General features: G+C 54.5%; 48 protein-coding genes and 1 pseudogene (2 of these 49 only partly in view). 20 read left to right on the forward strand and 29 right to left on the reverse strand.

Going from position 1 to position 57,671, the window contains the following annotated elements:
* Nucleotides 1-195, forward strand: partial view of a 3-deoxy-D-arabino-heptulosonate 7-phosphate synthase gene (locus LEPIL_RS02790; RefSeq protein ID WP_002769724.1) — the end only. The gene continues 873 nt to the left of window position 1, outside the view; 195 of the gene's 1,068 nt are visible here — the last part of the coding sequence; the start codon falls outside the window, past its left edge; its stop codon occupies nt 193-195.
* A gap of 141 nt (nt 196-336) precedes the next feature.
* On the opposite strand, the gene LEPIL_RS02795 is transcribed toward LEPIL_RS02790, so the two are convergent.
* Nucleotides 337-2,934 (reverse strand): putative PEP-binding protein, encoded by a 2,598-nt coding sequence (locus LEPIL_RS02795; RefSeq protein WP_002769726.1) that lies wholly within the window; start codon nt 2,932-2,934, stop codon nt 337-339.
* A 93-nt stretch (nt 2,935-3,027) separates the two neighbouring features.
* Nucleotides 3,028-4,086, reverse strand: a complete 1,059-nt coding sequence (locus LEPIL_RS02800) for a sensor domain-containing diguanylate cyclase (protein WP_002769728.1) — start codon at nt 4,084-4,086, stop codon at nt 3,028-3,030.
* Nucleotides 4,087-4,182: 96 nt separating this feature from the next.
* On the opposite strand from LEPIL_RS02800, the gene LEPIL_RS02805 reads away from it, so the two are divergent.
* Nucleotides 4,183-4,488, forward strand: a complete 306-nt coding sequence (locus LEPIL_RS02805) for a hypothetical protein (RefSeq protein ID WP_002769730.1) — start codon at nt 4,183-4,185, stop codon at nt 4,486-4,488.
* A 1-nt stretch (nt 4,489) separates the two neighbouring features.
* On the opposite strand, the gene LEPIL_RS02810 is transcribed toward LEPIL_RS02805, so the two are convergent.
* The 9 genes from LEPIL_RS02810 to LEPIL_RS02850 form a co-directional block, all read right to left on the reverse strand.
* Complete coding sequence (locus LEPIL_RS02810) at nt 4,490-4,888, reverse strand: hypothetical protein (RefSeq protein WP_002769732.1); 399 nt, start codon at nt 4,886-4,888, stop codon at nt 4,490-4,492.
* 83 nt (nt 4,889-4,971) lie between these two features.
* A complete protein-coding gene (locus LEPIL_RS02815; RefSeq protein ID WP_002769734.1) occupies nt 4,972-7,224 on the reverse strand; it encodes a hypothetical protein in 2,253 nt (750 codons plus the stop codon).
* Nucleotides 7,208-8,338: a vWA domain-containing protein gene (locus LEPIL_RS02820; protein ID WP_040918219.1), complete on the reverse strand. Its 1,131-nt coding sequence runs from the start codon at nt 8,336-8,338 to the stop codon at nt 7,208-7,210. The genes LEPIL_RS02815 and LEPIL_RS02820 overlap by 17 nt, the downstream gene beginning before the upstream one ends.
* A gap of 88 nt (nt 8,339-8,426) precedes the next feature.
* Nucleotides 8,427-9,146, reverse strand: coding sequence for a hypothetical protein (locus LEPIL_RS02825; RefSeq protein ID WP_002769738.1), 720 nt, complete (start codon nt 9,144-9,146; stop codon nt 8,427-8,429).
* Nucleotides 9,147-9,154: 8 nt separating this feature from the next.
* Nucleotides 9,155-10,108 carry a hypothetical protein gene (locus LEPIL_RS02830; RefSeq protein ID WP_002769740.1) on the reverse strand — a complete coding sequence of 318 codons (954 nt, stop codon included), beginning with the start codon at nt 10,106-10,108 and terminating at the stop codon, nt 9,155-9,157.
* A gap of 98 nt (nt 10,109-10,206) precedes the next feature.
* The gene (gene cfpA, locus LEPIL_RS02835; RefSeq protein ID WP_002769742.1) at nt 10,207-12,246 is read right to left on the reverse strand and encodes a cytoplasmic filament protein CfpA; all 2,040 of its coding nucleotides are present in this window, start codon (nt 12,244-12,246) and stop codon (nt 10,207-10,209) included.
* 324 nt (nt 12,247-12,570) lie between these two features.
* On the reverse strand, nt 12,571-12,777 hold the full coding sequence (locus tag LEPIL_RS02840; RefSeq protein WP_002769743.1) for a hypothetical protein: 207 nt from the start codon (nt 12,775-12,777) through the stop codon (nt 12,571-12,573).
* Nucleotides 12,774-13,958 carry a M20 aminoacylase family protein gene (locus LEPIL_RS02845; protein WP_002769746.1) on the reverse strand — a complete coding sequence of 395 codons (1,185 nt, stop codon included), beginning with the start codon at nt 13,956-13,958 and terminating at the stop codon, nt 12,774-12,776. The genes LEPIL_RS02840 and LEPIL_RS02845 overlap by 4 nt, the downstream gene beginning before the upstream one ends.
* A gap of 132 nt (nt 13,959-14,090) precedes the next feature.
* Entirely contained in the window at nt 14,091-14,993 is a 903-nt protein-coding gene (locus LEPIL_RS02850; RefSeq protein ID WP_040918221.1) for an alpha/beta hydrolase, read from the reverse strand.
* A gap of 32 nt (nt 14,994-15,025) precedes the next feature.
* On the opposite strand from LEPIL_RS02850, the gene LEPIL_RS02855 reads away from it, so the two are divergent.
* The 3 genes from LEPIL_RS02855 to LEPIL_RS02865 are packed head-to-tail and all read left to right on the forward strand — an operon-like array spanning nt 15,026 to nt 17,900.
* A complete protein-coding gene (locus tag LEPIL_RS02855) occupies nt 15,026-16,147 on the forward strand; it encodes a glycosyltransferase (RefSeq protein WP_002769754.1) in 1,122 nt (373 codons plus the stop codon).
* Nucleotides 16,144-17,190, forward strand: a complete 1,047-nt coding sequence (locus LEPIL_RS02860; RefSeq protein ID WP_002769757.1) for a metallophosphoesterase family protein — start codon at nt 16,144-16,146, stop codon at nt 17,188-17,190. Before LEPIL_RS02855 ends, LEPIL_RS02860 begins: the two co-directional genes overlap by 4 nt.
* Nucleotides 17,187-17,900, forward strand: a complete 714-nt coding sequence (locus LEPIL_RS02865) for a hypothetical protein (protein WP_002769758.1) — start codon at nt 17,187-17,189, stop codon at nt 17,898-17,900. The genes LEPIL_RS02860 and LEPIL_RS02865 overlap by 4 nt, the downstream gene beginning before the upstream one ends.
* Here the strand turns inward: LEPIL_RS02865 and LEPIL_RS02870 are convergent.
* The 3 genes from LEPIL_RS02870 to hslU are packed head-to-tail and all read right to left on the reverse strand — an operon-like array spanning nt 17,897 to nt 21,574.
* Complete coding sequence (locus LEPIL_RS02870; protein WP_002769759.1) at nt 17,897-18,931, reverse strand: hypothetical protein; 1,035 nt, start codon at nt 18,929-18,931, stop codon at nt 17,897-17,899. The two genes, LEPIL_RS02865 and LEPIL_RS02870, sit on opposite strands and share 4 nt — an antisense overlap.
* On the reverse strand, nt 18,928-20,052 hold the full coding sequence (locus tag LEPIL_RS02875; RefSeq protein ID WP_002769760.1) for a DUF445 domain-containing protein: 1,125 nt from the start codon (nt 20,050-20,052) through the stop codon (nt 18,928-18,930). The genes LEPIL_RS02870 and LEPIL_RS02875 overlap by 4 nt, the downstream gene beginning before the upstream one ends.
* A gap of 22 nt (nt 20,053-20,074) precedes the next feature.
* On the reverse strand, nt 20,075-21,574 hold the full coding sequence (gene hslU, locus LEPIL_RS02880; RefSeq protein ID WP_002769761.1) for an ATP-dependent protease ATPase subunit HslU: 1,500 nt from the start codon (nt 21,572-21,574) through the stop codon (nt 20,075-20,077).
* Between the two features lie 264 nt (nt 21,575-21,838).
* Here hslU and LEPIL_RS02885 point away from each other — a divergent pair, with 264 nt between their 5' ends.
* From LEPIL_RS02885 to LEPIL_RS02905, 5 genes are all read left to right on the forward strand, one after another.
* Entirely contained in the window at nt 21,839-22,519 is a 681-nt protein-coding gene (locus LEPIL_RS02885; protein WP_157135014.1) for an adenylate/guanylate cyclase domain-containing protein, read from the forward strand.
* 57 nt (nt 22,520-22,576) lie between these two features.
* Nucleotides 22,577-24,580 (forward strand): methyl-accepting chemotaxis protein, encoded by a 2,004-nt coding sequence (locus tag LEPIL_RS02890; protein ID WP_002769764.1) that lies wholly within the window; start codon nt 22,577-22,579, stop codon nt 24,578-24,580.
* A 42-nt stretch (nt 24,581-24,622) separates the two neighbouring features.
* On the forward strand, nt 24,623-25,462 hold the full coding sequence (locus LEPIL_RS02895) for a dioxygenase family protein (RefSeq protein ID WP_002769766.1): 840 nt from the start codon (nt 24,623-24,625) through the stop codon (nt 25,460-25,462).
* Complete coding sequence (locus LEPIL_RS02900) at nt 25,459-26,076, forward strand: RNA polymerase sigma factor (protein ID WP_002769768.1); 618 nt, start codon at nt 25,459-25,461, stop codon at nt 26,074-26,076. The genes LEPIL_RS02895 and LEPIL_RS02900 overlap by 4 nt, the downstream gene beginning before the upstream one ends.
* A 174-nt stretch (nt 26,077-26,250) precedes the next feature.
* Entirely contained in the window at nt 26,251-27,201 is a 951-nt protein-coding gene (locus LEPIL_RS02905) for an adenylate/guanylate cyclase domain-containing protein (protein WP_002769770.1), read from the forward strand.
* 173 nt (nt 27,202-27,374) lie between these two features.
* On the opposite strand, the gene LEPIL_RS02910 is transcribed toward LEPIL_RS02905, so the two are convergent.
* Complete coding sequence (locus tag LEPIL_RS02910; protein ID WP_002769771.1) at nt 27,375-28,376, reverse strand: NAD(P)H-dependent glycerol-3-phosphate dehydrogenase; 1,002 nt, start codon at nt 28,374-28,376, stop codon at nt 27,375-27,377.
* A 136-nt stretch (nt 28,377-28,512) separates the two neighbouring features.
* The gene (gene fcpA, locus LEPIL_RS02915) at nt 28,513-29,421 is read right to left on the reverse strand and encodes a flagellar coiling protein FcpA (RefSeq protein WP_002769773.1); all 909 of its coding nucleotides are present in this window, start codon (nt 29,419-29,421) and stop codon (nt 28,513-28,515) included.
* A gap of 448 nt (nt 29,422-29,869) precedes the next feature.
* On the opposite strand from fcpA, the gene LEPIL_RS02920 reads away from it, so the two are divergent.
* Complete coding sequence (locus LEPIL_RS02920; RefSeq protein ID WP_002769775.1) at nt 29,870-30,742, forward strand: ATP-binding protein; 873 nt, start codon at nt 29,870-29,872, stop codon at nt 30,740-30,742.
* 50 nt (nt 30,743-30,792) lie between these two features.
* A complete protein-coding gene (gene folK, locus LEPIL_RS21500) occupies nt 30,793-32,433 on the forward strand; it encodes a 2-amino-4-hydroxy-6-hydroxymethyldihydropteridine diphosphokinase (RefSeq protein WP_052608130.1) in 1,641 nt (546 codons plus the stop codon).
* Between the two features lie 28 nt (nt 32,434-32,461).
* On the opposite strand, the gene LEPIL_RS02930 is transcribed toward folK, so the two are convergent.
* The 3 genes from LEPIL_RS02930 to LEPIL_RS02940 all read right to left on the reverse strand — a co-directional run bounded on the left by LEPIL_RS02930 (nt 32,462) and on the right by LEPIL_RS02940 (nt 35,547).
* The gene (locus LEPIL_RS02930; protein ID WP_002769777.1) at nt 32,462-33,505 is read right to left on the reverse strand and encodes a S1C family serine protease; all 1,044 of its coding nucleotides are present in this window, start codon (nt 33,503-33,505) and stop codon (nt 32,462-32,464) included.
* 95 nt (nt 33,506-33,600) lie between these two features.
* Nucleotides 33,601-33,984, reverse strand: coding sequence for an Hsp20/alpha crystallin family protein (locus tag LEPIL_RS02935; RefSeq protein WP_002769778.1), 384 nt, complete (start codon nt 33,982-33,984; stop codon nt 33,601-33,603).
* A gap of 171 nt (nt 33,985-34,155) precedes the next feature.
* A complete protein-coding gene (locus LEPIL_RS02940; protein WP_002769779.1) occupies nt 34,156-35,547 on the reverse strand; it encodes a class I SAM-dependent RNA methyltransferase in 1,392 nt (463 codons plus the stop codon).
* A gap of 96 nt (nt 35,548-35,643) precedes the next feature.
* On the opposite strand from LEPIL_RS02940, the gene LEPIL_RS21505 reads away from it, so the two are divergent.
* Together LEPIL_RS21505 and LEPIL_RS02950 are read left to right on the forward strand one after the other, a co-directional pair.
* Nucleotides 35,644-37,992 (forward strand): hypothetical protein, encoded by a 2,349-nt coding sequence (locus LEPIL_RS21505; RefSeq protein ID WP_002769780.1) that lies wholly within the window; start codon nt 35,644-35,646, stop codon nt 37,990-37,992.
* Nucleotides 37,989-39,314: a sodium/glutamate symporter family protein gene (locus LEPIL_RS02950; protein ID WP_002769781.1), complete on the forward strand. Its 1,326-nt coding sequence runs from the start codon at nt 37,989-37,991 to the stop codon at nt 39,312-39,314. Before LEPIL_RS21505 ends, LEPIL_RS02950 begins: the two co-directional genes overlap by 4 nt.
* Here LEPIL_RS02950 and bufB read toward each other — a convergent pair.
* From bufB to LEPIL_RS02970, 4 genes are all read right to left on the reverse strand, one after another.
* Nucleotides 39,302-41,020, reverse strand: a complete 1,719-nt coding sequence (gene bufB / locus LEPIL_RS22800; RefSeq protein WP_002769783.1) for an MNIO family bufferin maturase — start codon at nt 41,018-41,020, stop codon at nt 39,302-39,304. The two genes, LEPIL_RS02950 and bufB, sit on opposite strands and share 13 nt — an antisense overlap.
* 180 nt (nt 41,021-41,200) lie before the next feature.
* Nucleotides 41,201-41,470: a BufA2 family periplasmic bufferin-type metallophore gene (gene bufA2, locus LEPIL_RS02960; protein WP_002769785.1), complete on the reverse strand. Its 270-nt coding sequence runs from the start codon at nt 41,468-41,470 to the stop codon at nt 41,201-41,203.
* Nucleotides 41,471-41,585: 115 nt separating this feature from the next.
* A complete protein-coding gene (locus LEPIL_RS02965) occupies nt 41,586-42,980 on the reverse strand; it encodes a PP2C family protein-serine/threonine phosphatase (RefSeq protein ID WP_002769787.1) in 1,395 nt (464 codons plus the stop codon).
* Nucleotides 42,981-42,995: 15 nt separating this feature from the next.
* Complete coding sequence (locus LEPIL_RS02970; RefSeq protein ID WP_143464597.1) at nt 42,996-43,886, reverse strand: hypothetical protein; 891 nt, start codon at nt 43,884-43,886, stop codon at nt 42,996-42,998.
* Between the two features lie 48 nt (nt 43,887-43,934).
* On the opposite strand from LEPIL_RS02970, the gene LEPIL_RS02975 reads away from it, so the two are divergent.
* The gene (locus tag LEPIL_RS02975; protein ID WP_002769791.1) at nt 43,935-44,645 is read left to right on the forward strand and encodes a lysophospholipid acyltransferase family protein; all 711 of its coding nucleotides are present in this window, start codon (nt 43,935-43,937) and stop codon (nt 44,643-44,645) included.
* 8 nt (nt 44,646-44,653) lie between these two features.
* On the opposite strand, the gene LEPIL_RS02980 is transcribed toward LEPIL_RS02975, so the two are convergent.
* Nucleotides 44,654-45,595 carry a hypothetical protein gene (locus LEPIL_RS02980; protein WP_143464596.1) on the reverse strand — a complete coding sequence of 314 codons (942 nt, stop codon included), beginning with the start codon at nt 45,593-45,595 and terminating at the stop codon, nt 44,654-44,656.
* Nucleotides 45,596-45,711: 116 nt separating this feature from the next.
* Nucleotides 45,712-46,098, reverse strand: a complete 387-nt coding sequence (locus LEPIL_RS02985; protein WP_040918227.1) for a ParB N-terminal domain-containing protein — start codon at nt 46,096-46,098, stop codon at nt 45,712-45,714.
* A gap of 182 nt (nt 46,099-46,280) precedes the next feature.
* Here LEPIL_RS02985 and LEPIL_RS02990 point away from each other — a divergent pair, with 182 nt between their 5' ends.
* Nucleotides 46,281-47,021, forward strand: a complete 741-nt coding sequence (locus LEPIL_RS02990; protein WP_002769796.1) for a TrmH family RNA methyltransferase — start codon at nt 46,281-46,283, stop codon at nt 47,019-47,021.
* A gap of 85 nt (nt 47,022-47,106) precedes the next feature.
* Here LEPIL_RS02990 and LEPIL_RS02995 read toward each other — a convergent pair whose 3' ends face one another.
* Together LEPIL_RS02995 and LEPIL_RS03000 are read right to left on the reverse strand one after the other, a co-directional pair.
* Complete coding sequence (locus LEPIL_RS02995) at nt 47,107-48,396, reverse strand: citrate synthase (protein ID WP_002769797.1); 1,290 nt, start codon at nt 48,394-48,396, stop codon at nt 47,107-47,109.
* 190 nt (nt 48,397-48,586) lie between these two features.
* Nucleotides 48,587-51,812, reverse strand: a pseudogene (locus LEPIL_RS03000) (efflux RND transporter permease subunit).
* Between the two features lie 116 nt (nt 51,813-51,928).
* On the opposite strand from LEPIL_RS03000, the gene LEPIL_RS03005 reads away from it, so the two are divergent.
* The 4 genes from LEPIL_RS03005 (at nt 51,929) to LEPIL_RS21510 (ending at nt 56,456) form a co-directional block, all read left to right on the forward strand.
* Nucleotides 51,929-53,560: a long-chain fatty acid--CoA ligase gene (locus LEPIL_RS03005; RefSeq protein ID WP_040919407.1), complete on the forward strand. Its 1,632-nt coding sequence runs from the start codon at nt 51,929-51,931 to the stop codon at nt 53,558-53,560.
* A gap of 38 nt (nt 53,561-53,598) precedes the next feature.
* Nucleotides 53,599-54,471 (forward strand): thiazole synthase, encoded by an 873-nt coding sequence (locus LEPIL_RS03010; RefSeq protein ID WP_002769813.1) that lies wholly within the window; start codon nt 53,599-53,601, stop codon nt 54,469-54,471.
* Nucleotides 54,472-54,513: 42 nt separating this feature from the next.
* Nucleotides 54,514-55,689 carry a 2-iminoacetate synthase ThiH gene (gene thiH / locus LEPIL_RS03015; RefSeq protein WP_002769815.1) on the forward strand — a complete coding sequence of 392 codons (1,176 nt, stop codon included), beginning with the start codon at nt 54,514-54,516 and terminating at the stop codon, nt 55,687-55,689.
* 158 nt (nt 55,690-55,847) lie between these two features.
* Nucleotides 55,848-56,456 carry an ACT domain-containing protein gene (locus tag LEPIL_RS21510; RefSeq protein WP_002769817.1) on the forward strand — a complete coding sequence of 203 codons (609 nt, stop codon included), beginning with the start codon at nt 55,848-55,850 and terminating at the stop codon, nt 56,454-56,456.
* Nucleotides 56,457-56,476: 20 nt separating this feature from the next.
* Here LEPIL_RS21510 and LEPIL_RS03025 read toward each other — a convergent pair whose 3' ends face one another.
* On the reverse strand, nt 56,477-56,872 hold the full coding sequence (locus LEPIL_RS03025) for a DMT family transporter (protein WP_078123222.1): 396 nt from the start codon (nt 56,870-56,872) through the stop codon (nt 56,477-56,479).
* A 28-nt stretch (nt 56,873-56,900) separates the two neighbouring features.
* A protein-coding gene (lpxK, locus tag LEPIL_RS03030) for a tetraacyldisaccharide 4'-kinase (RefSeq protein WP_002769820.1) crosses the window boundary here: on the reverse strand, nt 56,901-57,671 show its 3' portion. The gene runs 255 nt beyond the window's last position; only the last 771 of its 1,026 coding nucleotides appear in the window; the start codon falls outside the window, past its right edge; its stop codon occupies nt 56,901-56,903.

Here is a 57,671-nt window from a genome sequence, read left to right on the forward strand (position 1 = left end):
CTTTCCGCCGTATCGTATGGAGCCGACGGACTGGTCATCGAATCGCATGTCGATGCAAAGAAAGGGATCGGTGACGATCCGAAACAGGCTATTCACCCCGATGTACTGGCAAATCTTATAGCCGATGCTCGTGAGATCTACAGCCGGGCTCGACGCTACAGTCAGGCATATCTGGCGCAGCCAGCAACGGTATAGAAGCCACCTGAATATTCAGTGTAAGCGTTCGTAAATGCTACTGTTGAGATAAATCTCGGGGCGCCCGATTAACAACCGTTCCCGATCTAAAAAAAAGCCCGCCATACTCTGGCGGGCTTTTTCGGTTCCGATGCTCCGGGTTTACTGTGCCTTCGCCTTCTTCAGATTCAGTTGCGCCACGGCAAGCAGCGCAATCGGAATGTTATACGGCGACGTCGAAACATAGTCGAGCTCGGATTGCTCCATGCAGAACTCGATGTTCGACGGATCGGCGCCGTGCTCGCCGCAAAGCCCCAGCTTGAGGTCAGGCCGTGTGATGCGGCCGCGCTCTGCAGAGATGTAGATCAGCTCTTTTACGGAATCGCCGAGAACCTGGAACGGGTTGTTCGGAAGCAGGTCATACATCGTATAAGCCGGGAAGAAGGAGTTAATATCGTCACGGCTCAGACCGAACGTCGTCTGCGTCAGGTCGTTCGTTCCGTAACTGAAAAACTCCGCGTGCTGGGCAAGATCACCCGAGGCAAGCGCCGCTGCCGGCAGCTCCACCATCGTTCCGACCTTGTAGTTCAGCTGCACGCCTTCCTGATGGAAGATCTCGCGAGCGATATCGCGAATTCCCTTGATGTACTGTCCTTCGATCTGCTTGCCATTCTTCAAGAAGCGCAGCTCGCTCGGGTTCATCACGATAGGGATCATGATCTCAGGAACGATATCAACGCCTTCTTTCTTGAGGCGTGTGGCGGCCTCGAAAATCCCGCGCACCTGCATCTCATAGATCTCAGGATAGGTGATGGCGACGCGACATCCGCGGTGGCCGAGCATGGGATTGAACTCATGCAGACGCTCGATGCGCTCCTGAATCTCTGCCTTCTCGGGTTTGATGCCTTTGTTCTGCAGATACTCAAGATACTCGGTGAGCGCCTCATCGTTACGCGGTAAGAACTCATGCAGCGGCGCATCCAGCAGTCGGATGGTCACCGGATACGGAGCCATGATCTTGAAAAGATCATAGAAATCCCCTCGCTGCAGAGGTCGCAGGTCGTCGAGAACACGCACACGTTCGTCATACGAGCTTGACAGAATCATCTCGCGGAACCGCTGGATGCGATCCTCGGCGAAGAACATGTGCTCCGTGCGGCAAAGACCGATTCCGAACGCTCCCATTGTGCGGGCGACTTTCGCGTCACGACCGAGGTCGGCATTCGCTCTTACGACAAAATCGTCCTTAATAAAACGGCGCACGACTTCGATAAAATCGGTCAGACCGTTTGTATGGATGTCGGGGCTGATGAGCTTCGCCTTTCCTGTGTAGATCGTCGGATCACGATACACCGGCGCATCCATGGTCACATAGTCGCCTTCGTTAACACGAACACCATTATATTCGAAGAAGCGGTCGCCGATGCGAATGTCGGGATGTACGATGCTCACCTTGCCGAGCGATCGCGATACGACCGGAGCATGCGAGGAATATCCGCCCTCCGCCGAAATAACGCCCTGCCCGACTTCGATGGCCTTCACGTCCTCGGCATACGACGCAGTCACGACGAGAACCATACGCGTATCTTCGCCTTTCTGGATGGCGTCTCTATGCGCTTCCATGAGGCGGTCGGCATTAAAGAAAACACGACCTACGGCCGCTCCTGGAGCGCCGGTAATACCGCCGCGAATGGCAGGAATGCCGGCAAGCGACTCTTCATCAACGACGGAATGCAGGAGCGTGGCAAGCTGGCCGGGCGGGATCTGCTCGACGACCCAGTCATCCTTCACCGTGCCCTCTTTCATGAGATCAAGCAGCGTGCGAATATGAGCCTGTGTGGACTTCTTATCGACCTCGGTCTGATTGATGATCCACAGCTTCTTCTTCTCGACGATGAACTTAACTTCGCGCAGCTCGCGGAACTTGCGTTCAATCGAGCGACCGATCTGCTGCAACCGGTTCAGGTACTCTCCATCAAGGGCCAGGATATCCTGTCCCTGTCGATCCAGCGTATAACTGTTGAGAAGAAAGCTTCCCTGAAGCCTGTCTTCACCCGAGATAATATTCCGCGTATAGTACATCCCGACCGAGGAATCCTCGCCGAGATTCCCGAAGACCATTCCCTGCACAAGAAGTGCCGGCGGATCTTCGGCGTCCATTTCAGCATTGTAATAGCGTTTCGCCAGGTTTTTCAGAATCACGACGAACTGCTGGAACGGATCATCGGGAACGTTATCGCGCCCGACGAGCTGCACCATTTCCTGTGCGCACTTCTTCATTCCTTCGACGTCGTCGCTGTATCGGGCTATGATCTCGTCAAAACGCTCGTGCGCTATATCGAAGATCTTTGTTCCGATGGTGCGCAGCAGATAGCAGTATTCAAACCAGGCCGCCTTTTCGCCGATCAGCGTTGAGAAGCCTGGCATCGTCGTCGGTGAGAGGCCGACGTTAAACACTGTGGGGTAAAAAGGAAGACTCAGATTGGAGCTGACGACGATCTTGATGAGTAGCGGATTCGCCGCATCACCGAACTTACGACCGACGCCTTCTTCAATGCCGACAAGTCCTCGGCGCAGGGATTCAGAAAAATCTTTTGATGGCAGCTCGGGCGTAAGTCTGGAATCAATGACGAAGCCCGGCACAACCGGGATCTTCATTTCTGCCAGCTCAATGGCTCGTCGTCCGCGGCGACCGAGGCGCTCCATGTCTTCTTCGGCATAGGTCTCGCCTTTTTCGCTGAATGGATAAATTTCGGGCATACCAACTCCTTAATGATCGGGTCCGGTGGTTTTGTTCACAGGATACTTATCGCGATGTAAGATCAAGAAAACTTTCAAAAAACTGGATAAAAATTAATCCTTCTTTTCGTAGAGCGCCGAACAGTTCCGACCTCGGTCCTTGCACAGATAGAGAGCGTCATCGGCGTATTTTATCATCTCTTCGGAATTATTTATGACATCGTTATGATACGGAACGGACGTCACGCCAATCGATATGGTAATCGCCGCCTCTCTTCCGTCGATGGAGAAACGGTGTGCCTCGATGCTGGTGCGTATCTTTTCGGCGACAACCATGGCCCGTTCTTCTGTCGTATTGGGCATAAGCACGCAGAATTCTTCGCCCCCGTATCGACCGGCCATATCTTCTTCGCCTTCGTCACGCACGACGCGCAGAATCATTCCTGCAAGTTCAAGCAATGCACGATCGCCTCCCTGATGGCCGTATTCCGTGTTCACACGCTTGAAATGGTCGATATCAGACATAAGCAGCGCGAAAGGAGTTCCGAGGTTCCGATAACGTCGGAATTCCTCTTCAAGACGTGCGAGAAAATAATCCTTACGATAGAGCCCCGTCGCCTGATCGACGGTGGCCAGCTCATGCAGACGGGCGTTTTCGATCGCTATAGAGGCCTGATCAGCCATCACCTGTAAAATATGAAGGTCGTCCCGATCAAAGTTGCGGTTATCCGTTTTGTTGAGTACCTGAATCGTTCCCAGAATACGCTTCCTGAAAATCAACGGAACGCACATCATCGATCGTGTATGGAATCCCGACGACTGGTCGGCTTTGCGATAGAAGCGCGGATCGTTGGCGGCGTCTTCGACGAGCACAGGCTCCCCTTTTTCGGCGACCCAGCCGGCAATCCCCTCGCCGATTTTTAGGCGTATTTTTTTGACGGCGTCGCTTTTTTCACCCTGAACGGTGAAGAAATACAGCTCCTGAACGTCCTCGTCGACGAGCATCAACGACGACGCCTCGGCATCGGTCACATCGCGCGCCTTGGACATCAAACGTTCGAGAACGAGTTGCAGATCCAGGCTCGACGAAAGCGTCCGGTTCGCCTCAAGAACGAGGTAGAGCTTATCGATCTCCTGTTCAAGCCGATGAATTTTTTCTTCTGTATTTTCCAAACGATGCACTCCGCTCAAAATAGGGAACCGTAACCCGGCCCTCTGTCAAACAAGAAAAAGACTTCCCCTTCTTCGCGAACGTGAAGAATGGCACGTATGGAACCCTTTGGACCGGAACAGCTTCGTGAAATGATCGGAGGCCCTTCGCGCAACAGAGCCGAAGAATTCATGCATAAGGCCCGGGCCGGCCGGTCCCCTGATCCTCGCAGTCCGGCAGGGCCGCCCGCCGGCGCTCCGATAAACGAAGTGGGCGCCCACCATGACGGCGCCATCCGCAACCATCTTGCCGGGCTCGTGCGGGCATTCTTACAGAGCGGCGATAAAGCGAAACTGCGAGAGCTTCTTGTGGAGCATCGTAATTTCATCGACGGCATCTTGAATCTCCTCGATTCGCAGAAATAATTCAGGGGATAGCAAATCCCAATTCTCTTAACGAGGCCTGAACCGCCGCATATCTCTGCCTGGATTTTGGCGTAACAGCCAGCCGCTTGATGTCGTCAGCTCGCTGCAGGATTGCCTGTTTGATTTCGGGTTTCTTTTCGCCTGCATAAACGCCCTTCAACACGTCGACCTGCCGCTCCAGGATGCCAATGCGCGCCATATCGCGCCTGTACTCTTTCGCCGCAATGTCATAGATGTACTGCCCCGGCCCCACCTGTAAAAGACGGCCATCGGGCAGCACCAGCCGGTCCCCCGGAAGAACGAGATTCGGATCTTTTTCGGGCTGTTGCTCGGCAATCGGTGAAAAGCCGTTTTTTACGGCGAGCACGTTCGCATAGGCAAAGAGTTCGGCAGCCGTCACCTCGACTCCATCTTCGCCGGGAACCGGATGATCATTCTGCAGATCACCCGGTCTGGCCGGCGAGATAAGATCGGGATGGTCGCTTAAACCGCTATCTTCCCATTTTTTTTTACGTCGTTTGCGCTTCCTTCTACCAGCGACGGATCGAGCTGGCTCATTTCAGTGGATTTATCCGAACCGAAAAACCCGCTCACAGCTGAGAAGTCCACGCGACTCAATCCGAACCCGGCGGCCAGAAGAAGCCCGAGGCCCAAAAGGATCAAAGCGGCCTTACCCTGCATCGGTGTGCCCGGAACGGACGGACGCTTTCCCGCGAAGAAACGATCCTTGAGCCCTGCAAACCAATCCACCATTTCAGGAATGCGAAGGGTTTGAACGACGACCCGCAGCCAGTAAGGAAGCTTCATGTAAAAAGGAAGGCCCTCTCGAGCATTTACATCGACGGCTCCCAGCTGCAACGCTTCAAAAAGGTGCTGCAAGCGCTGTCTTTCTCGACCATGAAACAGTGCCTCTTCAAAGAGCTTCTCAATCATTTCAATGGCGGCACGGTCTTCGGCCGTTCCGACCTTATCGACGATCTTCTGCTGCGATTTCAGATACTTGCGGTATTCCTTTTCCATCTCGAGCACGCTATCAGGAGAAGGGGGGTACTCAATCTGAATGTGGAACTTTGGAGCCGCCTGATGAGCCAGCAATACGGTGTAAAGCCCGTTCATAACGATGATATCGAATCGCAGCGTTCCGGTGTAAGCGTCAAGATCGCCGATACGCAGTTTCGAGGCGTTGAATCTCGAAGCGACTTTTGCGGCCAGATCGATGACCGTACGATCTTCAACCGTGAGACGCGAAAGCGTTCGGTAAAGCGCATTCAGGATACCGGAAAGGTTAAGCAGCAGCACCGGATCGCGGGGGACACGCTGCGTCCGGATGATATAGAGGCTGTCGCGAATCGCCGTCAGATCGGTCGCCATAGCGATATTGCCGATGATATCGAGAATAGGGGCCTCAAACTCCGTGCCGGCAAGAACGGCTCGAGCGGCGTCGCTCCATTCATCGGTAGACAGAACCTGACGGAACTGATACTCACAGCCTGGAACGGCCGGATATTGCCCCTGCCCCAGGCTCAGTTTTTTCCACGCCTTTTCGGCGATCATACCGCGGCTGAGTAGCGTCGCCTGAGCGGCTCCCTCTTCTTTCAGCTGAGAGGCGTCGTCAACAACGGTCATCTCAAGGTCATAGGGGCCCTTTACAAAGTCAAAGGATCGAGAGGGCTTCGTTTTCAGGAATGGGAAGAGCACCTGCACCGGATGCTCGGCATCCTCTCGCGTACGGAACACAAATGCGCCATGAGACCTGGTGCGGCTTTCAAAGAATGATACCGTCCTGGCCAGCGGCAGCGCTCCGCCTTCAGAGAAGAACTTCGGCTGTGCAAAGTTAAAGATCCGCTTCACCAGGCCGAGTTTTTCAGAGTCAGGAGCCGAAATTCCGACAACGCGTCCCGTAACATCGGCACGACGCATGAGCTCGATGAGACCTGGTTGATATACCGAGCCCGAAATTCCCATCGAAACACGATCAGGATCAATGCCGATTTCAAAAAGACGATAGTGATATTCTGGAACGGGCTCGTTGAAAAGCAGTGATCCGTTAAAGTTCCAGAGAGCGGAGCAATGCTCTTCAGAGGCAAACGGTATAAAACCGAAGCCCTTTGAGGCCGGCTGCACGCTTTTCGCAAGCACCTTTGACATGAGAGCGTACTCGCGATCCATGCCCAGACGAGCGCGGAAGTAAGAGCCCGAATCAAGTACCTTGCTGCTGCCCACAGAAACCTGATAGTCTCCGGTGGCAAGATACGTGATCAGGCATTTGTTCTTCACATCTTCGCCGCGCTGCGGGGCCTGATAGACCTCGTATTTTACAGGCAGCTCAGTCGGCGCCTCGCCTTTTTTGCGATCCTGACCTTTCTCTCTGGCCTTCTCTCGATCCTCTTTCTCTTTCTGTTTGATGTAACCTTCGATATCGAAGTACCGGTTCAGCTGCGTCACACGCTCTTTGCTGCCAACGTAGGTCAGCTTTCCTGCGCCGAGATCGATGCCGGCGCGAAGCCAGGCATCTTCCACGCCGGTATTCCAGAGATGATTCTCGGGCAGTATGACATGTTCGATATAGGGAAGCAGATGAGCAGGAAGCTGAAAGCCCGCCCCGATCCTCGAGAACGGACGGACATCCTGTAAATGCAATCCCGTATAGATCAGAATCGTATCACGGTCGATCTGAAAGACTCGCTCCGTTCCCCGCAGTTCAAGGGGGTTGATTGTTTTATTTCTTTGTGCCATGGCTGTACTCGAATGTGTAGTTAGCTATCCGGAATCGATCACCTGATGAAATGAAGCCTCTTTTTTTCTGTACGAGGAATTCCATACGCTGTAAATCCTTTTTAGCGAATCCAAAAAGAAAGTCTTTACCCGATCTCTTCGCCTTCAGGCGGATCTGTGCCGGGAAGGCGCTGTCCTTGATGCGGATGACGGCACCCGCCTGCGAACCGATCGTCAGATCGTCCCTGCGAAATTTATGCAGATTGACCTCACGGGCCATCGACGGATGCTCTGTGGCCTCGTAAAAGGATAGGATGCCTTCCAGCGGTTTGATCGTTCGAAATGCGCGACGCAGAAGCAGCAGGAGCAGAAGTAGCGCCGCTGCGACACAACCCCAGACCCAGAGTGGCAGCGCCGTTGCCTTTGCCCATAGAGCCTGCCACCAGGGCGTTTCGGCGGGTGGGCGGGTCGCCTCTATGTCTTTCTTGACTTCGTCAAGACCTGCATCGGCGGCATCGGTGGGTTTCACGACTTTGACTTCAGTGGAAAGGTCCTTTAAATCTTCTTTCAGGCCCTCTTCGGCGGCAACGCTGGTTTTATCGCCGAGATGGACGTAAAAGATGTAAGGCTCCTGCACGGGAAGCTTCTCGGTCGCTTCATACTCTTTCAGCTCGACACGGTCCTTGCGCGATTTTCGGCCCGGACGCGGATCGTCGATTCCATCTGAAAGCACCACTATGTACTGCTTCGCCGACGAATTCGTCGAACGGGTGTTCTCTTTAAGATAAGCGATCAGCTGCTTGATGTCGGTATAAGCGCCCGAAGGCTTCAGATCAAGGATCGCTTTCTCCACCGTACGGCGATCCTCAGCGGATCGAATCGTATATTCGCCGATCGTCTGCGGTTTTTCATCGAATTGCAGAAGATGAATGCGGTCTCCTTGGCGTGCAGACTCAAGCAGAGCGGGCAACTTCTCTTTTACTCGCTTCATCGTTCCGCTCGCCATCGAACCGGACGTATCGATCACAAGATAAAAATCAGCCGGTGGAACGACTTCTTTCTCCTTCTCTTTAGCACAGGAGAGTGTCATTAAGCCGGCGAGCAGCACGCTCAGTATTGCGTAAGACTGTTTCACTGTATCCCTCCGGTGCTCCAGGTTGCGGGAGCTTTCTTTCTTCATATTTCAAGGACGACGGCAGAATACACTGCTCTTCGTAATCCTCTCAATACTCTCTGTATTCTTTCTGCATCTTCACGTACGACCGCGGATCAAAACCAAGGCTTCCATCGCGGTCGAGGTATTCGAGCATCAGTATATAAAACCACATCAATGTATCTTCGCCGGTTTCAATCCCGCGGTAGACTCCGCCGTTTTCCCAATCTTTAAGAATCAACCCCTGATCCATGACGACGATCATGTCCGTTTCGCGAGTGATCGGAATATCCTTCTCACGCGACGCGTCTTCAAGAGCGACTCTGTGCGACAGAAGCGGTATGGACGATTTGTAGCTGAAAAGCACGGAATAAACGGGAACGATTGCATTCTCGTCGAGTTCACGATCAGCCGCATACATCGTCTTTACGGCCTCGGTAAGCGCCGCATGATTCAAAACCTGCGCCGTGTTGAGATCGGTTTCAATGGTGATGAAGCTGTGCAGTTGATCGGCGAGCACATACCCGCCCGTCATTTCGAAAAACTTTTTGCACCATTTTTTGAAGATCAAAAGATCGCAGCTTTTATTGAGCAGATGTTTGCGGTTTCGAATTTTTCCGACCGCATACGAGAACCCGCCGGGCAGATGATCTTTGAAGAAATCATACAGCTCTTTGTAGACCCGAACATCTTTCTGCTTCGAAGGCAGCTGCACCCCCCGCTTCTCCAGACGCTCGTGCAGCGCTCCCTGCAGCTGGCGGGATTGATCCAGAAAATAATCCGCGAACATTGTGCCTCTCAGAACAGGTTAAGGATTTTGTTGATATCCTTTTTAAGAAAGGCCTCAAATCTCGGTGAGGCCCCTTCGTAGAGATATCTCTGCAGTCGAGATACGCCCTTAATGTCGGACCCGGCAACCTGAAACATGATCACTCCGCCATGCTTCACCTTTCCCCATTTGAAGAGGGAGTTCAAATCTTGAATTAGCTCGCCTTCATGATACACGATCACGCGACAGTTCGGATACTTCGCATGATAGGCTTCAATAATATTCTTCCAGGCCTCTACGTTTCCATTATGGAAAAGCTCGTTCGAAACCTGTACGGAGTATTTCGGCGTCATCTGCGACGCACGTGACGGTGCTGCGGGCGCCGCCGGAGCAGCCGGTGCTGCAGGAGCCTGACTGACCGGGGCGGCAGGTGCAGCTGGGGCCACCGGAGCCGGCTTCGGAGCTTCAACCATTACAAAGGCAGCATCCTCGCCGACGGACTTACCCGAAAGGACGGAGAAGAAGGCATCCAGTCCTTTGCGCGCAACATCGTTGCCGCCGTTCTTAGCACGCGCATATACGACGACGAGTTCGTCACGCTTCAATTCGTGGACACGCTGCCAGTGTTCAGGCCGCGCCGGGTTCACAAGCTGAATGCCGAACGTTGGATGATAGTAGGCCGCTACAAGGTCAAGGGCGTTCCACTTCGAGAACTGCTCAGAAAGACTCGAAAAGGACGCTACGGTCTCGGGAAGATTCATGGAGCGATACGGAAGGGCCGCACGGCTTACCAGGATGATATTCAGAATTGCGGGTACCTGATCGGCGTTGAGCGAACCGGCATCAAGCATGCCGTTCAGGATATCGGCAAGGTTCTCTCCCTTCTCAAAACGGTCGACGATCGTCGTTGTGACGATCATATGCTTGAGTAGTCTGTTGTAGGCGACACGCTTTCCTGTGGCATGGAATATCTTGGCTTGCAACGTCTTGCTCCTGATTAGGTTTCGGGTATAAAAATGATAGCTTTTATGAACGAGATACGTTCATAAAAAAGGCCCGGCTGCCCGGGCCCCTCGGAATTTCAGAGCTCTTTCAGCCCCATATCTTTCAATTTGTCGTCGTAGGACTTCGGCGTCACATCAGCCGATCCCCTCACTCCGCTTTCCTGGCTTGATGCAGGCTCAGACGGAAGCGATGGTGGGCTGTATGGCTCCGGCGACGATGAAGATTCGACGGTCTGCGACGCATACTGCGTGCTGATCGCCTTATGGTGCGCATCTTCAGTGATCTCACCAAACGCCATCTCGGAATCATCACGTACGGTCGAACGACGACGCTTGAACGTTGCGAAGGCGGCATCAGCAAAGCCTTTAGATACGCCATGCAGGAACTCGTTCAGAACGTTCGCCATTCCCTTCATCATATACTGCTTGCGTTTGCTTGTGCTGATATCGACGTCCAGTACAAGGCCCGGCTGCAGGTGATGCGGGTTGATTTCGTAGATGAACTTGTTGAACTGCTGTTCGAGCAGGTTCAGACGCTCGTCGCAAACAACACGCTCTACGGGGTTCTGATAGCCATACATGGTCTGAAGGCGATCCTTCAGATGACGCAGACGCTGCGCTGTGTTACGAACCTCTACGGTGTAGGTACGGTTGTTTTTCTCGACGAAGGTGTTGATCTGATCACGGAAGCGCAGCTTGTCCCAGCGGATTTCGTCGGGGTCGCTCATCAGCTCGCCGCGGTCTTTCACCCAGCGCTTGGACATAATGTTGTTCGCCAGATCTTCGAAATCGAGAACGGTTTTCTTGAGACCGAAGAAAGACGATTTACGACGCTGATACAGTTCTTCAACGACGTCCCATACGGACTCGACTTCGCGTACGAAGGCTCCCATACGGGTATCATATACACGCTTCAGCTCACGAATCTGGGCCTGATCGAAGTAAACCAGACGGATTGCATAGCGTTCGTCGGGAAGCTGAGTTTCGTCCTCATCTTCGTATTCACGGATATAGCAATCGCGGGCGTTTTTCTTGTTATCACAGACCTGATAGCCGAGCTTCGACGTATCGAGAATGGATGTCAGCGTATTCACGGCCGTGTTAAAACCGCGGTTACGGATGTTTTCATCGTCGATGATCGCCTTGATCTGCTCGCGCATGTTCAAAGGATCGTAATCATCCTGATCGATTTCAGCGCGCAGTCCTTCGATTTTGTCGATGAACTTCTTCGCCAGGATCGAATAACGGCGCGAATTCGGATCGGAGTTGTTGTCGTCGGTGAAACGATCGACAGCCTTGATCTTCTCGAACATGATCTCGCCGTCGGTGAGTTCGGCGCGACCGGAGTCGATGATCTCTTCTTTCAACTTCTCGATCTCCCGCTCGATCAGCTCCTGGATATGGTTGGCCAGCGTGTCTTTCAACAGAAATTCAACAGTCGTCTGATAGTGGAAGATCGGCGAAATCAGCTCGGAATCCAGTATGTTGATGGAAAGCTTGATGTCGGTTACGGTTTTCGGCTTGTACAGGTTATCTTTGAACACGCACTTAACGATGGAGTAGGCGTTTTCACCACGAACGAAGGCACCAACGTCGGTTTTCTGACGCAGGATGGAGTTCGTTTCGTTTTCGAGGTCGTTCATACCGCGCTGAATATGGCCCTGAAGGTGACCGTACATGTTCACCATGGACTTTTCAACTTCACCGGTATTAAACTTGTCGGCACCGGCCAGCTTATCGAGGATCTCGACGATTTCACGCGGAGTATATCGAGCAAGAGCGCGGAGTTCTTCTTTGTCGATGAAGTCCCGAACCTTCTTCACCATCTCGTCTTCAACCGTAACTGTGTAACGGTTGAACATGTTCACATAGGCCTGGTTGATGTAATTGTAGATCTTATCCTCGATCGAGGCCATGATATCTACGTCTTTTACTACTTCAGGGGGAAGCTTTGTCTGAATAAAATTTTTGACACGATTGCTCGTATCATCGATAATCTTTTTCGATTCCTGAATTTTATTCCGACCTTCCCAGACGAGCGACGTGCGGGAAGCCACAGCACTGGGAATAATGGGATCCACCTTGTTAGGACTTTTGGGAAATTGACCCATCGCCATACGATTCCTCCGATTCTTACCTTATCTCTATTCTACTGATCTTCTGCCGTTTTTACTGGTCTGCTTGATTACTTCTGATGTTAGTATTTCAGATGCCCGTCGGGCGGATGTTTCAAGCGTATTCCGATTCCCTTACATTCCTGAGGTCTCGTTTTCCAGTTCAATCTGCCTCAGCGCCTCTCGTTCCCCCGACCGGCCATTTGCTTTCGCGTAACGCCTGTCGTTCGGTTGGAGAGTTGCATCAACAAATCACTTTTAATGTCGTATATTAAACCACTGCAATTTTCCCTGCAAGAAAAAAAAATACGTTTTTGCAGAAAAAGCCTAATCGCGAAATCGATAGCCGGCTCTCTTTAACATCTGCCGCTCGCCCTCGCTGATCTGCTCGAAATCCACTCCCTGCTTAATACATTCAAGCGGGCTCATGTATCCCATCTCATCGACATAAAGCCCTGGCATGCCCTTCTCTACGCGAATCTGCGCCTTCAACTTCCGATAACCATACATAATCGAGTGCATTTTCACAATCATACCGACATCCGTCGAAAAAAATCCCGCGAGAGAGCCGTCCAGAAGCCTATTCCGGTTTTCAGAAGGCTATCATTGAAGTCATAATTCGGATTATGAAGCGTGCACCCTCCTGCTTTCGGACCGTTGCCAAGCCAGACATACGAACCGGGCACCTTTTCCAGAAAGCAGGAAAAATCTTCGCTGCCGGTATCGGCCACGACGGGAAAGACCACGTTCTCTTCTCCAACCAGGGCAACGGCCACGTCTCTGGCAAAGAGAGTTTCCTGTTCGCTGTTCACCGTCGCCGGATATCCTTCGGTTACGGCGAAGTCTATGCGTACATCGTACGCACTTTCGATCCCCGTCGTGATATGTCGCGTTCGCGAAAGCAACGACTCACGTGTCGCGCGATCAAACGTTCGTAATGTTCCGCGAAGCGAAACGCTATCGGGAAGAATGTTGTAGGCCTCTCCGCCGTGAATCGAGGTCACCGAAAGAACGGCCGGCTCCATCGGGCTCTTTCGCGACTGCATGGAATGTAACGCCTGCACCAGGGCCGACGAGGCAAGGATCGTATCGGATCCGTTCTGAGGCATCGCCGCATGCGCTCCCGTTCCGCGGATCGTTATATCAAAGCGATCATAGGCGGCCATGATAGGGCCGATCTTTAATCCGAATACGCCTTCGCGCATGCCCGGCCAGTTATGCATGGCATAGATCGACTGTAATGGGAACCGATCGAGAAATCCTTCGTCAATCATGCGCCGCGCTCCGCCTTCGTTCTCTTCGGCGGGCTGGAATATAAAGCAGACTCTGCCGGATAACGGCGATTGCCCGTGCAGTTGCGAGAGAACGCGAGCGGCGCCAAGCAGCATTGCCATGTGGCCGTCATGTCCGCAGGCATGCATCCGCATTGGTATCTGCGAGCGATGCGCGAAGGTGTTATGCTCCTGCATCGGCAGGGCGTCGAGCTCGGCGCGAAGCCCGATCATGGGCCCGCCTTCACCGAGAACGGCGACGACACCCGTTCCGGCCAGACCTCTGTGAACTTGAAGATGTTCGTAGCTCTTGAGCGTTTCAGCCACATAGTCAGAGGTTTCGCGCTCTTCAAAGGCGATCTCGGGCCGCGAATGCAGACGATGCCTGTAAACGACGGCCTGCTCTGCGGCCCGCGAAACTAACTGCTGCCAGTCTTTTTCCATTCCAACAATCTCGATTTATAAACCGGTCGAATCCATCCGCGATCAAACAATCTTCCACGACTTCCTCCTTTTAGCAGGCTGCTTTTTCAGCAGCCTGTTAGAGGAGCCCCTTCCGGGTTTCTGGACAGGTTCTTAACCTGGAAACCGCTTCTTTAACCAGTTCCCGAAAGTCGCATACACCTGCTCGCGAGCAGGCCTGACTTCGTTGAGGATTTCATGATACAACCCCTCGAAGCCCTGATAGGTACGATCCTCAGACCCGAGGCCGTCATAAAACCGTCGGCCGGCGGCTACGCTGACAACCTGATCGCCAAGGCCCTGACAGAGAAGCACGGGCAATCGAATGCGACCGGCTTCGGCGATGGCCTTATCCTGCGCCTTCAGGATCTCTGTGAACCAGCGCGCCGTGGCAATCTTGAATATCTTCGGATCGCTTGCGTAGGCCTGTACCAGCTCTTTATCCGTGCTGATCAGCGCCGGATCAAGTCCTGACGGAATCGAAAGGCCGGGTATGATCTTTGACATAAAAGCGCCGAGCTTCTGCTTCCAGGCCGGCACCGGCATACCTACGCCCATAAAAGGCCCCGAGAATACGGCCGCTTCAACCGGACGAGAGAACTCTCCGCGTTCCAGATAGCGGGCCAGCACAAGGCCGCCCATAGAATGCGCCCCGAGAACAAGCGGCGCTGGAGCCATGCCTTTCGACCAGTCGACAAGAGCCGAAAGATCGGCCAGATACTCGTCGAAGCTGCGAATGAAGCCGCGCTTGCCTTCGGAGTCGCCGTGGCCGCGCAGGTCGAGAGCGACAAAGGAGTATTTGAGTCCGTTCAAATACCGGGCAAACTCATCATAACGGGTGCGATACTCTGCAAAACCGTGCACCCAGAGAACACAGGCTGACGGAGAGTCAACCTCCCATGCCGTGGCGCGAAGCTTCGTGCCGTCGGCGGATTTCAGATCAAAATGCCTTTCCCCCATAGGGATACGACGCTCGCGCAGATACCGATGCCAGTCTACCAGATTTTTCTCTTTCAACGACAGGACGGTATGATGTTTTTGTTCCTTATATGACGATAAGGACCGGAACAGCGTCACCGAAGGTGGCCATCCTGCACGACTGGTTAACGGGCATGCGCGGCGGCGAAGCGGTGCTTGAAGCGTTGCTTGACCTGTATCCCGAAGCCGAGCTTTTCACTCTCCTGCATCTGAAGGGCAGCTGCTCGGATCGTATCGAAAGTCGTCCGATCCATACGTCCTTTATCGACAGACTTCCTCTGCGCGGACGTTTTTACAGACATTACCTTCCTCTTTTCCCCACGGCGATCGAAGAATTCGACTTTCACGGCTTCGATCTCGTCATATCAAGCTCTCACTGTGTGACGAAAGGAGCGATCGTTCCGCCCGGAGTTCCGCATATCTCGTACGTGCACAGCCCCATGCGTTATGTGTGGGATATGTACAGAGAATACTTTCCGGGCCGCGGCCTGACACAGAAGTTCGTCATCCCGTTTTTCGCGAACTATCTGCGTATGTGGGATGCAGCGTCGGCGCATCGTGTGGACCGGTATGTGGTAAACTCTTCTTTCGTAGGGGAACGCGTAAGACGTTTCTATGGAAGAGAATCGGTCGTGATTCATCCGCCCTGCGTCGAGACGTTCGGGGCAACACCCGCTTCGACAAGAGAGGACTTCTATCTTGTGTACGGCGCGATGGTGCCTTATAAAAGGATCGATCTTGCCGTTAAGGCCTTCAAGGAAAGCGGGCGAAGGCTTGTTGTTGCCGGTCACGGGCCTGAAAAGGCTCGTTTACAGGAGCTTGCAGGCAAAGCGAAGATCGAATTCATCGATCGCCCCGATCGGAATCAGTCGAGGGAGCTTTTCGAAAAGGCTCGCGCCCTTATCTTTCCGGGCGTCGAGGATTTCGGAATCGTTCCCGTCGAGGCCCAGGAACGGCGATGCCCCGTAGTCGCCTTTCGCCGCGGAGGAGCCCTGGAAACGGTCGTCCATCAGAGGACCGGGTATTTCTTTGAGGAGCAGAGCCCGCAATCGCTAAACGCCGCCCTCGATCGTTTCGAAGGGCTGAGCTTTCGCGAATCGGAGTTTCGCAAGAATGTGCTGCGCTTCACCGCCGATACCTTTCGCCACAAGATGGCCAGAGAGATCGACGACCTGCGCCGGAGAGGCCTGTGATTCGAATCGTTTATACAACGGATATTCATGACGCCCTGAAAGAGCTTCGCGTTCTTCTTACGAAGACCGAGGCCGATCTCTATCTTCTTTCAGGCGACATCCTCTATCATGCCTTCTATGACGACATGAAGGTGTATGAATTCGTATGTTTACAGGAAGAATTCTACGCCCTTGCTAAAGAAGAAGGCCGTTCGATCGTTCCCTATGATCTGGCGACCGAGATTCTTCGTAACAACGAGGGAGGTTATCCGGCCGAAACCGTTCTCAAGGCCGCCGAATACCGTATCCTCTTTCATCGGGCCTCGCGCACGATGAAAGAAAAATACGGCATGATTGAAGACCTGATTCGCAAGTACGGCAACGCCGCGTCTTTCGTGCTTCCCGGGAACTACGACATCGACCTGCGTTATACGGCCCTTTCGTCGCGCAACCTGCATAAAAATACGATGTATTTCGAGAATCTGACGCTTGCCGGCTACGGCGGCGCTCCGATCGCCACATCGGGAATTCCCGAGAAACTGGCCGTTCCATATCAGGAGGCCGGCCGCGGAGTGGAATTTTACTCCGAGCCTTACGACTTCTTCGTCGAAGTGGAGCCCGATATTCTTGTGCTGCATAACCCTGCCTACGGCTACTTCGACCGTATTCCCACGCTCGGCCACGTAGGATCAAACGGCATCCGTAACTATCTGGACGATCATCCCGCGACGCTCGTGCTGTCAGGGCACGTGCACGAGGACTATGGTGTGATGATGAAAAGCGACGGAACGGTGCTCATGAATCCGTCGAATTTCGGCGGCGTCGATTCGCCTTACGGCTTTCAGCACGGCGGACTTTTCGCAGAGATTCTGATCGATACGGATTCGCGAAGCGTGCAGGAGATCTTTTTAAAGAGGCTGAAAGGCAATCAGATCTGCGACCTGCTTCATGTGCGAAGAGATGAGAACCGACTTGTCGGCGAACTGATGAAAGACGCCGCCGAATCGTCCATCGACCTCGGTCTTTTTTTGCGCGACCGGAACGGAACGGTGATCGATCTATGAGACCGCCTTTTGCCGATCATGCGCTGATCAAGCAGTTCAACGAAATCAAGCGATACTTCCGCACCTACGAGACTGGAGTTAGCCGCGACCGTATGCGCGACTTCCGACGGTTTGCTCGTATGCTGCTTCATGCCGGTTACGATGTCGCTTTCGATTTCGTGGGATCGGTAAATTTCGGCGTCGCCGAATCGGCGTCGGATGTCGACTTCGTTCTCTATATAAGATGCGAGAACGGTTATACAGGCGACTGCGATCCGAAAAACTGCCACACCCTGCCGCAGATCGAAAACCTTATTCTCAAGACGCTGATGACGGAATACGTGAAAGAACCCTACAATACGCAGGTCATCGACTGCATCAACCTCGGCCAGCTTGAGATCGAATTGCAGAAGCCCGTTCCCGAAAGCTCCGTCGCCTTTCGTTTCGCCTTCTATCGATCGATCTGCAGAGGCGTCAATCTTCGCGTCTTACGTCCGTTTCATCGCGCCCTGTTACAGAATCAGGCCCTGATCGAGGCCATGCAACCCGAGCTCGATAACGTATTTCAGGGATTGACGCGATCGCTTCCACATCAGCTTTCTTTTGAGAAATATCGCGTCCGTCTCGGTTCGAGCGGAGTGCACATACCGGTGTCACTTATGGAAAAGATACAGAACCATCTGCACTATGTAGATCAGCAGCGAGCAGAAGAAACGGATTGTGACGGCTAAACGCCCCGCGCCTTCAGATACTGAAAGAGACGCCAGTAGCTCTCCTCTCTGTCAGAAAGGACGTCGTCATGCTGTTTGATCTTGTCCATGCTCTCACGGCAGAAGCGCAGCTCGGCCTGATCGCTGATAAAGTCGGCCTCGATCATCGATAGCAACTGATCATAATCCTGACGGCGTAAAAGAATACGGATGACCATGTTCGGCCCGAACGTACGCATGACCATATCCCATGTGAATCCGCTTTTCTGAGCCGCTTCGAATTGCTTCCAATCGGGTTGGTCGACGGCTCTTCGCGGGTTGCCTTCAATTGATGCCGGGACTCCTGTGGCTGAGACGTCCGGGTCGATTGACTCGGGTATAACCTCCTGGAAGCCAGACATCGTAAAGTGAAGCTCCTCTTCGACCTTCTTTTTCTGCACGGGCGGCGACGCATCGCCCCGGCTCGAAGCACGCTCAAGCATGGCAATGGCAGCATTGCGACGTTCCTGTACCTTCGCCGGATCCATCATGTGTCCGTCACGCTGAAACATCTCACGGTAGTCGGTTACCACGGTCAGGATTTTGCACTGCACGTAAAGCTTCCGGTGATCGTCCGTCATTTCGTAATAAAAGGCGGAGTTTTTACTTATGGAGTGGATGCGCGTAAAGTCGGCAGCGGCTCCGTTCAACTTCTGATAGAGAACGCCGACTTCCTGCGCCAGCGTTCGCAGAACGGCGTCAATCAGAGCCGAGCTGTTATAGAGAAAGTGAACATCGTCAAAACGATCGGTTTCGGGCGAAATCGGTACCGGTAAGAGTTCATAGCTCTGTCCGAGCATCCAGAGCACAGGAGCGACATAGGCCGGCGAAAGGCCTCGCTGTTTCAGATCTCTCTGCATGATGCGATAATCAGGGAGGCGTTCAATATAATCGATATAGGTTAACGAATTGTGCTGCTGCACGAGCTGTTTGACCGTGCTCGCCGATTCCGTCATCATCGCCGCATTAAAGTCTTCGGGCACAGGCGGCATGGATTTCAGATACGGATTCATCGATCTCCTTTCATACGCATGAGAGTCGCATCGATCAGGAATAACCCTGCTCCGGCGGCTCCGAACAGAATAAAGGACTCCAGAGGAAGCCAGATAAACAGGCCGCCGAGAATACCCAGGATGCAACCGAGATACTGAATATAATCGAGCTGATCGGATGTCGAATACAGAAGAAGTTTTTCGAGGCGCATTTCGTCGAATCCTTCCAGATTGCGCGTTACAATGTTCTGAATATTGATACGCTCTACGAGAAAGATAACCGTATTCAGGATAACGTCTTCAACAAAATCATCATTTGATTCGATCCAGTCAGGAAGACGATCCAAATACTCGTTCAGCGTTTTTTCATGATGGTCCAGTGACAGGGTCATCGAATCAAGAGCTTCGAGAATACGATCGGCGATCTCGCGGTCTCCGCCTATAAAACGGTAGATTTTCAAAAGACCGCTTTCAAGCCCGCCCAGACCTTCGAAATCGAATCCTTTCACAAAGGCATGCATGCTGGATCGAAATTCATCGGACTTAATAATGCGATTGAGATAATGCTCGAGCATGCGCAACAGATCGTCGCGAAACTCCGGCAGAGCCAGCGTTTCGCGCATCGACCGATTGAAGCTCTGCATGTGCCGACGCACCAGGCCTTCCTGTTTTACCTGCTTCAGAATCAGATCGGAGTTGATGATCTCTTTGCTGATACTCTCGCCGAGCTTGCGGGCGATCTTCTGCTTGCTTGCCGGTATCAGACCCTGGCCGAGCAGAGGCCGTCTCTTTCGCGGATGAAAGAGCATCTTGATGGCGATGTAGTTCGTTCCGAATCCGACAAGACCGGTGACGGCAACCATGCGAATCAGGCCGTCGAGCATGACGGGAGCATCGCGCCAGGGCAAATTCCACGAACCAGATACATCCCATTTCAGCGAGACAAGGAAAACGATCCCTGTTAGCCACGGAAGCGCTTTCAAAAAGAGCATCACGGCATTGAAGTGAGACTTCGCTGCCGGGCCTTCGGGTTCACCCGGCTCTTCATCGGGCACGAATCGATGCAGCCATCGATCGAGAAAACGATCAAATGTGGGATGCCCGGTGCCTGGCCCTGTGTTCGCTGTCTTTTTTTCATTCATACTGAATACCGGGTAAAGCGCCTCAGAGAATGTACTGGCTGAGGTCTCGGTTCTCGACGATGCCTTTCAATCGTGCCTGCACATAGGCCTTATCGATAACGACGTTGCGATCGTCTCCCTGTCTCTCCGGAGCGTCGAACGAAACGTCTTCAAGCAGCTGTTCCATCATCGTATAAAGCCTGCGAGCGCCGATATTCTCGGTCTTCTCGTTCAGATCATAGGCCATCGCCGAGATTTCATCCAGAGCGTCGTCGGTGAATGTAAGCGTGATACCTTCGACGGCAAGCAACTCTACGGCCTGCCGCGTCATCGAATTCTCGGGAGCGGTCAGGATGCGCCTGAAATCGTCACGCGTTAACTTCTCAAGCTCGACGCGCAGCGGAAAGCGACCCTGCAACTCGGGAATCAGATCGGCCGGACGCGACATATGAAATGCTCCGGCGGCGATAAAGAGAATATGATCGGTGCGCACCGCACCGTATCGCGTGTTCACCGTCGAACCCTCGACGATCGGTAAAAGGTCCCGTTGCACGCCTTCGCGCGATACGTCGGGCCCCTGCGCTCCACGTCCGGCGATTTTGTCGATCTCGTCAAGAAAGACGATGCCCATCTGCTCCGTGCGCTTGATCGCCTCGGACTGCACGCGGTCGGGATCGATGAGCTTTTCGGACTCCTGCTGATGGATGATCCTTCTCGCCTCTTCGACCGTTACCCGACGCTTCTTGCGCTTCTTCGGTAGCATATCGCCGAGCATGTTCTGAATCTGCGAATCGAAATCTTCGCCGCCCGGAGCGTTGCTCAATTGAATCATGGGAATGCCGGGCATCTCGACCTCGATCTCAATCTCGCGACGATCCATCTCTCCGGACCTGAGCTTTTCGCGCATCAGCTCACGAAGGCGACGACGACGCTCCTCTTCTTCGCCCGATGCCGTCTGCTTCTCCTGCTCGGCCTGCATGCCCGACTGAACCTGCTGCCCGAACTTAGAAAGGTCAGAGAAAGCGCGAAAGAGATTCATCGGATCAGAAGGCCCTTTCGATTCGGCGCGCGAATCAGGAATCAGATAATCCAGCAGACGTTCCTCTGTGTGTTTTGTCGCCTGTTCTTCGACCGCTTCGCTGGCCTCGCGCTTCACAACGTTAATCGCATTCATCAAAAGATCGCGGATCATCGACTCGACGTCGCGACCGACATAGCCGACCTCGGTGAACTTCGTCGCCTCTACTTTAACAAAAGGCGCTCCGGTTAGACGGGCCAGTCGACGGGCGATCTCAGTTTTACCGCATCCCGTCGGACCGATCATGATAATATTCTTCGGGTGAATCTCTTCTTGAAGAGCCGCATCTGTAATGCGCTGCCTGCGCATGCGGTTGCGGATCGCAAGGGCGACGGCCTTTTTCGCCGCCTTCTGTCCCACGATATAGCGATCGAGTTCATCGACGATCTGCCGCGGAGTCATCTCTTCAAGGACGGGCCGGCCGCGGCCGTCTGCATATTCTACGGAGGTTTGATTGAATTCCATAAACTGAGAGCATTTCAGACCGACGATCCAGCCTGTCAACAATCAGAACCGGTCAGAAGCAGATTGACACCGAAAAGGCACCGCACAAAATCAAAACCAGACACTGGCGTACCAGTAGGAGCCATCTCTAAAATGGATTCTTCTGGCGTTAGTTTTTGAGATAGCCTGTAGAGACTCACAAGATAAAATAAAGAAAAAGGCTGGCAACCCATGCAGCACCACGCTCCTTCTCATAAAGTTCGAGATCCGGCAAAAATCGCGCGTATGCGCAGGATTTTGCGAAAGTACATTCCTCCAGGCCTCATCCACCATATCAGAGATGCGGCCGACCAGGAGCTTGACTTCATTCCCAACAGAGAGGCCACGCTGACCTTTCTCTTTGCCGACCTCGTTTCCTTTACTTCGTGGGCCGAAAATCGCACGCCCGATGAAACGGTTCATATGCTCAACCTCAGCATCGGCGCCACCAGCTCCGTTATCCTGCACTGGGGCGGCCATGTGAACAAATTCATGGGAGATTCTCTCTTTGCTACGTTTGAAGATCCGGTCAGGGCCGTCGGCGCCGGTATTGAAATGCAGAAGCAGTTTCAGATTCTCAACCTTATAGGCATGAAAGATGCCTCAAGCGAGATCCGCGTACGTATCGGCATACACACGGGACCGTGCATCCTCGCCAGCATCGGAACGGACGACTTCATGGATTTCACCGCAATCGGAGACTCGGTGAATATCGCTTCCCGCCTTGAGAAATCATGCCGCCCTGGAGCCGTCATCGTATCGAAATCAACGGTGGGGCTTATGGAAGATCAGATCTTGATCTCGCATCCGATCACGGTTGAGGCGAAAGGAAAATCGGCGCCGCTGGATGCATGGTATGTCGATCGGATTCGTTATACAGGGCCCCGTGGCACGATCGAAACCGGGCTTGACGACGAGCTTTTTTAAGGCTGCAAAATCCGTAAATGATTGCCCGCATATCGCCGCATTCGAATCTGCGGTGATATGCAGATGCGCTCTCTTTCCATTCGACATAAAATGATTCTCGGATTGCTTGCTATCACGGGAATCCTAACGCTGATCTATTCTGTGCAGGCCCTTTACGGGATGGGTCGCCTTATTGATCTGCACAGAGAGGCCATGGCGCATAACCTTGCAGCAGCAACGGAGGCTCGCATGGCCTCCATGCTGCGATCGACGGAACTGGCCCTCTCTCCTATCATCAACGATGACAGAGTGCTGGATGCCTTTGCTGATCGAGATCGGCAACGCTTGCAGACTCTGACCTCACCGATATGGAAGGACCTGCATGCAAAAGGCATCGCTCAGTTTCAGTTTCATACCGCCCCGGCGACGTCGTTTCTGCGGCTGCACCAACTCGATAAATTCGGCGACGACCTTTCGTCGTTTCGACTAACCGTCGTCGAGGCCAATCAAAAGGGCAAAACGGTGGCCGGGCTTGAAGAAGGCCGGGGAGGCTTCGGCTTTCGCGTCGTTATTCCGTTAAAGCGTGACGGAAAGGCGATCGGGTCGGTCGAGCTTGCCCAGAACTTCGAGAAGGCCTTTCTGTCCGATCTGAAGGCCGATCTCGGCGGCGAGTATTTTCTCTATCGCTTCACCGACGTCGACGGCGCATCCTGGAATAAAGGAGATGCCCTTCTCGCCTCCACCGCAGAAGAAGACGCGCATCCTCCTGAATCGCTTGCCTCGACGGAATGGCAGAACCGACCTTACAGCACCACGATGCGGGGCGACACGCTCATCGCCACGATTCCGGTTAAAGACTATTCCGGTCGGGCCGTCGGTCTTATCGTCGCTCATATCGATTTGCATAACTTTGAAGCCGAAAAACGGTTGCTCTTCATATTTTTTCTGGGCACGGGATTGATCGGCGTCGCCGCTTCGGTCTTCGCCGCTTCAAGGCTTGTACGGCTCGTGTTTGTTCCCTTAGCGGAATGCATTCGCGTTGCCGGACGAATATCAGAGGGAGATTTAACCGAAGGCCTCGATGAGAAACGAAACGACGAAATCGGCGCGATCTATCGCTCCCTCAATACGATGCGCATTCGATTGACCGAGCTTCTGAGCGAGCTATCTCTGACGGCCCGAAAAACCAGTCATGCGGCCAGAGAGCTACAGATCGGCACAGAAGAGGTGACGACGTCGGCGCAACAGGTATCAAAAACGATGGAGCAGATGGCCGGCGAGTCCGCAGATTTAAGCGAGCATGCCCGCCGCAGCCGCCTGGCAGCCGGAGACCTCGAAAAAACAGGAAAGGCCGTACAGGAAACCGCCCGCAAAACGGGAGAACAATCGGCAGCCGTCCGCCAGTCCTCGCGCGAGGCGGCCCTTGCTGCTCGAGAATCGGATGAGCGGCTTGAAAAGATATCAAATCAGCTTGCTCGCTCGGCCGAGTCGGTGCAGGCGCTTGGCAGAAGCCTGGAGCAGGTGCGAGAATTCGCCGGTACCATCCAGAATATCTCTGACGAGATCAACCTGCTTTCGCTGAACGCCTCTATCGAGGCCGCACGTGCCGGTGAGGCGGGCCGTGGATTCGCCGTCGTAGCACAGCACGTAAGCCGCCTCGCCGACGAATCCGGCAAGGCCGTTTCAGACATCCACCGCACCATCGAATCCGTGCTGAAAGATTCAAAGACGACATCGGCAAACATACTCGCCGGCAATAAAGAGATGAATGAAAGCGCAAGCGCCTTGCATGGCGTTCTGTCCACGATGGAAAGCATCGACGGCATGATTGGAAAGGTCGACGATTTCGTTCAATCCATCGCGGCATCGGCCGATCGCCAGAGCAAAGAAGCGGCGGAGGTCTTGCGAGCGATGGACCAGGTGGCCGGCCTTGTTGAGAGCTCCGCCTCGGCCACCGAAGAGGTCGCCGCAAGCATGGAAGAGATCACCGGGCTTATGAACTCGCTGAAGGCAGCCTCAAGCGATCTCAGTGGAATGGCTCAGAGCATCCAGAAAGACACGGAACGCTTCAAGCTCGCCTGATTTTTTTTCGAATCGCTTTCTGCTTTGAGAACACCAATAGATATGCAGTCAGGCGAAGGACAGATCTACGGCCTCATCGCTCCGCATGCTCCCACCCTGCTCGAGGACGAACAGGACGGACGCAGCGGAGCGGTCATCCAGGCCCTGCGTTCGCTCGGCCACTTCTTTCTCGAAGAAGAGATCGATGTCGTCGTCGCCGCATCGACACACTGGCTTGCTGATGAGATGCTTGTCGACGGCTCGGCACATCATCGCACCATCCACGATTATTACGGATTCCGCGTGCAGCTACAATACGACGCTCCCGGTCATGCCGATCTGGCGGCAGCCATCGTCGAAGAGGCGAATCGTATGCTGCTCTTCCCTTCTCTCAAGCGACATGGCGTCGATCACGCCGTGACGATTCCCATGCACTTTCTCTTTCCCGATAAGTCGATGCCCGTCGTTCCCGTATCTGTAGGCGGATGCAGGGTCGAGGCCTTCCGCCGCGGACGTGCCATCGCCGAAGCCGTTCGCAAGAGCGGGCTTCGCGTTCTCTTTCTGGCTTCGGGTTCGCTCTCACACGATCTCCAGGCATATCTGGATCATGACTTCGATCCCGAGCATGAACGCTTCGATCGTCATGTGCTCGATCTGCTCGAACGTGGCCGCGGCATGGAGATGGATTCCATCGAACCGGCGCTCATCAACCGCGCCATGCCCGAAGGATGGTTCCGCGACCTGTACATGCTTCTCGGTGCCATGGGCTCGCGCGCAACGGCCCGTGTGATGGCCTACGAGAGGCTTCCAGGAGTCGGCCTCGGCGTCGCCTGTTTCGAACGCTCCGCCTCGACAGAGCAGGACGATATCGCTCACAGTAATTATATTGAGGAGAACCTATGAATGCAAACGACGAACAGATCCTGACACTCGTAAAACAGGAGCGGCGTGACGAGGCGATGCGGCTTTTTGTAAGGCGATTTCAGGAGAAGATCTATTCCGTCGCCTATCGCATGTTTCTCAACCATGACGACGCACTCGACGTATCGCAGGAGACGCTGATCCAGGCCGACCGAGCCCTGTCCGGATTTCGTGGTGATTCGTCGCTTGATACGTTCGTCTACCGCATCACCACGAACGTCTGCCTGAACTACTGCCGTAAGCAGGCTCGTCGCCGCACCGTCGATCCGTTTGATTCGCAGCGCATCTTCGAATCGCTACGAGCCGGGGCAGAATCAGAGCCCGACGTTCAGTGCGAAAGAAAGGCAAAGGAAAAGATGCTCGAAGCGGCCTTGCAGAAGATACCCGAACATCTTCGCATCCCCGTTATTCTGCACGATCTCGAAGGGCTGACCGTTCCAGAAATCGCAGCGGTACTTGAGCGAACTCCTGCTGCGGTGAAGTCATCTCTGCACAGGGCAAAGCAGTCTTTGAAGAGCATCCTTTCGTCGGGCATTGACGTGCCGGGAGAAGAGGAAGCCGGTCGATTCGTCTTCAGCGGATCTGAGATCGTCTGATCGGTCCGCAGTGCTGATAGCCGATCTTTCTGCATCCGCCTATGTCAATGTGTGAATGCAGTTCATTATGCACAGGGGCCGGGGTCGATTTTCTGCTTTTTTTACTGTAAGGCATTCCCTTCTGCAAAAAAAGGGAAAAAAACACATAGATAGCCGTGTGAGAAGAGGAATCCGATGAGCACCATACCCGAACCCCTGAAAATCCAGATTATATCCGTCGTCGCGCAGAATCTCAATATCGAAGAGATCGATATACTCGGCCGTCATCTTGATCCAAAGTTCAAGGCGCATCTGCTTTCGGGCGAGCCATTTGGAATCACGCTACGCCCCGACCAGGCCGCCCGCACGCTCGTCAAACACTTCGACTCACGCGGATTACTGACGAATATCCTGAGCCTTCTCGTGCACATGCATTCGTATCAGGACGCAAGCATCATAGGCCGGGTCGCCTCGCTTCAGGGCCTTGACACCGTTTTACAGAATCTTGGAACGATGGGATTGAAGTTCGATCCCATGACGGGTACTCTTGTCGAGGCCCGTGACGACGATTCCGTCAACTGGGGTTTCTTAAAAGAGGGCGAGGTCTATCACTTCTGCCATCTATCGATCGACATCGCCGGCAACTCTCAACTACAGATCAAGTATCCGAAGTCCGAGATCGAAGTCGTGTATAACAACTTCTACACGATGCTCAAACGCATCGTCAAAGAGCATAACGGCCAGGTCTGGAACTGGGCCGGCGACGGCGGCATCGTAACCTTCTATCTCGGCGATAAGGTTCAGGATGCCGTCTTCTGCGCCCTTGAACTCCAGCTACAGCTTGTACTGTTCAATCTGTCACGCAGCCGCAACCGCTTCGACGAACCGCTGCGCCTGCGCATCGCCGCTCATGACGGGTTAACCGTCTATAAAGAGAACAAAGGCACCATACTCTCAGAGGCCATCAACTACGTCGCTCACCTTGAAAAAGGAGGCACGCCCGTTCACTCCGTTTCCATCTCGAAGTCCGTCTATGGCAATCTGCAGCCGCGTCTTCAGGCTATTTTCAAGCACATGGGAGTGTTTGAGAACATCGAATACTATAACGCCTCAACGATGCTGGACTGGATGAAGGAAGACCGTTAATAGCCAAGAGACTCAAATCCTCGAAAGGTACGAAAAACGTGAAACTCGATGACCGGCTTTCACCAGACTTGAACAACAGGCGACCGGATAACCGAAACTAATAAATCGGAGTGCGACTCTCCGGCACGCTGCCCCTTTTCGTGCACTTTCGTGCTTTTCGTGGACACCCTCTTCTAAAACGTCTCTTTTTTCAGCTCGCGGTTCATCAGCTCGTAAGCGGCGCGAGACGGATCGAGGCCTTCATAGAGCATGCGATAGACGGCCTCGGTGATGGCGAGCTCGAGGCCAAGCTGCTTTGCAAGCTCAAAGGCGGACTGTGACGTTGCCACGCCTTCGGCCACCTGATTCATCTCAGCTGCAATCTGTTCCATGGTCATGCCCTGGCCGAGTTTGTAGCCTACGGTTCGGTTACGACTCAGCTCGCCCGTGCAGGTTAACACAAGGTCGCCAAGTCCTGATAGGCCGAGAAAGGTGAGCGGATTGGCGCCTTTCGCCTTGCCCATACGCGTGATCTCGGCCAGGCCTCGCGTGATAATCGCGGCGCGAGAGTTATGCCCGAGGTTCAGACCGTCTGAGACGCCTGCTGCGATGGCGATGACGTTTTTCAGCGCACCGCCGACCTCGACGCCGACGACATCATCGGTCCAGTAGGTTCTGAAAAACGAACAGAAGAAGTCTTTCTGAATCTGAAGGGCAACCTCTTCGTTTTTCGAGGCGATGCTCACGACCGTAGGAATCTTCTGCACGATCTCTTTTGCAAAGCTCGGGCCCGATAGATAAGCCAGCGATTTATGGAATTTTCCAGGAAGCTCTTCTTCGAAGATCTCAGATACGATACGATGTGTTCCCTGCTCGATACCCTTTGCCGCAGAAACGATGGGTACGCCGGCAGGCAAGAGATCGCGCACCTGCTTGATGACCGATGTGAGGCTTTGCGTTGGAATACCAAACACGATCAGCTTCGAGGCAAAGAGCGCCTCGGCGACGTCGGTGGTCGCTTGCAGATTATCGGGAAGCTGAAGTCCGGGAAGATAGCGAGTATTCTCGTGCCTTTCGTTGATGTCGGCGACAAGGCTTTCGTTGCGAGCGTAGATGAGAACGTCCCAGCCTTTATGGGCAAGAACGAAGCCCAGGGCCGTGCCAAACGAACCGGAACCGAGAACAGCTGCTTTCATGCACGCAGCATGATCGGCGGTTAAGCTCGGTCAATCGCGAAAAGCGACTCTGCGCGAATCCCGAATTAGCGGGCTGCAACAGAAAAGGATCTGGCTTGCGCCAGATCCCTTCCATTACCGGAGGTGCGAACCCGGATCAGGGCATCACCGAGATGATTTCGTCCCGGTTGACGAGATTCACAACGTGCTTGTATTCAGCGGATTCCTTGCCGTATTTCAGCTCGGTCGCACGCAGAAGGTGCACGTTCTTTTTATAACGGAAGCGGAACATCTGATCTTCGGTACCCATTTTGTACCTCTTGATCATGTTCTCCTGAAAGGCGTAGCACTGCGACAGATACTTTTGCGCAGGATATTCCTTCTCGTTCTGATCCAGTTCGAGATAGAGTTCGATGATCGGGATGGACTGCGGCAGGTTGCCGAGGTCATACTGATACATCACCCAGTTACGATAGATGGCCGACAGAAGTCGTTTGAACGGCTCCTTCTCACGAAGGTCGGGGTTCAGGATTTCGTCCATGTAGTTGATGGCACGTGTGAAGTATGTGACGGCCTCCATTTTGGCCTGTCTCCTCATACGTCCGATCTGACGCTCTTCCTGAGCCTTACGGTCAACAACCTGCCAGTACCATTTTTCGTTCAGACGCTTCGCCTCGGCAGCCTGCTTGCGGAACAGCTCCACCTCGTCGCGCATCTTGATGATGGCGTTTACGCCGGACTGAAAAGAAGACAGTGCAAGACGATACTTGTTGTTGGCAAACGCCTTCGACAGGCGGTGCAGTTCGGTGAAGGCCGGATCGTAGTCACGATAGTCGGCATTCTTCCACAGCTCCTCGGCCTTCAGGTTTCGGGCCCGGATCTGCTTTGCTTCATCGCTGAGCGTTGACTCGTCCACCTCTTCGGTGACCAGTTCGCCCGGCGAGGGTTCATAGGGAGTGGGATTGGCCGGGTTTACGACCGTGTTTGGGTCCGTCGGAGCCTGAGCGAAGACGGGAGAAGCCAGAACGATCAATAAGCCAGCAAGGGTGATTCCTGCGTGTTTCATATGCGCACCTTTTCCAGATAGGATTCGGAAACCTCCGTTACGCTACCTATCGGACGTGATTTAAGAAAAATTAAGATCTGCGAGAAAAACAATCCGGCCTGGCCAGAAAAGATTAAAAAACCTGGCAAAACCGTTCGAAAAAGACTGATTCACCCACAATTCCCATCTTTCCAGCGTGCTGGAAGCGGCTCAGAAAAGCGAGCGCTTTTCGGTTACCGAAAACCCGCTCGTGACAGATGTAAGCGTTGATCCCCGAGTTTACCTGCCCGCACGCGGCCAGAGTAAACCTCGGAGGGCACAGAGAACGCTGAGGTGGAAAAGGCTGTTAGAACCAGCTTAATGTGATTTGCCTTTTCTGCGGCCTCTCCTCCTCCAACCCTCAGTGATTGAACTCTGGTTTTACTCGTTTTGTACTTCTTTTTTCCGGTACGTCTGCGAAACCGGGCCTATGCAGGCCGGCTCCCCCTTGAATGCCCTGAAACGCCAGCTGGAAAGCCAGGCGAAGGGATACGGCCGCCCCGATTGCCCGATCTGCAACGGCGTGGGCATACTCTTTGATCCGCATTTTGCCGCCCATCAGGGAGCCTACCGACTCTGCAAATGCGTTGAAGAGCAGTCTCTCTGCGACGGCAATCCGCCCTACGACTACTACGACGAAGAGAAAAATGCCATCGTGCCCTGCCCGACCAAACCGGCACGCATGGCGCTGAAGCGCATCCAGCATCTTGAGCGGCATTCGGGCATTCCCGAGCGCTACCGGGGCCGCCTGATCGATTCCATCGACGTCAGCGGCAAGTCGTCGACAAACGTGCTCATCGCCCTCGACCATGCCGTGCATACGATTTATAGCGCAGGCCGCGGCGAGGTGCGCGGGCTCTATCTTTACGGGCCGACGGGCGCCGGCAAAACCCTGCTTTCCTGCGTTATCCTGAACGAGCTCATCCGCCTCTATCAGGTCGAGGCGCATTATGCGAAGATCTCGCGAGATATCATCGGCAAGCTGCGCGACACATTCAATCCGCAATCCGAGGCCTACGGAGAGGGCCGGCGTATCGAGCAGAAGCTCGGTCGCTACCCAGCCCTTGTCATCGACGACTTCGGCGTGCAGCGCGAGTCTCCCTGGGTGAACTCAGTGCTCTATGACCTCATCGATACGCGATACGAGAATAACCTGTTAACCATTCTGACCTCGAACGAGCCGATGGATTCCTGGAAAGACATCTCAGATGGCCGGGTTCTCAGCCGCCTGCGCGAGATGTGCCTTGAAATCCACATGGAGGCCGAGGATTACCGGCTGCGCGAGAGTAAGTCTCTACGATGAGTCACCTTACTGAAAACGATCAACGGCTCCAGAGGCCGAATACCAGCGGAATGAATGAACAGAAGACACGCAAGGCCCTGCTCTCCCTCGGCTCAAACCTGGGGGAACGAGAACAGTATCTGTGTCGGGCCCGAACGGCCATCGCTTCGCGCCATCGTATCGTGCGGCAGAGTCGCGAATTGAATAACGCCGCCCTGATCGTCACCGAACAACCCGACTTTCTCAATCAGATCATCGAGATCGAAACGACCGACAGCCCTGAAGAGCTGCTTCTTTTTTTAAAAGAGATTGAAAGAGATCTCGGTCGTATGCATCGCGAGCGTTACGGGCCGCGAGAGATCGATCTTGACATCCTGATCTTCGAAGATGTGCAGATGCAGACGGACTTCTTGAGATTGCCGCATCCGGGTCTGATCGATCGCGCATATCTTCACGTTTTGCTGGCGGAACCTCCGTTTACCGAAAGCGAAAAAGCCCGCCATATTGACGCCGCCCGCAAGGGTATGCTGTCGACGCTGCTTCTGCCGCTCGGTCTCTTTATCGCCTCTGTTGCCTTCGTTTTTCTTCCCGCAGACGGAGTCGCCGCTCCGATCGTGCCGGCTGAGGCGTTACCCGAGGCCCTGCCCGTTCACGAAAGCGGCTCGTTCTATTATCGATCGCCCGCCTCTGTCGATGCGCAAGAACAGAAGGCCTATGCCGAGGCGCTACAGCTGCACTATGCAGACTTCCAGAATGATCTGAAAAGCGACTTCAAAAAACTTGAGGGTCGCTCTTTCGACGCGTCGTTGCTGAATGATCTGGCCGTCATTGCCGCGGAGGATAACGACCTCGAAGGCGCCGAGGCGTTGTTCCGTCTTTCGCTTTCGCGCAAGGATGCTCTGCCGACTCGCCTGAATCTGATCTTTCTCTATCTGTCACAGAACATCGAAGAGGCCGGTGCGATGCTTGCTGAGCTACAGCTAAAACTGAGCGACGAACGCAGGCTTGCCGTGCTTCAGGCGCTGCGTATTCGCCGCTTCGACGTCGCCGCCGACCGTTTTCTGCGTTCCTGGATGCAGGCCGAGGGCCTTCTTCCGCTTTCCCCTTCTTTGAAGAAGGCAGCAAAAGAAACGGCCGCTCTGTTCGAAACGATGGAGCGAAAAAAAGAGGCCCTTCTGCTCTATCAGGAAATTGACAGCCGCTCGGGCGGAACGGACTCCGACGTCGTTTCGGCGCTCGCTCGTCTGACCGAAGATGTTCTGAAAGACAGAGATCTGGCCCTGTCGCTTTACAGGCGCCTGCTCACCCTGAATACGGCCGTCGATGACGAAGATCTGAGGCATTATGCACAGCTTCTTTTTAAAAGCGGCGATTTCGCCGGTGTAGAACAGGCGCTGAAACGCCTGAAACGACCGTCGATTGACGATATACGCCTTCGTATCACCGCCCGGCTGCGTCTTGATCCTGACGCCGACGTCGATGCTCTGATCGAAGGCGCCTCATCCGTTACGGGAAGCCGCCCGAGAACGCTGTTCCTGGTTAACGACGAGAAGCGACCGGGCCAGCCGTCGCTCTTTGACGGCCTGCTTCTAAACGCGACGCAGGCCACCCTGAAAGGCGATCTGCCATATACGTTGCGCATGGAATTCTTCGGCTCTGCCGATCCGGCCACGATTGCTGAAGATCGCCGTATTCAGCAAGGGGTCTACTGAGAATTGGTCCTGAAATGCCTCCTGCCTTTCAGGGGCGTTCGCCCAGCGTAACCGAAAGCTTCAGCGGTTTGCCATCGCGCAAAAGCTCGATAACGATACGTGCGCCTGCCGGCTTCGGCCCGACGATGCGGATCAGCTCACGGTAGTTTTTCACCGTCTGTCCATCCACGCGCACGATACGATCTCCGGTTCTGATGCCGACCTTTGCCGCCGGGCCGCCATCAATGACTCCGGTTACAAGCGTGCCTTCTTCTTCAATCTGAACGCCGAGGAAGCCGCGACGTACTTTACCGTGTAGACGAAGCTCTTCAACGACCCGTAAAACGTCGTTCATGGGGATGGCGAATCCGATTCCGCCTCCTCCATCCGAGACGATCATGCGGTTCATGCCGATCACCTCGCCGTCAAGATTGATGAGCGGCCCTCCGGAGTTACCCGGATGAATGGCAGCGTCCGTTTGAATATGATTGTTGCCTGGATGGTCGAGCTCGCTGCGCGAAACGGAACTGACGATGCCAAGCGTGAAGCTGCGATCCAGTCCGAAAGGGTTACCCAGGGCGAGAGCGAAATCTCCGACGCGAACGCTATCGGAATCACCCGGATAAATGGGAACGAATTTCTTTTCTTTAAGCGGCACGGTCGGATCCACTTTAAGAAGAGCGAGGTCGGTCATGGCATCGACGCCGATCACCTTCGCCGGGTAGGCCCTGCGATCGATGATAACCTCGACGCTCGACGCTCCCATCACGACATGGGCGTTCGTGCACAGGAATCCCTCCTCGCTCAGGATGAAGCCTGATCCGAGCCCGGCCGGTACGCTGCGATTCTCGTTCTTCTCAAGCAGATCGGTTTTGATAAAGACGACCGAATAACGATAGAGATCATAGATGCGCCTGAATCTCTCCTGAACGACATGCACCTGCGTCTGTGAGGCATCTTCTTTTAACGGGGATTTGCGGTTTGATAGAAAAGGGGCAGCCTGAAGCGAGCCGGCCGCGAGCAGGAACGTTAACAGGCCGTATGACAGGCGCCGGGCGGCGCCGCTGCGAAAAGGGAGAGAAATAACTTTCATCCGTCACAGTATCGACCTGCTCGCAGCCGAAAAAAAGGCCACGAGCAGATCGTTCTTACTCTTCAAAATCTCCGCAAAGACGGCATTCGCGCCTGTCAGGCCTGCTCGCCGCGGATCTGAATCTTGCGAACGACGGGTTCGATACGCGGAAGCACAAGCTTCAGAACTCCGTTTTTGACCGTCGCCTCGATCTTATCACGATCGATTCGATCACCGAGCGTGAACGAGCGGCGATAATCGCCGACGCCATATTCCGCGTAGCGAAGCTTTGAGCCGGTCGGAATCTCTTCGTTCACTTTTGCGTTGATGGTCAGCACGTCTTTTTCAAGCGTGATGTCGACGGACTGCTCATCGGCGCCCGGCACGTCGGCATAGAGAATAAAGCTGGTTTCGTTCTCGAAGATGTCGACGGCCGGGGTATAGAGCTGTCGGCGCTCGCTTCTCGTTTCCTGGTTGGTCTTTTCAAGTACGGCTGTCATGGTCTCCTCCTGTGCAGCTTTGCTGCGGATTCTACAGCAATCGTTTTGCAACGAGCGTGCCAGCTGCAGAACCTGTGATTGCCGCACGAGACCGCCATCACAGAGAGGAATTATGACAGATTGTCAGGCATGGCAGAATCACGAGTCACAGACATCTCCGCCCCGTCGCCGTCAGGGCCTGCGTTCCAGCAAAACGGCCGATTCGAGATGAGTCGTCTGCGGAAAAGGATCGGTCACGGCAGCAAAGACAGGCCTGTAAACCTCGCGCAGCGCAAGCAGATTCTCCACCTGCGCCGACGGATTGCATGAGATATAGAGCAGCAGCGGAGCCGGATGTTCGTTCAGCCAGCGGATCACGCCGGGGGCAAGGCCGGCCCGAGGCGGATCAACGATGACAAGATTGGCTTCAGGAAACAGCATCTCGCCTCTGTTAAGATCTCGGGCCTGAAGATCAAAAGTAAAGCCCGCTCCTTTCGACTTCAAATAGCTCTCAATATTGCGTCGGCCCAGTTCGATTCCCGAGGCCGAAAAATCCGCGCCATGCAGGGCCGTTATCCCGGTTAGCGTTTCGGCAAGAACAAGGGACAGAACAGCCGAGCCGCAATAGAGATCGATGACCGAACCGCCATGCCAGCGCGGACGCACCGCTTCAAGGGCCGCCTGATAGAGCCTGAAAAATCCGTCCGGGTTCGGTTGGAAAAAGGCGTCGGGAGGCACCTGAAACGAAAGAGGGCCTAACGCCTCTTCAAAATAAGGATCTCCGTAAAGAAGCTGCGATCCCGGGACGGCAGACACTTCGGATAACGGCCCGACCTCCCCCGTGAAGAGAGAGAAGCGATAGCCGCTTTCTCTTTCATAGCCTTCAAGCATCTTGCAGAGCTCGCTCACAAACTCTCTGAAGACGGGCACATCGGCATTGCCCTCACATGACGTCAGGATGACGGCTCCGCTTATTCTGCCCTCGCGAATCGTTACGTATTTCAGGATGCCGGCTTTCTCACGTCGCATGAAAGGCAGCCCCGGATATGCGGAGATCAGCCTTCGCGTGCGCGAGAGGATCTCGTCGGCCCGGCCTCTCTGAATATGGCACGAGCGAATGTCTACGAATCGCCGAAAGTCACCGGCAGGACGCAATCCGACTATACTGCCTTCTGAGCCACTCTCCTCTGAAGAACTCCGTTCGACGGCCTTGCCTTCCACGACGAAATCCATTCGGTTACGATAACGCTGTACACGCTCGGGCATCAGCTCGATCGGGGTGACCGCAAAATGCGCGATCATGTCCGCTCTGTAAGATCTGACCTTGAGTTCAAACTGCTCGTCGATACTCAGGTGCTGGCCGCGACAGCCGCCACATACTCCGAAATGCTCGCAGAACGGTTCCTGACGGGCAGCCGGGCCGCGCTCGATCTCGTCGACGATCAGGCGTCGGCGTTTGCCCCGGCCGAAAATACGGTAAGAAATGCGATCCCCGGGAAGGGCAAAGGGGACGCCATAAACGCGTTCTGCGTGAATCAGTTCTCCTTCCAGTTTCGCGTTCAGACGCTCAATCAATGCCGACATAATCCCTTCCTGTAACCGTTCAATTCGACGATCTTTGATGACGATCTTATATTAGACATGTCCTCTCTATTAAAGAGGGGCTGACCGGCAACACAGATGGAATGGCTGCTCTTACTCCTGCTTGGCTCACTGGCCGCCGGTACCGTGTACTGGACGGCCTCTTCGCGGCCCTCCGATGAAAAGAAGGAGCCCGACGGAGAAGGGCCGCGCTCCAGCCCCGAGCTGCCCGAACGACGCGAAAGAGCTCCCGTCGTCGATGTGAAATCCGACATCGATAAGTTCCGTGAATTCCTCTCAAAGGCTCCCGAACCGATACGACCCGACGTCGTCGATACGAAAGAGAAGTCGGCAAAGGATGCCGCCGAAGAGTTGCGAAAGGAGCTTCGCCGTAAGAAGAAGCCTCTTAAAGTCACCTTCTCCACCGATCAGATCATTCCGCGATCCTCGCCACATGCCTTTCACCGCAGACCGTTACAGAGCGCCGAGCAGTTCGTCGAACAGCAGCTCGCCGATGAGGCCCTTCACCTTTATGAAAGGGTAGATCGTCGCGTCGAAAACGAAGAGATCAACCGAAAGATCCGCACCAACATCGAAGATATCCGCCGCTGGATGGAAGGCCTGGACGGCGATGACGATGAGCCGCTGACCTTTCCCGAAATCATCATTCCGCTTACGACGCAGGCTCTTGCGCTTGAAAGCCTGAGCGAAGGTCTGCGCAAGATCTCTGAAACCCTTTCCCGCGACATCGCATCGGCCTTGCGCGAAGATGGCGCGCTGCGCGCCGAGCTAAGGCAGGGCGCCCCCCCGCGCATGCCGCCGATTCCACCCGAGCAGACCGAACCCGGCCCCCAGGGTTATCCAGAAGGCACACCGGGCGCAGTCGCTCCTGCGGGGCATGCTCCAGCAGGCGGTGCTCCGAGTCCAGCTTCCTCCGGAGCCCCCTCTATCGGAACAGGAATCCCTGCTCCACAGTCCTTGCAGGGTTATCCAGGTCCTGCTGGAGGAGCGGCCCCGACGACTCCCCAGGGTTACCCGGCAACGGCGCCCGGCCCGAGCGGTCGCCGTATTTATGTAGCGCCTCCTCCCGTTACCATGCCCGGCGACGCTGAGGCCGGCGTTCCAGGCATTACCGTCTTCCCTCAGGTCGCTCCTGTAGGGCCGGGCGTGACGACAGGGCCGGCCGATTACTTTCGACATGCGCGCGAGGATTTCAAATTCGATGAACAGGGACGCCTGATCACCGACGGCCGTACCGACGAAGATTTCGAGGAGCAGTGGGAAAAATACCGCATGCTTCCGCTGAGTGATCGTCGAGCCGGAGATGAGCGGCGTCGGCCCGAAGATGAAACGGATGAGCGAATTGACCGACGCTCGCGCGAAGACAGACGCAAGAACGATCTTTTTCTCGAACGAGATGAATTCCTCGATTCCTGGAAGCGTCATGAAGAACGCAAGCGCATGCTCGAACAGCGCGGAATCGCTCCCGTTCCGGACGCCGACATCATAATCGCTCCCTTCCCGTATCAGGAAGGAGCGGCCGCTCAACCCTATTCTGAGCCGATCGGGCTGCCCGACGCCGACGAACATCCGCTCGATCGAGCTCTTGAAGAGGCCGGATCGTTAGTCGACCAGATCCACACCGAGATACATGCAGGCGGAGCGCCTTCGCCCGAAGATCTGCCCTCCCTTGAATTGCCGGGCGCCGAATACGAAGGCGTTCCGGAACGCGAATACCACGCCGACCGCCCGGCCGGCGCCGATACGCGCGTGGAGCTTGTTCCTCCCGTTCTCGACTCAATTAAGTTACCCGAAGCCGGCGACATGCCGGCCTCTGACCTGATGCCGTCGACGGATGGGGCTTCAAAGATCGAAATCGTCGAGCAGCCTCTCGGAGCGCTGCACCTGCCTGATCCTGAAAGCATTCCCGGTATGCCGCCGGCAGAGGCTGCGGAAACACCGGCCGGAAGAGACGAAGACTACGGTCCAGGGCGGCCGCCTGAAAAACCCGAACAGGCTGAGGCCGAAACAAAAACACAGGAAGAATCGTTCGGCGAAGGCGTGGAAGCCGCCGACATTCCTGAAATGCCGGAGTTACCCGAGGAACGCGGCCCGGTTCAGGAGATTCGCGGCGTCCTTGAATTGAAGCCGCCCGACGAAGACGACGCCCCGTTCCTGACGCTCACCTACGATTTCTCGAAAATCCCCGATTCTTTCAAGTTAAGTCGCGACTATCACACGATGGAATTCGTGTATTACAAGTACAAGCCGATGCTCATCAAGGCGCAGGAATTCGCCCGCCGCAAGATGCTGAAAAGCGCCCTCAACTATTACCGCGTCATCAAGAGTCAGAACATCCCTCCTGAGTTCCGACGCATGGTGAATCGCAATATTCAGGATATTACGGATTACCTCGAGAAGTTCATGATGAGCCGGAGCGGCGATTGATCGGTCTCGTTGGAACGGCGGCCTTCGCCTATCTTCTCGCCTGGGCTCTAAATCGCAGGCTGGCCTGGTTAAACCGGCTTCTGCTTCCGCCTTCATTGCTTGGCGGCGCCGTCCTGCTGCTTCTCGGGCCGCAGGTGAGCGGCACGTTCGGAAAAGAGATCGTTCCGCTCGAATACTATGACAGTTACAGAACCTGGCCCGGAGTTCTCATCAGCTTTCTTTTCTCGGGCATGATTCTTGAGCCTGCGACTCGCAGGGGAAAAGCAGGACTGGCCGTCATCTCACAGAGCCTTTACGTATGGCTCATCGCCTTCGTGCAGCTGGCCTGGGGTTATACAGTCGTGCTGTTCTTTGCGGTTGATCCGCATGAAAGGCTTTTCGCCCATGCGATCGAACTTTCCTTTCTCGGAGGTCACGGCGCCGCCTCGGCCTTTTATGCCGTCGCCGAAAGACTGGGAAATCGAGCGGCGGCCGATCTCAGCGTGGCGGCGGCGACGATCGGAATGCTCTTCGGGCTCGGAGGCGGACTGCTGCTTGCGGCCTTTCACAGACGTCACAATAAATTCGGTGTCGGCCTTTTTCTCGAAGCTCATTCTTCTTCCGATTTAGATTCGGGCCCTGATGCCCGAAAGAAAACGGCATCGCAGCAGGTGAGCATACCGGTCACAGAGCAGGCCGAAGAAGAGCAGAGACTCCTGCTTTCTTTCCTGCTGCCCGTGCTTCCCGTGTTCCTGGCCTACGTTCTCGTCGAGGTCCTTTCAGGCATGATGTCTGCCGTGCAAGAGTTGCCGCTCTTTTTCTTCGTTATTCTCATTGCCCACACTCTAAAAAAGCTTTTTCAACCTCTGCTCAGCGTACCAGCCGTGCGCACCTTCCACAGACTTGCTCTTGAAGGTCTCATTCTCTCAGCCGTGGCAACGCTCTCGCTTCAGACGATCGAGGATCATGCCGGGCTGCTTTTTGCGCTCTGCGCAGGAGCGGCCGTCATCACAGTCCTGCTTCATCTGCTCGCCGCGCCTCGCCTGACGCCCGAGTACCCCGATCTCGCATTGATCAACTTCGGCATGTCGACGGGAACGACGGCGGTCGGTCTCGCCCTGCTGCGCTCATTGCGTCAATCGCTTCCCGTCCGCTCCGTGCAGATCTACGGCCTGGCCGCCCCCTTTTCTGGCCCCTTTATCGGCGGCGGAATACTCTCGCTGCTTGTATTCCCCGAGTTAACCATGCAGCTCTCCCCGCCGGTTATGCTCATCGCAACGGTTGCACTGTCGGTTATTACGGTCGGTCTGTCGTTTCTATTGAAACGCTTTCAAACAGGTTGAACGTCGACAATAACCGCTTCGTCCATCAGAGATCTAAAAAAGAGTCCGAGTGCGCCCGGATCTGGAATATGCTCTTCATGTCTTTCAATAGACGACATCAACGTATAACCTTTCTGCAAGGTTGAAAGCAGGTCAAACTGCCACTCAGGCACGACGAGCACAAAAACCCCCTCCTCCCTTCTATAAACAAGCAGATGCTCCTTGCCGGCTCGTTTTCGCTCCGCAGCTTGCTGCTCGGTCACGGTGGGGTCGGCGTTCGGTTCGGACTGCACTTCGCCGAAGCCTCGTTTCCAGAGATCATAGACGGGCATATCAAGCGCCAGCAATACAAGCGAAGGATTAAGAGATATTATGATGTCGCTGTTTCCGTCAAGGCGCAGTCGATCGGCCGGCAGGGCCGCTCCGGCCGGTTCATGAAACACATCGACAAAGGCGCGATCCAGATCGGCGCACCGCGCCGCCAGCGATACGATCAAGCCCTCCTGCTCGCGCAGAAACTCGGGGAAGGAGCGACCGAAGCGATTCAGATCGTACTCGGTACTGAGGGCCGTATTCAAATAGGCGTGCGCCCTTTCATAAAACTGTCGAGCGCCGAGAAGGCGCAGCGTTCCGCGATAGTTTTCCGTTAAGACGTCCTCACGGCGCGCCACATACCCGGAGGCATAGAGTCGTAAAGCCTCTTCTTCTTCCAGTTCGCCGGCTGGACGGAACTCTTCATCAAGTTGCGGTAATCCCGTATGCAGCAGCTCGCGGAAGCCTCGTTGAACGGAATCAAGATGAGCGTCCGTGGGAACATCATCCAGAGGTACGTCACGATTCCGCTCGAAAAAAGCGGGTGCATCGGTCCTCTGCGACAGGAATCCGACATAGTCGCGGTCTTCGGCGATCACCTCGCGACGAATAGAGCGCGCCTTATCGACCTCCTCTTCAAGGACGTCAAAATCGGGAATATCCTCATCCCATTCGATGCAGACGGGCACCATCGGATACAGACGCATGGCTCGCTTGAAAAGATCCCATACGGGATCATAAACGGGCGCCGAATGAGTATCAAAATAAAACGTTCCCGGATCGGAATATCCGGCCAGATGCATCTGCAAAATGGAATCGGGGGATAACTTTTCAAAGTACTCTAACGGGTCAACCCCCGTATTGCGACGGTTAACGTAGAGGTTGTTCAAATCGAGCAATATTCCGCATCCGGTTCGCTCCACAAGTCGCCTCATAAATTCGGCCTCTGACATCTCTGAGCGCGAAAAGGCCAGGTAAACCGAGGCGTTTTCAAGGGCGATACGACGGCCCAGGTAGGATTGCACACGATCGACGTTATGGGCGACAACGTCGAGGGCACGTTCCGTGAGCGGGAAGGGCAAAAGATCATGCAGATAATGCTGGCGGTAACGGCTGAAACAGAGGTGGTCCGAGACGACAAAGGGGTCGATTCGGTCGATCAGATCCGAGAGACGTCGCAGGTAAGCGGCATCGGGGCCGTCCGTCGAGGCGATGGACATGGACACGCCGTGCAGCGCCACCGGATAGTCGCGGCGAACGGCTTCGAGAACGCGAAGCGGTCGGCCGCGACTGTTCATGAAGTTTTCAGATATCGCTTCGAACCATTCGATTCGCGTTCGCGGACGTTCGAGAAGATGTGCGAAGTGCCGGGTTCGTAAGCCGGCTCCCAGAACGGGATAGCTGTGAGACGCCATGAGCTGGTATATTCTTACGCCACTCCTGTTTGAAGCACTTTCCATTCAGCACAAAAGAGTTCGCGCGAAAACTGATCCCCGATCTCAAGAAGAAAAGACTCAGAAGGCTCCCATGAGTCGTCCTTACAAAGATCTCAAGAGTCCCGATATCGAAGAGGCCTTGCGGCCTCCTCAGCGGTTTCACATGCTCATAGAAAGCGGTTTGAACGTGCCCTTTTGCGCGTTGCATTCCTCTTCGGTCATCTTCAGCCAGCCCTGCCCCTTGCAGGCATTCTGTCCGGCGCAGCTATGGTCTTTGCCGCCACAGGCTCCCTGGCCTTTACAGGAATTGATTCCGTGGCATTCCCCTTTCACCGCCTCAGCCTTTGGCTTTTCTGCCTGGGGCGAACAGGTAGCGGCAAACATGAGTCCGCCTACGGCGGCGGTAAAAAACAGTCCCGACTTTTTCATCTTATACTCCTTATTACAAGCTATCTTAAACAGAGACATCTGTGCTGGTTTTCGAACGGCAAAACCTGACGCTTTGCCTCAAATTTTCAGCGAGATTAAATCCCGATGTCTTTCGTCAGAGATCCTGATCCGTTACACGTCGGATGCAGAATACGGTCACATCATCTTCACAGGGAATCGATCCTCTGAAATGATCGAAATCCTTTACAATGTGATCGGTGAGCGCCTTTTCCGTCAACTCTTCCTGCCCTTCAATCAGCCTCTGCAGCTGGCCAATAAGGCGATCAAAGCCATACAGCTCTCCTTTTTCGTTTCGAGCTTCTGTCAGGCCGTCAGTGAAAAGAAAGAGTATATCGTCTACCTCCATCATCAGCTCGAATTCCATGATACGTCGACGATCTTCAATGTGCTCAAGCCCGAGCCAGATGCCATGCGACGGAACGATCTCAATCTCCCCCCTGCGACGGCGCAGCAGGACGAGCTTCTGATGCGATCCCGTAAAACTCAATCGTCCCTGATCGTCGATTCTCGCCAGGAGAAACGTCATATAACTGCGAATATTAAGTTTACGAACGACCTGATGGAAGGAATTATTCAGCTCCACAAGTACGTCAGACGGTTTATCAAGCCCGAGTTCCATCAGAAGATATGCAAGCATGCTGCGGACCTGCATACTCAACATGCCGGCCTGAAGGCCGTGCCCGCTCACGTCTCCGATGGCAAACCAGTTCGCAGTGCCGGCTCTGAGCGCTTCGTGATAATCTCCACCTACGACGGCAGCCGGGCGTGACACCGAGTCGATTCTATACGATCCTATGCGGCTCATCTGCGGAACAAGATCCTGCTGCACGCGAGCGGCGAGCTCCAGGTCTTTTTCGCGCTCCCTGTTCAGATCCTTTAGCTGCCGCTCGGAGGATTCGCGAAAATAGTCATAGGCCTCGCTGATGAGCCATACCATAAGGCCGGCGATAATCGTATTCGTCGCTATGTTGATTCGGTAGTCCATCACGCGGGGATCGATGATGACGACTCCGTCCAGCGAAGGAACGTTGATAAGCGGAACATAGGCGACAGACATAACAAAGAGAATGGCAAGCGAATACCAGCGCCCGAAAAGCAGATGGGCCGAAAGAAGGATCATAAAAAAGAAGGGCAGATTCCGCGGAGGAAAGATCGGATACGTATATGCGTCGATGATGTTGTGAAGGGCGCCAAGCCCGATGAAGGCAGCCGTTACATAATCGACGCCTTTCGCCTTCATAAAAAGGACCCATGCCAATCCCGTCGTAAAGACGGCGATCATGCTTACGAAAAGCAACAGCCTTACGCCGCCGGCAAGAAAGACAACAGGTAGCTTTGATATCAGGATCAGATTGAATACGGTACCGACGCCCATCAGTATACGCAAACGTCTGCGCGATCTCGATTCACGTAGAATCGGATGATCTTCGGGCAGATAGGCGTCGAGATAACGCATCCCGGCTCTGTATAGTTTATCACGAAAGTTCATTGAATCAGGGGCCGGTCATTCCAGCACACTCTCTAAATAAGAACGATTTTCAACTCCGGGGGGTGAAACGGCGAGAACAAAACCGGAGCCGACACGGGCTTTGAGCAGTTCTTCCCATCCTTTTTCGAATCCCTTCTCCATAAAACGAACCGTGCAGATTCTGTCTTCGCATTGCCGCTTGAAGTCCGTTCTGCTCTTCCGCTGCAAATCGAAGCCTCGTCGCAGATCCGAAAAAACCGTATAGCTGCCCGTATCAGGAGAAGACGTCGTTTTCAGAAATTTATCGAGGAAAATAAGACACTGACGCTTTTGCGAGGAGAGGCGAAGCACATATCCGGCTCTGTCTTCGTCCCTCTCCGTTTCTTCGCGTAGAAGACGATACGGATCAGTTCGATCAAAGGGCATCTGCAAATGAAATCCCAAATCTTCAGAAATTATGTGAAGCGTGCTCTTATGAATGAGAACGACGGGCTCGTCGTCTGGCCGGTCCGGGGCAAGCTTCGCAATTGCGCGAACGTCGGCCGCAACGGGAAAAAACCGGCCGTCCATACTGCGAAGGGCGCTGTACAGTTCTGTCGCCCGATCATGCAGTCCTTTTTCTTCAAACGCTTTCGCGCGAGCAAGGACGAAGGCCGCTTCGTCTGTTGACGGAATCGTCAGATTAGCGTTGTCATCATAGAGGTAGGTGCTCAGCGTGCGGCCGTCAAAATGGTAGCGCTTACCGGCCGAATCAAGCAGGGTCCACACCGTATCGGCCTTTTCCACTTTCACTCTCAGTCGATGCAGGATTCCATCCGTTCGCTGCCTGTTCTCTTCAAAGTCCGCCCGCAAGGTTGCGGGAGCGATCAGGGCGAACCATGCCGAAAAAAAAATGAGCGAAACAGGCCGTGAGAGCGACTGTGACATCTTCATGAATTTGTTGACCCTGAATGGCTGTAATGCATCCTTCCGGTTATGTCAAAAGAAAAAGAGGTCTTTCAGAATCTGAAGGCCGTGCTCAGTCCGCTGTTGAATATCATGGTGGACATCCAGAAGGAAGGGCTGGAGAACATTCCGACGGAGGGCGGGCGCATCCTCGTCGGGAATCATCGATCTGACATGGATCCGTTTGTCATTGCCAGCGTCGTCCCGCATTATATCTCCTGGATTGCCGCCGAATACACAAGACGGATTCCCGTATTCGAGCAGCTGATTAAAAATACGGGCGTTATTCCCATGGAAATTGACGGAAACGTTTCCGTTTCGTCGATCAAAAAGCTGATGTCGGTTTTGAAGGCGGGCGAAATCCTCGGCATCTTTCCCGAAGGGCATGATTACATGGTAAAAAACGATTTCGCCGCTCCGATGGCTCCCTTTCATTCGGGCTTTGCTATCTTTGCCCTTCGCGCAAAGGCTCCCATCGTACCTTTTGTGATCGTTCCTATAGAAGAAGAGATCAGCGCTATTCCCGTAACGCCGCAGATTCGATCACTGATCGGCCTTCCCGACGAGGTGGCCCATATACCGCTCCGCTGCAATTATAAGAAGGTGAAGGTCGTTTTCGAAAAACCGATCCTGCCCGAGTTGTATCGCTCCATGCCCGAACAGGAAGCCGTCAGCTTTCTTTTGAGCGAATGCCGCTCGAGCATGGAGAGGATTATGCAGCGCGAAGGGATGGTTGTATAACAAACGCCTCAGAATTGCATCATAAACGTCGGGCCATACGTCAGGTACCGAATGGTGGCCACGCTGCGCTCACTGTATTCGGTAGCGACCGTAATTCCGCCGTATTTATGCAGTAGCAGCGTGAACACTCCGTTAGCTACCCACCTGTTGAAGTTCACATCGCGGCGCGCCTGCAGTCGCAGACTGATAAACCGACGATAGTCCATATAAAGAGCGAAACCCGGTCGATGCGAATGGTAGTTACGGTTGATCTGCATTCTTGCGGGGATGAGCGCCCCGGGTCCGACCTGACCGTATTCGAGTATGCCGGCACTGAGGCCGGCCGGATCATCAGATAGCAGCCTGCCCGTCGACGCATCAATGACAGTCCGAACGCGTTCCATGCCGTATCCATGAAACAGCGACAGCGACCAGTTCTGGATCGGGATTTTGATCTGAATACCGGCCTGCGCCACCGGGTCAAAAACCTGAACATCGACAGCGACACGGTCGATGGAAGCGATTCCCTCTCCCACCTCGTTCTTAAAAAGCATGCGGTCGACAATGGTGCGATCATGCGGTCCGATTCCCTGAAAATAGTGAACGCCGATAAAGGGGCGAATCCATTCGCCATCAAAACGATACTGCAGCGCAAAGACCGTTCCTGTAACCTCTGTCTTTACCTGCTGGAATCCGTTGAACAACCCTACGGAGTCATCGTTCTTGAACATGGGAAAGACAAAGGACAGATGCATAGCGCTCCATCCTTTCTTCATGGTCTGAATCTGATACCCGCCACCGTTTCCCGTCCCTGAAACGGACTTGCTGCCGCGAATCAATTCAAGGCCGTCGGTGCCGTCCCTGAATGTACGGAATTGCAGATCGGTGGAATTCCGCACTGTGCCAAAAAAAGGCGTGAATGTTGTCAGCCATTTATCGGGATCGATGACCGGCCTTTCAATTGCCTGCAAGGGCCTCGCATGGAAAGCCGTGGCAAAGCAAAACAGGAGGCCGCCCAAAAAGAGATTGATTCTCATAATCAACCTTTCCCCCGCCGACAAAGGGTGCAAGAACAATTTAATACTGATTACACTTTAAATAAACGATCGACCACGTCCAGAAGCCAGTTCCAGGCTCTCCAGACGGGGCCTGATCTCTCATAACGACGCAGGAGGGTTCGAGCCCTCTCCAGCTCTTCACGGTCAAAATCCTGCCGGACGCTGTTCTCTTCGATCTCAAGAAGCAGGCGGTCCTTCCTTTCCGGAGCGTCGATTACGCGAACATCGATGGACTCCCAGCCAAGGGCTCGCGCCGCTTCAAGACGTCGGTAGCCCGCAATCAGAGTGTTCTCGGTATCGACGATAATCGGCTGCAACAATCCAAACTCGGCAATCGATTCGACAAGATCATCGATTTGAATCTTACGCTTTCTTATGCGGCGAGGAATGCGGATGTCACGTATGCGTAAATGCACACACCATAGGATGCAGACGCGTCCGATAAGGCAACCTGTTTTTCCCCGGCACAGAGAGGATCGGGATAGGCGCATTGTAGCAGACGAGTGCCAGCATCGCTTTGGAGTAACGCTGAAGCAAGATCGCATCGATCAAATCCAACTTGACCCTGCGCCCTTGCGGATGAAGCTGCTGGAAAGCAATGAATTCCGGCGATGCACCCCGTATTCAGGAACTGAGCGGATTTCTGACAGAGTCACGCTTTCGCAAATTCCGCGACGTGCTCTCTCAGCGAACGCGCTTTGTTTCGGTCGTTCTTGAAGATCTGTATGATCCGCATAATGGCTCGGCCTGTCTTCGTTCCTGTGAGGCATGCGGAATTCAAGAGGTCCACATCGTCGAAGAACGGAATGCCTTCATGACGGTCGAAGGCGTGACGATGGGATCGGCTCGCTGGCTTGATCTGCGCCGGCATTACTCGCCCGATGCGCAGGGCAATGCCATTCTGTCGGATGAGCATTCGGGCGCATCCATCGGGCAGTGCTATGCCGGATTGCGTGATCGGGGTTATACGATCGTCGCCATGACGCCGCATCCCGCTGCCGATAAGGCAGTTGCCTTTGATCGCCTGCCGCTCTCCGGTCCAGTTGCCGTAGTCTTTGGCTCCGAAAGGGACGGGCTATCTGAAACGGCCATGAACGAAGCCGATCTGCACACCCGTCTTCCTATTCACGGATTCGTCGAAAGCTATAACATCTCAGTCGCTTGCGCCCTCACCGTATTCCATCTCGCCGGACGAATCCGCAACGAGCTTTTGCCCGAGCAGTGGCAGTTAAGTGGTGAGGATCATGATTCCGTCTTACTTTCCTGGCTGCGACGCAGTATTCGCAATGTCGAGCTCGTTGAGCGCAGCCTCTCCTCTGAGCCGCGAGTAGAACCGTAGGACACACCTCTGAAACATCTTATAAACAGAAAAAGGGGCATAGCCCCTCTTTCCTTTATACGCCCCTGAGGCCTGATAACGAATATCAGCCACGCTGATCAAGAGGAACGTAGGTGCGGTGCGCCGCTCCCGTATAGATCTGTCGCGGACGACCGATCTTCGTCGTCGGATCTTCGATCATCTCTTTCCACTGAGCGATCCAGCCCGGCATACGACCGAGCGCGAACATGACGGTGAACATCTCGGTCGGAATACCCATCGCCTTGTAGATGATACCCGAGTAGAAGTCGACGTTCGGATACAGCTTTCTCTCAACGAAGTATTCGTCGTTCAGCGCCGCCTCTTCCAGTTTCATGGCGATCTCAAGCAGCGGATCGTTCACACCGAGCTTCTGGAGGACTTCGTCGGCCGTCTTCTTGATGATCTTCGCGCGCGGGTCAAAGTTTTTATAAACACGGTGGCCGAAGCCCATCAGACGGAATGTAGAATTCTTATCTTTTGCCATGTTCAGGTATTTGTTCACGTCGCCGCCATCGTTATGGATGTGCTGCAGCATCTCGATCACTTCCTGGTTGGCGCCGCCGTGCAGAGGGCCCCAGAGAGCGCAAACGCCCGAGGCGATCGCAGCGAAGAGATTGGCGCGGCTTGATCCCACCAGGCGAACCGTTGAAGCCGAACAGTTCTGCTCATGGTCTGCATGCAGAATAAGCAGCAGGTCCAGGGCCTTTTCGATAACGGGATCGACGGCATAGTCCTCTGCCGGCACCGAGAACATCATATTAAGGAAGTTACCGATATAAGAAAGCGAGTTACGCGGATACACGAACGGCTGGCCGATCGACTTCTTATAGGAGTATGCGGCGATTGTCGGCGTTTTTGCAAGCAGGCGCGTGATCGAAATCTCGCGGTGCCGCGGATTGAGCGGATCGAGCTGATCGTTATAATAACCCGAGAGCGTAAGAATCATCGAGCTCAGGATGGCCATCGGATGCGAGTCTTTCGGAAAACCGTCGTAAAGCCTTTTGAGGTCTTCGTGAATCATCGTATGGCGGGTAACCCGATTGCGGAATTCACCGAACTGGCCCTGGCTGGGAAGCTCTCCATAAATAAGAAGATAAGCCACTTCAAGGAAGCTGGAACGCTGGGCGAGATCTTCGATGTCATAGCCGCGATAGCGAAGGATGCCCAGTTCTCCGTCGATGAAGGTTACGGCGCTTTTGCAGGCACCCGTATTCATGTAGCCTTCATCCATCGTGATGATACCGGACTGGCCGCGCAGTTTAGAAATATCCACGCCCGTTTCTTTTTCCGTTCCGACCAGAATCGGAAGTTCATATTCACGACCGAGCACTGACAGCTTCGCATTTTCCGACATATAGAGAGTCCCCTTCTTTTGCTTGTATGAGTTGATGAAATTACTAAATTTTTTATATATTCCTGATCCCGATTCCGGCGGCAAGCCATTAATTACACGGTGATGTTTTTTTCATACAGGTCGGCGCAGGTCCGGCTCCACCAGTTCGTTGATACCGGAGACTCCTGCGCATAAAGAAACAGAAAAATGTTCAATGCTCGCGCAGTCGCAGCGTCCGCTTCAGCCACCGCGTGAAAGAGACGACCAGTACGAATAAAACGGGAATGACAAAGAGCGTCAATACCGTGGCGAAGAGTAATCCCCAGGCGAAGGCCAGCGCCATCGGAACAAGGAACGGGTCGGAACCGCCAATCCCGTATGCCGTCGGCAGAAGGCCGAGCACCGTCGTCAGCGTCGTGAGCATAACCGCTCGCAGGCGCATGGAGCCGGCCTGGAGCGCTACCTCGTCCAGCGGCATCTCAGGGTCTTCCTGAACGATCGTATTGGCGAAGTCGATCAGAACGATCGAATCGTTCACAACGACGCCCGACAATCCGACAACGCCGAGCAGCGAGATAAAGCTGAGCGGCTCTCCATGCAGAAGAAAGGCCAGGAGCACTCCGATCAAAGAAAACGGAATGGCAAACAGAACGGCAAAGGGCAATAAAATAGAACGGAAAAGAGAGGCCAGTACCATAAAGTTGATGATCAATCCGACGGCAAAGGCATTGCGAAGGCTGGCCATCGACTCTTCAGTATCCTTGTTTTCGCCTCCGAGCCGCGCCTGATAGCCGGGATACGCTGCCATGATCTCGCGCAGCTTCGGTGAGATCTGTCGGTTCACCTCGGCGGAACTTGTAACCGTTTCGTCAAGGTTTGCCGTCACCGTTACAAGTCTCTTCGCATCAAGGTGGTTCAGGGCAACGACGCCTTCGCCGCGATCAAAGCGCACCAGTCGTTTAAGAGGAATCAGCTGTCCTGTTCAATACCTTGATTCGATTCAATGCCTCGGTCTTTTTATAATGAGCGTCGTGAAAACGCACGCGAATATCGATCTCTTCAGTGCCCTGCTTGATCGAAGTAGGACGCGCGCCGGATAAGGCCGTATTAACGGCAAGCGCTACGCTCTGCACCGAGACTCCGGCCCGGGCAGCGACGGCTTCATTAATAAAAAGCCTCACCTCTTCTTTACCGGGCTCATGATCATCGTCGATGTCTTTCACTCCCACGTATGTAGCAAGAACGGCCTTGAAACGCTCGCCTATCTCTTCCAGTCGATCGTATTCCTTTCCCGTGATTTCAATGGCCACAGGCTTCCCGACCGGCGGCCCGCCGCGCAGAACCTCAATATCAAGATTTCTCAATAAGCCGGCAAGATCCTCCGATCCTTGAGGTTTATAGGCACTATATCTCTTACGTTCGGGATCTTCGGGTAACGCCGCCTCCATCTGTTTGCGTTTCTCTTCGTTTAAGAGCCATGAGATCTCGTCTCGCAGCTGATCGATGATCTCGCCCTCCGTGCGCTCCCGCTTGTTTTCCGGCGTCAGAAATACCATCACCTGAGCGTAATTATATCCGCGGCGTGTGAACGGATCGGTGGAATTCTGCTGAATAATACCGGCACGAGAGGTTACGTGCTCGATCTCTTCTTTCGGGAGGCGTTCCAGGGCACGGGTAACGGCAACCGTATACCGGTCCATCTGCTCAAGCGGAGTAGAGGGATCGGCGACCATCTTGATCTGGAACTGTTCGACGGCGCCGGGAAATAGCTTGAAGCTCCCGAAGGCGCCGAAGGCTATAAACGAGCCGACCAACAGCGCAAACATACCGCCAAGCACCGAAAGCTTGTGTCGCAGAGAAAACGAAAGGAGCGGCTCGTAATAGTTTGTTCTGAATCTGTAGAAGCGAGTGCCTTCCTCACGTATTTCGCTCGCATGCTGGCTGAACTTATTCACGTCATAGAGATGAGAGGGAAGAATAAATATCGACTCGAAGAGAGAGGCTGCCAGAGTGATGATGACAACAAGAGGAATCGTATAGACGAACTTACCGAATATGCCCGTCATAGACATCAGCGGGGCGAACGAAACCATCGTCGTAAAAACTGATGCAAAAACGGGCAGGATTACCTCTGCCGTCCCCTTCAATGCGGCCTCATACGTGCGATAGCCCTGTTCGAGCATGCGATAGAAGTTCTCGCTGATGACGATCGCATCATCGACAAGGATACCGATGACGATGATCATGCCGAACATCGATATGAGATTCAAGGTCACGCCAAGAAAGCTCATAATGATAAACGACGTCGCAATCGAAATGGGAATCCCCAGGGCGACCATCAGCGACGTGCGCCATCCCATAAAGAAGAAAAGAGATGCGACGACAAGAACAAGACCGCTGGCGGCATTCGAGAGAAGCACTCCAAGCCGCCGCTTCACATAGTAAGATATATCATTCACATATGCGACATGAATACTGGCCGGCTTGTCTTTCGAGTACTGATCGACGGTCTCCTGTACCCTTGCAACCGTCTCGATAATATCGGCGTTGCTTCGTTTAATGACGGTAAGGTTGATCGTCGGTTTACCGTTTGTTCGTTCGATGTATTCTTCGGGAGCAAAATCGGCCCGCACCGATCCGACACTGGCGATCTTGATGCCCTGCCCGGCATCGTTGGAGCGTATGTACACTGAGGCGATGTCTTCGGCGGTTAACAGCTCTCCCACCGTGCGCACGCTGCTCGACCGGCCCCTCTGGATGACCTCACCGCCTGGAAAGTTCACATTCCTTTCCAGAAGAGCGAGCAACACCTGCTCAAGGCCCAGATAGTTCGAGGCCAGACGATCAGGATCAAGCAGAACATGATACTCCGCGTCTCTCCAGCCCTTACGCTCTATGCGAGCGACTTCGTCGAGAAGCAGCAGGCTGTCCTCAAGCTTCTCGGCCTCGTCACGCAGCTGTCGGTATGACATGAGCGGCCGGCCGAATTCATCGACATCGAGCTCAAGGCATATATCGAGGACGGGCGTCAGATCCGAGCCGATCTCAAGAACAAGCGGAGTCTCGGCGTCGTCGGGCAGATCGTTCACACGATCGACGGCTGAACGAATATCATCGACGACCTTCTGCGTATCTTCGGTATCGGGATCGATCTTTATGGTTATACCTGATCTGTTGTCGATAGAGGAGGAACGCATCTCCTCGATGCCGTCCACTCCCTTGAGTTCTTCTTCGAGCGGATTGGTGATCAACTTTTCGATCTCGGCCGGTGAGGCGCCCGGATAGACGGTCGTGACGACGACGATATCGAAGTCGACTCTTGGGAAGGCCTCTCTGTTCAGCGTTGCCGCCGTGTAACCGCCCCACGTAATGATCAGAAACGTGAGCAGGTTGCCAAAAATACTGCGTTTCAGGAAGAATTCTATCAGTGCTGCCATGAACGAACAACAGCTGTTCAGTCAAATGCGAACGGTCAATCACTTATTTCAAGGTCAGCTTGACAGCCGCGTCCCGGCCGGAAGCCTGAAAGCAGGAGAGAGAAATGCACCCAGAAATCAAGGCTACGATGATGGATTATCAGCTAACCATCCCATCCATTCTCAAAAGAGCTCGTGACGTTCATCCTCATAAGACGATCGTCACGAAAATGAACGATGAGAGCATCCATCGCGAAACATACGGCGAATTCTACAGGCGTACGAGGCGACTCATGGACGCCCTGCGCAAGGCGGGCGTAAAGCCCGGCGATCGCATCGGCACCGTCGGCATGAACCACTACCGACATCTCGAGGTTTACTTCGCCGCTCCGTCCATCGGAGCCGTGCTTCACACCATTAACGTTCGACTGTTTCCCGAACAGCTGATCTACATCATCAACAATGCGCAGGATCGCATCATCTTCGTCGACAAATCCCTTACGAAAATGATCGCCGCGCATATCGGCGAGATCAAAGGCGTCGAACGCTTCGTTATCATGGACGACCTCGAAGCCGGCGAGGCGGCTCCGCTTCCGAACGTCGTCGACTACGAGGCCTTTCTTGCCACAGGCGACGCCTCGGCCGCCGATGCCGAAGATACGTATACGGTGAACGAAAACGACCCGGCGGGCCTCTGCTATACTTCGGGCACGACGGGCAATCCGCGCGGAGTGCTTTACAGCCATCGATCGATCTACCTGCACAGCATGGCGATCTGCATGGCCGATACGCTTGCCGTCGCCGAACGTGAAACCATTCTGCCCGTCGTTCCCATGTTTCATGTGAATGCCTGGGGCATTCCCTTTGCAGCCGTGATGACGGGAGCAAAGCTTGCCTTTCCGGGAAAACATCTTCTCGGGTCGGCGCTGGCCTCGTTTCTTGAGCAGGAAAAGGTGACGATGGCAGCCGGAGTTCCGACCATCTGGAACGTTCTGCTACAGCATCTGCGTAAGAACAAACACGATCTCTCGTCGCTGCATACGATGGTCGTCGGAGGCTCGGCCGCTCCGAAGGCGATGATAGAGGCCTACGATAAAGAGTTCGGCATTCGCATTCTGCATGCATGGGGCATGACGGAGCTCTCTCCCGTCGGAACGGTCTCGCGTCTTCGCGCAGAGATGGAAGACTGGACCTATGAAAAGCAGCTTGAGATGCGCGGCAAGCAGGGACCGGCCGTCGCCGGCATCGAGATCAGAGCGATCGACGACCAGGGCAAGGACGTGCCGCGCGACGGCAAGACCTCCGGCGAGATGATCGTTCGCGGCCCATGGGTGACGGGTTCGTATTTTGGCCTGGATGCTCCCGAATCCTTCACCACTGACGGATGGTTTCGCACCGGAGACGTCGTGACAATCGACGAGTTCGGCTACGTAATGATCACAGACCGAAAAAAGGATCTGATCAAAACCCGCGGCGAATGGATTTCCAGCGTTGAGATGGAAGGTCTTGTGCTCGGCGTCAGCGGAGTACTCGAGGCCGCCGTTGTGGCCCGTCCCGACGATGTGCGCGGCGAGGCGCCCGTCGTCTTTGTCGTTGCGCGCGAGAATGAAACCGTCGAGAAGAAGGCTGTGATCGAAGAGCTGAAAAAGCACTTCGCCCACTGGCAGCTACCGCATCAGGATGACGTGCGCTTCATTGACGCCATCCCCAAAACAAGCGTCGGCAAGTTCGACAAGAAGATGCTGCGTGCACAGCTGACCGCCGAATAACGCTTTGCCCCGAGAACCGTTTGCTTTTTCTTGTTAGCATGCAGGAAACGGCCTTCGTACAATCTCTTATCGACGAATGCGCGGCAGACGATCTGCTGCGCATCGCCGATCGCAGCTTTCGCTCTCGCCTCTTTGTGGGCACGGGCAAGTTCGCGTCGGTGGCTGCCATGAAAGAGGCCGTCGAACAATCCTGCTCTGAGATGGTAACGGTCGCTCTGCGTCGTATCGATCTCAGCAAGGCAAGCATGAACGATGAAGATATCGTTTCGGCGCTTGATCGCAATCGCATACAGCTTCTGCCGAACACATCGGGGGCGCGCGACGCCGATGAAGCGGTGCGTCTCGCCCTGCTCGCTCGCGAGATGGGCGGTGGCAACTGGGTGAAGCTTGAGGTCACGCCCGATCCGCTGTATCTGCTTCCCGATCCAGGCGAAACTCTAAAGGCGACGCAAATACTTGTGAAAGAAGGCTTTGTCGTACTCCCGTATATGCAGGCTGATCCCATCCTTGCCCTGCGCCTGCAAGATGCCGGAGCGGCGACGGTGATGCCTCTCGGATCGCCTATCGGCTCCAATCGCGGCATTCGCACCGAAGACAGCCTGCGCATCATCATCGAACAGGCGCGCGTTCCCGTCGTCGTCGATGCCGGCCTCGGAGCGCCGTCGCATGCAGCACAGGCCCTTGAGATGGGCGCCGATGCCGTACTTGTGAATACGGCTCTGGCCATTGCCGCCGATCCCGGTCGCATCGCCCGCGCCTTTGCGCTTGCCGTTGTCGCCGGTCGACAGGCCTTCCGCTTTGGGCCTGAGAGAGGCAGAGCACAGGGGGCGGCTTTTGCCCGTACCACAGAGTCGCTGCGAGCAAAGGCATCCAGTCCGCTTACGGGCTTTCTTAATGAAGAGAGCCGCTGAAATTCCCATCGCCTGCACGTCACATTTCATTTACATGGATCTGTGAACCGCGAAGAAGAGGCCGAAATCTACAGAGATCGCATGGGAAAGCCCGGCTTTTCCCTTGTGTTTGACCCGTCGGAGTTCGGACGTATCAGAGCAAAGATCAGGCACATAGAAGAGACGGCGACGACGGAGCAGGCCGAAGCGGCGCTGCTTTCCGTTGAAGCGGGCCATACTCTTTCTGAAGAGCAGTTCTATGTTCTTGCCTCGAAGGTCGCCGACCCGCTGCTCGAAGAGATGGCCGTGCTTGCGCGAAACATCACGCTGCAGAGATTCGGTCGCACCATTCTGCTCTACTCGCCTCTCTATCTTTCAAACGTCTGTTATTCGAAATGCACGTATTGCGGCTTCGGCTTTGGAAACGACATCCGACGGCGCACGCTCACGCCCGAAGAGATCATCGCCGATGCCGAGGTGATCCATGCACAGGGTATACGACATATCCTTCTTCTGACGGGCGAAGCCTACAGAGAAACGCCGGTGCAATATATAGGAGATGCAGCCGAGGCGCTGCGATCGAAGTTCTCTTCGATAGGAATTGAGGTGTATCCGCTTAAAGAAAAGGATTATGCATATCTACGAGAAAGAGGCGTCGACGGCCTGACGGTGTATCAGGAAACCTATGATCCGGAACGTTATAAAGAGGTGCATCTGAAGGGCATGAAGGCGCTGATGAACTGGCGCCTTGATTGCGCCGATCGAGGCGGACGTGCCGGGATGCGCAGGCTTGCCATTGGCGCCCTGCTCGGTCTCTCTGATCCGACGGCGGAGGTCATCAGCCTCGGATTGCATGGTCGTTATCTGCTCAAGAACTACTGGCAATCGCAGCTCTCGCTCTCTCTTCCGCGTCTGCGCCCGGCGGCCGGTGTGACCGATGTGCCGCATATCGCCGATGGCCAGTATGTGCGCTACTGGCTGGCCCTGCGGCTTTTTTTACCGGATGCCGGCTTTGCCCTGTCAAGCAGGGAGTCGGCCGCCTTCCGTGACCACATGATGCAGATCTGCATCACGCAGGTATCGGGCGGGGCTCGCACGGAGCCAGGGGGCTACTCGGGTCTCGAAGCGACGGAGCAGTTCAGTCGAGATGACACACGGTCCGTTGCCGAGATGGCACGAGCCATTGAGGCGATTGGAAAAGAGCCTGTTTTCACCGACTGGGCTCCGCTGCTGAAGTGAGTTGCCCAAATTTAACGCAATACCTTCCATAAGACTAATCGTCGCCGGCAAAACCGCGCACAGTTTAAGCATATCGATCGCTCTCAAAGCACGTCAACCCTGGCATCCTTCTTGCTTAACAATGATGCATACCCACTGGCAGGATACAGGAGGCTCACATGCTTGTTACAGCGAGTCGAAAGATACTTTTTGAACCGATTGATGCGCAGAATGCACGACTGCTCTATTCGAGCATGCTCAATGAAACGGGCATTCTGTATAGAATTACCGGAGTCCTGTACATTCATGGCTGGTCTATCGACTCAGCCATCGTAAAAACCGAAACGCTCGGTGGTGTGGATGATATCTTCAGCATCCGCAAGCTTGATGCCGGCCAGATGGACCAGGCGCAGCTCGAACGCATCGAAAACGACATGGATATGCTGCTGCGCGGCGAGATCCACATGAGCGAGTATCTGAGCTCGTATCCCGATCGTATCCAGTCGCTTGTGCTCAGCATGCGCGAAGATAGCGAAACGCGTCTTGAGGTGGAGATTGCGGACGATCCGGCAACGGCCTCCATCTTTTTACAGACAAAGGACAGGCCCGGTATCCTCTTCATGATCACGCAGATACTCTTCTTGCTGGATTACGATATCATCAAGTTCGAGGCAAACACAGATCAGGGGGTTGCGCGCGACGATTTCGAGATTCGCAAGAACACGGGCGGCCTGATCACCGAACAGGATCGCAAGCAGCTCATTACCGTGCTTCGTAACAATCTGTAAACGTCGACTGTTACAGCTTGTTACATCTTGCCGGCGATCAACCAGATGCCGCCGACAAGCAGAGCGATGCCCGTCCATTGCTGCCAGTCGAGCTTCTCGTGAAAGACAAAGTGTGAGGCGGCAAGCACGATGATAAAGCCGGCCGTCGTCATAATCGGATACGCAATGCTCAGAGGAATGCCTTTCAGCAACACCTGTCTGTAGGCGAGAAAGGCGAGACCGAAGCTTGCAAGGCCGGCAATCATGAACGGGTTCAGAATCTGATCCTGCCAGCCCTCGCCCCGGTTTACGGCGCTGGCCTTCATGAGTATGTTCGCCGCCGCATTCAGGACGATGGCCAGAAGAAAGATACCTATTCCGATCGCGCTCATTTCAATTCTCCATATTGGCGGACAGTTAACTGTCCATTTTCTCATGACTGGCCGGCTCTGCCGGCCTGCCCGTTCATTCTTGAGCCTGCCTCTCCGTCAGCGAGGTTAACCGAGACCACAGCCTTGTTTCATCATTTCGGTCGGCATCATAAATCTCTGGCCTGACGACCAGAACCCTGCCGAGCGAGGCGAGGCGTTCGCCGAGTCGAGCCGCATCCTTCTCTGTCGTAACAAGAGGTAGACCGCATCCCTTTAATACTGCAAGATCTCTTTCGTTGAATCGATGATGATCTTTGAAGACGAATCGCTTTGCCACATCGATTCCGGCCTCTTCCAGAACTCTGAAAAAAGAATCAGGATTCCCGATGCCGCAGAAGGCGGCCACCGACTGCGCTCTGCCATCTGGCGCTAAAGGCGCAGAGATTCGATGCGTTCGAATGCCGATGCTGAAAATCGGTAGATTCGGGTAACGATCCTTTATCAGCCTCTTCCAGATGAGGGCCGAATCAGGCGCAAGATTGGTTCTTGTAAGAAGGACGACGTCGGCCCGCTCAAGCGCAGTCAGATCCTCGCGAAAGCGCCCGCAGGGAAGAAGTATCATCCTTGAGTACGGAACGGTAGCATCGATCAACACGATATCGAGGTCACGCCGCACGGAGGGATTCTGAAAGGCGTCATCAAGAATCACCACATCCCTTTGAGCGCCGAATCGATCGATCAGGTCGGCACGATCCGGGCCGGCCGCTACGGCAAATCGTGCGCCCTCATGAAGTCTCGCATATTCCAGCAGCCGGACTGCAATGAGCACCGCCTCATCGCCTGCATGCTCGGCCGTCAGATGTAC

The sequence above is a fragment of the Leptonema illini DSM 21528 genome (genome assembly GCF_000243335.1).
In the GTDB taxonomy this organism is placed as follows: domain Bacteria; phylum Spirochaetota; class Leptospiria; order Leptospirales; family Leptonemataceae; genus Leptonema; species Leptonema illini.

What these genes read in the sequence shown, in the direction of transcription:
- folK (WP_052608130.1), top strand. Translation starts at nt 30,793, where the DNA reads ATGAATGAACAGAAGACACGCAAGGCCCTGCTCTCCCTCGGCTCAAAC.
- LEPIL_RS03010 (WP_002769813.1), top strand. Translation starts at nt 53,599, where the DNA reads ATGCAGGAAACGGCCTTCGTACAATCTCTTATCGACGAATGCGCGGCA.
- LEPIL_RS02970 (WP_143464597.1), bottom strand. Translation starts at nt 43,886, where the DNA reads ATGTCACAGTCGCTCTCACGGCCTGTTTCGCTCATTTTTTTTTCGGCA.
- LEPIL_RS02975 (WP_002769791.1), top strand. Translation starts at nt 43,935, where the DNA reads ATGTCAAAAGAAAAAGAGGTCTTTCAGAATCTGAAGGCCGTGCTCAGT.
- LEPIL_RS02865 (WP_002769758.1), top strand. Translation starts at nt 17,187, where the DNA reads ATGAGACCGCCTTTTGCCGATCATGCGCTGATCAAGCAGTTCAACGAA.
- LEPIL_RS02905 (WP_002769770.1), top strand. Translation starts at nt 26,251, where the DNA reads ATGAGCACCATACCCGAACCCCTGAAAATCCAGATTATATCCGTCGTC.
- LEPIL_RS02940 (WP_002769779.1), bottom strand. Translation starts at nt 35,547, where the DNA reads ATGTCGGCATTGATTGAGCGTCTGAACGCGAAACTGGAAGGAGAACTG.
- LEPIL_RS02965 (WP_002769787.1), bottom strand. Translation starts at nt 42,980, where the DNA reads ATGAACTTTCGTGATAAACTATACAGAGCCGGGATGCGTTATCTCGAC.
- LEPIL_RS02795 (WP_002769726.1), bottom strand. Translation starts at nt 2,934, where the DNA reads ATGCCCGAAATTTATCCATTCAGCGAAAAAGGCGAGACCTATGCCGAA.
- LEPIL_RS02930 (WP_002769777.1), bottom strand. Translation starts at nt 33,505, where the DNA reads ATGAAAGTTATTTCTCTCCCTTTTCGCAGCGGCGCCGCCCGGCGCCTG.
- LEPIL_RS03025 (WP_078123222.1), bottom strand. Translation starts at nt 56,872, where the DNA reads ATGAGAAAATGGACAGTTAACTGTCCGCCAATATGGAGAATTGAAATG.
- LEPIL_RS02910 (WP_002769771.1), bottom strand. Translation starts at nt 28,376, where the DNA reads ATGAAAGCAGCTGTTCTCGGTTCCGGTTCGTTTGGCACGGCCCTGGGC.
- LEPIL_RS02815 (WP_002769734.1), bottom strand. Translation starts at nt 7,224, where the DNA reads ATGGCACAAAGAAATAAAACAATCAACCCCCTTGAACTGCGGGGAACG.
- cfpA (WP_002769742.1), bottom strand. Translation starts at nt 12,246, where the DNA reads ATGGCGATGGGTCAATTTCCCAAAAGTCCTAACAAGGTGGATCCCATT.
- LEPIL_RS02895 (WP_002769766.1), top strand. Translation starts at nt 24,623, where the DNA reads ATGCAGTCAGGCGAAGGACAGATCTACGGCCTCATCGCTCCGCATGCT.
- LEPIL_RS02990 (WP_002769796.1), top strand. Translation starts at nt 46,281, where the DNA reads ATGAATTCCGGCGATGCACCCCGTATTCAGGAACTGAGCGGATTTCTG.
- LEPIL_RS02845 (WP_002769746.1), bottom strand. Translation starts at nt 13,958, where the DNA reads ATGGAAAAAGACTGGCAGCAGTTAGTTTCGCGGGCCGCAGAGCAGGCC.
- LEPIL_RS02900 (WP_002769768.1), top strand. Translation starts at nt 25,459, where the DNA reads ATGAATGCAAACGACGAACAGATCCTGACACTCGTAAAACAGGAGCGG.
- LEPIL_RS02825 (WP_002769738.1), bottom strand. Translation starts at nt 9,146, where the DNA reads ATGTTCGCGGATTATTTTCTGGATCAATCCCGCCAGCTGCAGGGAGCG.
- LEPIL_RS02840 (WP_002769743.1), bottom strand. Translation starts at nt 12,777, where the DNA reads ATGATTGTGAAAATGCACTCGATTATGTATGGTTATCGGAAGTTGAAG.
- LEPIL_RS02995 (WP_002769797.1), bottom strand. Translation starts at nt 48,396, where the DNA reads ATGTCGGAAAATGCGAAGCTGTCAGTGCTCGGTCGTGAATATGAACTT.
- LEPIL_RS02935 (WP_002769778.1), bottom strand. Translation starts at nt 33,984, where the DNA reads ATGACAGCCGTACTTGAAAAGACCAACCAGGAAACGAGAAGCGAGCGC.
- LEPIL_RS02870 (WP_002769759.1), bottom strand. Translation starts at nt 18,931, where the DNA reads ATGAATCCGTATCTGAAATCCATGCCGCCTGTGCCCGAAGACTTTAAT.
- LEPIL_RS21510 (WP_002769817.1), top strand. Translation starts at nt 55,848, where the DNA reads ATGCTTGTTACAGCGAGTCGAAAGATACTTTTTGAACCGATTGATGCG.
- bufA2 (WP_002769785.1), bottom strand. Translation starts at nt 41,470, where the DNA reads ATGAAAAAGTCGGGACTGTTTTTTACCGCCGCCGTAGGCGGACTCATG.
- LEPIL_RS02920 (WP_002769775.1), top strand. Translation starts at nt 29,870, where the DNA reads ATGCAGGCCGGCTCCCCCTTGAATGCCCTGAAACGCCAGCTGGAAAGC.
- LEPIL_RS02890 (WP_002769764.1), top strand. Translation starts at nt 22,577, where the DNA reads ATGCAGATGCGCTCTCTTTCCATTCGACATAAAATGATTCTCGGATTG.
- bufB (WP_002769783.1), bottom strand. Translation starts at nt 41,020, where the DNA reads ATGGCGTCTCACAGCTATCCCGTTCTGGGAGCCGGCTTACGAACCCGG.
- LEPIL_RS02805 (WP_002769730.1), top strand. Translation starts at nt 4,183, where the DNA reads ATGGAACCCTTTGGACCGGAACAGCTTCGTGAAATGATCGGAGGCCCT.
- LEPIL_RS02875 (WP_002769760.1), bottom strand. Translation starts at nt 20,052, where the DNA reads ATGAATGAAAAAAAGACAGCGAACACAGGGCCAGGCACCGGGCATCCC.
- hslU (WP_002769761.1), bottom strand. Translation starts at nt 21,574, where the DNA reads ATGGAATTCAATCAAACCTCCGTAGAATATGCAGACGGCCGCGGCCGG.
- LEPIL_RS21505 (WP_002769780.1), top strand. Translation starts at nt 35,644, where the DNA reads ATGGAATGGCTGCTCTTACTCCTGCTTGGCTCACTGGCCGCCGGTACC.
- LEPIL_RS02855 (WP_002769754.1), top strand. Translation starts at nt 15,026, where the DNA reads ATGACGATAAGGACCGGAACAGCGTCACCGAAGGTGGCCATCCTGCAC.
- fcpA (WP_002769773.1), bottom strand. Translation starts at nt 29,421, where the DNA reads ATGAAACACGCAGGAATCACCCTTGCTGGCTTATTGATCGTTCTGGCT.
- LEPIL_RS02885 (WP_157135014.1), top strand. Translation starts at nt 21,839, where the DNA reads ATGCGCAGGATTTTGCGAAAGTACATTCCTCCAGGCCTCATCCACCAT.